This is a genomic window from Streptomyces sp. NPDC005408, assembly GCF_040606445.1.
Taxonomy (GTDB): Bacteria; Actinomycetota; Actinomycetes; order Streptomycetales; family Streptomycetaceae; genus Streptomyces.
In genome coordinates this window covers 1-54,442 of the sequence record NZ_JBEXEX010000051.1, presented here as the reverse complement: position 1 = coordinate 54,442, position 54,442 = coordinate 1, and the positions used below count along the sequence as shown (strand labels likewise).

Genomic DNA, 54,442 nt, shown 5'->3' with positions numbered 1-54,442 from the left:
GAAGGAGCCGACGCGGAGCGTCGGCGACTGACGACAACGCAGCGAGGTGCCGTGCCAGGGCACGCGAGCCCGGCAAGATCGGCCGGACAGGGCCTAGGGGGCAAGATCCGAAGGACACCCCCTGGATCAGCAGGCCTGCCTCGAGACTTGGGCTCTAACACTCGAGCGAGGTGGCAGATGCGCGTACTGACGTGGAACGTGTGGTGGCGGTTCGGGCCCTGGGAGCAGCGGCAGAAGGCGATCCTCAGTGTGCTGCGCGATCTGCAACCCGATGTGATCGGTCTGCAGGAGGTGTGGGCCGCCGGCGGGGAGAACCTGGCGCAGTGGCTCGCGCACGAACTCGGCATGCAGTGGACCTGGGCACCCTCCCAGGCGCCCGAGCGGTGGCGGCAGCGACTCGGGGACCCGGCCGTCGACATCGGCAACGCCGTACTGAGCCGCTGGCCGATTCTGGACCGGGCGGTGCTGCGGCTGCCCGCCCCCGAACGTAATGACGACGGCCGGCTGGCACTGTACGCACGGCTGGACGCGCCCACCCACCCCGTACCGTTCTTCACCGCGCATTTGGCCTCCGCGACTGACGCCTCGGCCGTGCGCTGCCAACAGGTCACGGCGCTCGTCGAATTCATCGCGGCGCACCGCGGCGGCACCCTCTTTCCACCAGTGGTCACCGGGGATTTCAACGCGTGGCCGGACTCCGACGAGATCCGCTTGCTCGGCGGCTACAAGACGGCCCCTGCCGTCCCCGGCCACGTCCTCTTCGATGCCTGGGAGTACGCCGCCCCGGCGACGCCGTCGGCCACGTGGGATGCGGAAAACCCCTTCGTCGCGGCGACGTTCAGCCCGAGCGTCCGGATCGACTACATCCACATCGGGCCGCCCGGGCCCGGTGGCATCGGCGGCGTCCGCTCGATTCGCCGAGCGGGTGACGGCCCGGTCGACGGCGTCTGGCCGTCCGATCACGCCGCGGTCGTCGCCGACCTGGCAGTCGCCCGGCCCAGCAAGGCGAGTTGAGGCAAGGCCAGCACCCCATCCGGTCCGGCGAACTCCGTGCTGATCGAGTCGTAGTGACGCTTGATCTCCGCGACGACCTCGGCGGGCTGACTCACCACCACCTGCCCGACCGTCGCCACCCCTGTCGCCGGACCGCTCCACCACTCCTCGGCGGTTGCGAGGTGGTCCCAGGCGAGCGTCCGGCAGGAAGGGTCCGCGAACCCCGCTTCACCGAGCAGGCCGGTCAGCCCCTGGACTGTCCGTGCGAAGTCGTCCTCGGGGGCCAGAACGGGCAGATGAGCGGGCCGTGAGACTCCCGCCGCCTGAAGGGCACGCCCGAACAGGGCCTGCCCGGCGGCGGTGGGAGCTGTCCAGATCGTCAGCGCGATCCGCCCTCCCGGACGCGTCACCCTGAGCAGCTCGGCCAGCGCCACGCGTGGCTGTCCCACATGGTTGAGCACGAAGTTGCCCACCACGGCGTCGAACTCCGCGTCGGCGAAGGGGAGGTCAGGCAGCGCTGCCACGCGTACATCCGCGCCCGGAGCGGCCTGCGCGGCCAGAGCGACCATGCCCGGCTCGGCGTCCACGGCCGTCACCTTCGCACCGCGTTCACAGGCAGCTTCGGCGACGGCGCCGGTGCCCGTCCCGACATCGAGCAGACGGGTCCCCGGCCGCACGTCCGCGGCATCGAGCACCATCGGCACCGGGTAGGCGCAGAGCTTGGCGAAACTGGCCTCGTACGCCTCGGCCCGTCCCGCCCAGGTCCGGCGCTCCGAATCATCGAACACGGTCATGGCCTTGATCCTATGGTGAGCGCCATGAGTGAGATCATCTTGATGTCGGACCCGAAGATCGAGGCTCTGTCTGTCGAGGAGTGCGGCGAGCGCCTGGTGGACGTCCGCAGCGATGGTTCCCTGCTGGTCGATGCACGCAAAGAGGATCCGGCGGGCGCCTTCGCCCAACTGCGGGAGGGTGTCTTCGATCGCCTCCTCAAGGCGCAGACACTGCTTCCGCCGGGACTGCGGCTGCTGTTCGTCGAGGGCTACCGGCCGCTGTCGCTGCAGCGCCGGTACTTCGAGGAGTACGCCGACGAGTTGCGAGCCGACCATCCCGACTGGCCCGAGGAGCAGGTCCGTTCGGCGGCGAGCCGCTATGTGTCGCCGCCCGAGATCGCCCCGCACAGCGCCGGAGCGGCCGTCGACCTGACGCTTGCGCAGGCCGACGGCCGTGAACTGGATCTCGGCACCAGGATGAACGCGAGCCCGGAAGAGAGCGACGGCGCCTGTTACACCGGTGCCGCCCATATCAGTGACGACGCGCGTGCCAACCGGGTCATCCTCGGTGCCGCACTGACGGCCGCGGGCCTGGTCAACTACCCCACGGAGTGGTGGCACTGGTCGTTCGGCGACCGTTACTGGGCCCTGGCCACCGGGGCCGCTGCCGCCCACTACGGGCCACGCGACCTGGACTGAGGCCCGGGCGCTGCGCGCCTCAGCGCGAGACGCGGGCCAGTAGTCCCGAGAGCAGTACTTCGAGCACCTCACGGAGCGTTGAGGTGAAGTCGAGCCGCATGGACGCCAGCGAGGGGTCCGCCTCGTAGGCGGCCAGCATCGCGGCCGACGGCTGCGCGTGCGTCCAGATGGCGCCGGTCACCATGACGGCGGCGCCGGCGAACCGCATCGCGTCGTGCTCGCCGAGTTCGGGCATCTGGGTGCCCACCAGCCGGGCCAGCTCGCCGACGTTCGTGATGGCGGCGCGCTTGTACTCCGCGGCAACCTGCGGGGAGACGTTGCGTTCGAGCACTGCGGCCTGGGCGCTGATCAGGTCGCACAGCACCGGGCGGGCCGCCAGCGAGGTCGCGAGCGTGGCGGCCACCTGGTCGCCCCGTTCCGACGGTGCCGCTCCGGTGTCGACCGCGGCGGCGAGTTCCCGCTCCAGGTCCTCCAGCCACTCCCGCAGCGCGGTGTCGAGCAGTTCGAGCAGCACGGCCTCGCGGGACTCGAAATAGCGCAGGACGTTCGACTTCGCCAGGCCGACCCGGCGGCTCAGTTCGTTGAGGCTCACCTGTGCCACGGGCATCTCGGCCAGCATCGCGGCCGCGGTGCCCAGGATCGCTTGTCGGCGCACGGCGCGCTGTTCCTCGCTGCGGGCGCGCTGGAAGGGCGTAGTCATGCCCCAAGACTACAGACCCCCGGTCTATTGTTATCGGACCACCGGTCTGCTAACGTTTTTCACAACAGACCGCTGGTCTACTACTAAGGAGCAATCATGTACGCCGTCCCCGACCAGACCGGGAAGTTCGCCGTCGTCACCGGCGCCAACAGCGGCACCGGCAAGGAAACCGTCCGTCGCCTCGCCGCCGCCGGCGCCCGCGTCGTGATGGCCGTACGTACGGTTGCCAAGGGCGAACAGGCCCGCGCCGAGATCCTGGCCCAGCACCCGTACGCACAGCTCGAGGTGCGCCGGATCGACCTGGCGGACCTTGCCTCGGTGAAGGAGTTCGCCGACGGGATCATCGCCGCCGGCACACCCCTCGACCTGCTGGTCAACAACGCCGGGGTGATGGCACCGCCGACCCGCATGACCACGTCCGACGGCTTCGAGCTGCAGATGGGCAGCAACTTCCTCGGCCCCTTCGCCCTCACCGTCCAGATCCTGCCCGCGCTCCTCGCCGCCCCGGCACCGCGCGTGGCCACCATGAGCAGCGGCACGGCCAACTACGGCCGGATCAACTTCCAGGACCTCCAGTGGGAGCGCCGCCGCTACAGCCCCAATCTCTCCTACGCCCAGTCCAAGCTCGCCGACCTCATGCTGACCCGGCACCTGGCGGCGGTCGCCGCCGAGCGCGGCTGGCAGCTGATGAGCACCGGCGCCCACCCCGGCTACACCCGCACGAACCTCCAGACGGCAGGGGCGAGCCTCGGACGCGACAAGCCGAAGCGCTCACTGCTCAACGGGCTCGACTTCCTGCCCTCCCAGGGTGTCGAGCAGGGCGCCGAACCGCTCCTGTACGCCGCGACCAGCCCCGACGCCGTCGCCGGCGGCTACTACGGCCCGGGCGGACGATTCGGCCTGGTCGGCCCCACCGCCACCGCACGTGTGACCCGGCGGGCCCTCGACACCACCATCAATGCGCGCCTGTGGGCCGAGGCCGAGGGACTGACCGGCGTCGCCCTGCCCACGTCCGTCGCCTGACCGGGACGCACGAGGCGCCCCACCGCGGGCACTGTACGGACCATCATTCCTCCGAGGGGAACGCCTGTTCCGTCCAGATGGTCTTCCCGGACTGCGTGTAGCGCGTACCCCATCGGTGCACCAGTTGCGCGACGATGAACAGACCACGCCCGCCCTCGTCGTCCTCCTCGCTGTGCCGCAGATGCGGTGAGGTGTGGCCGGCGTCCGCGACCTCGCACAGGAGCGTGCGGTCACGGATGAGGCGCAGGTGCAACGGCCCCTCGGCGTGCCGGATCGCGTTGGTGACCAGCTCGCTCACGACGAGCTCGGTCGAGAACGACAGCTCCTCCAGGCCCCATTCGTGAAGCTGTCCGGTGGCAAGTTCCCGGGCATGGCTCACCGCGACGGGCTCGGCGGGCAGTTCCCAGTCGACGACCTGTCCGGCGCCGAGTTCCCGGGTGCGTACGAGCAGCAGTGCCGTGTCGTCGGCCGTCGTGCCGCCCGGCAGGAGCTCCGACAGAGCGCGGTCGCACAGCTCTTCCAGGGACCCGCCTCCGCCGGTGAGCACCCGCCCCAGGATGTCGAGACCCTGATCGACGTCACGGTCACGGGCTTCGACCAGGCCGTCGGTGAACAGCGCCATCAGGCTTCCCACCGGCAGCTCGATCTCCATGGACTCGAACGGCAGGCCGCCGAGACCCAGCGGCGGCCCGGCCGGGAGGTCGGGGAAGGACAACCGTCCCTCGGGGTCCACGATCGCCGGTGGCAGGTGCCCCGCCCGGGCCATGGTGCAGCGACGCGAGACCGGATCGTAGACGGCGTAGAGACAGGTCGCCCCGATGGCGTCGTCCTCGTGGGGCTCGGTGGGCGGTCCCACCGCCTGCGCCTGTTCCTCGGCCGACTGGCCCACCAGATCGTCGAGTCGTTTCAGCAACTCGTCCGGGGACAGGTCCAGTTGGGCGAGCGCGCGTACGGTCGTGCGCAACCGGCCCATGGTGGCCGCCGCCTGAAGGCCGTGGCCGACCACATCTCCCACGACGAGCCCGACCCGGGTTCCGGACAGCGGGATGACGTCGAACCAGTCGCCGCCCACCCCCGTCACATCGTCCGTGGGCAGATAGCGGTAGGCCATGTCGACCGCAGTCTGCTCCGGCAGGTTGCGCGGCAGCAGTTGGCGCTGAAGGGCGAGTGAGGCCGAACGTTCGCGGGCGAAGCGTCGCGCGTTGTCGATGGACACTGCCGTACGGGCCGCCAGCTCGTCGGCGAGTGCTATCTCGCCCTTGTCGAAGGTGGCCGACGGTGCGCGCCGGAAAGTGACCAGTCCCAGCGTGCTGCCCCCGGCCCGCAGGGGCACGACCAAGGTGTCGTCCGCGAGCACGAGTCCGCCCGAGGAGAGACTGCGGAGCTGGGGCGATCCCGGCGGATAGTCGACGGGAAAAGGCTCATTCGGCTTCCCCTGCTCGCCCGCCTCCCACCACCCGTTCGTCTGGGCCGATCGCGAAGCGACCCGCACGAGAGCACCCGCTGCCGGGCGGCCGGCGCCCAGCGACTCGCCCTCCAGCACACCCTCGGCGAGGTCGACCGTCACGGCGTCGGCGAATTCCGGGACCGCGACCTCGGTGACCTCCTCCGCGGTGACGATCACGTCCAGGACCGTGCCGATTCCACGCCCGGCCTCGACGAGGAGTGCCAGCCGCCTCTGCGCCTCGTAGCGATCGGTGATGTCGAACGCGTCCTCGCACACCCCGAAGACATGCCCGTCCGCGTCCTGCAGCCGGTAGTAGGAGCACGACCAGAGGTGGTCGATTCCCGGATCGCTGGGCGGCCGGCCGCGGAAGTGCAGGTCGAGGATCGGTTCTCCGGTATCGAGTACGTAGTTCATGACCGCGTCGAGAGTGTGGGGGTAACCCTCGGTCACAAAGCGGCCCTCAGAGTACAGCTCATCGGCCCGCAGACCGCGGAACTCGGCGAACGGCAGCCCGATCTCCTGTTCGTACGCGGCGTTGCACCACGTCAGACGCAGTTCGGTGTCATAGATGGCCAGGCCGACGGGCGACTGGGTGGCCAGCCCCTGCAGCAGGGCAAGCCGGGACTCCCACAGCCGCAGACGCTCCAGCTCCGTCGCGACGAGGACACGGGCCGCCGTGCCAGTGCCGGGCAGCGAGCTCACCGCGGTCGCGACGAGCAGCGAGCGGCCGTCCCGGTGCCGGGCGACCCGGATCTCGCTTCCGCTCAACGGCGTACCCAGGACCGTGGACTCCTGGGCCCGGGCGAGACCGGAGGACTGCCGGGGCGCCAGGAACGTGTCCAGGGGCTTCCCGATCATCTCGTCCTGCGGATAGCCGAAGAGTTCCTCGGCTGTGCGGCTCCACCCGATGACCGTGTCCTGGGCATCAAGAACCGCCGTGGCCGCCCTGGTGACGTCGAGCGGACCACGGAAGTCGGCACCATTCGCCGCGCCCCATGCGCTCACGGCGCACCACCAGCCCGGTTCATTGCCTCCAGAATCTGCCCGTCCCGGGACCGGCACAAGCGCAATGGGCTCTGTCGCACCCATGAGATGCGGGCGGTCACGGCGCGTCCGCGGCTCGCAGTGGCTCGCCGGGGGCGACCACCGACTGGGTCAGCGGGATCCGCGAGAGCGCGAAAACACCTGTGGCGATCATGGCCACGCCGATCATTTGCGGCAGCAGCCACCAGCCGGATCGCACGTGTTCCTCGTAGACGATGATGCCCAGGGCCAGACTCACCGTCGCGTCGCCGAGGGTGAGCGCGGGCTGGGAGGCGACGAGCGGGCCCGCCTGCATCGCGTTCTCCAGCAGGAAGAGCGCTCCAGCGCCGACCGCCGCGAAGGTGTACGTCTGCCAGGCGGTGAAGAACGCCACGACCCCGTCGTCGTCCAGGATGTGCACCGCCGCCTTCATCAGCGCCGCGGTCACCGCGTAGCTGATCGCGGTCGCCGCGCCGAAACAGGCGGCGCGGGCCCGGCCCTCGGGCCGCCGGATCGCCACCAGCACGAGCACGACGACCGCTCCCGCGCACGCCGCGAGCGCGGGAATCCAGCGGTCCAGCGGTACGTGTGTGAGGTTGCCCGTGGGGGACGCGGCGGCGAGGGCGACGCCCAGACCCGCCACCACACCGGCCACGGCCACCCAGCCGGCGCGCGGGAGATGCCGGTGCATCACGAGTGAGGCGACGATCAGGGTGAGCGGCAGTTCGAGGACGAACAGCGGCTGAACGATCGTCAGCGGCCCGGTCGCCAGGGCCACCGCCTGGCAGACGGCGGCAGCGACGACGGCGAGGATTCCGGCGAGCCAGACGGGGCGCTTCAGCAGATCGAGCATCAGCCCCGCACGCAGGCCCTCGGAGCGGGGCACGCTGAGGACCGCCTTGCGCTGGAGCACGGTGGCGACCGCGTTGCTGAGTGCCGCGCAGATGGCGAAGAGGACCGGCAGCAGGGTGTGCACTGTAGTCGGCCTCCCGCTCTCAGGGGTCGTCGAGGTTCAGACCGGCGGACGGCTGCGAGAACAGCCGCCGGGCGTTCTCGTCGAGGGCGGCGAAGCCTTCGACGAGTTGCGACGCGACGCGCCAGCCGCTGTCCGATACACCGTCCGACGGCTCGTCACCCGGTGGGTCGACGAGCGTGCGCGAGGGGGCGAACTCCCAGACGTGGAAGGCCTTTCCGGTGAAAGTGTCGCTCACGGGCGATCCTTCGAGCCGCAGCCTGAGGAAGAACTCCAGCCGGGTGTGGGCGCGCCAGTTTCCGCTGGGCAGCCGCTCGGGCCGGGACAACTGCTCCACGACATGGGATTCGTCGAAGAACTCGGCGCGGGCTTCGAGAAAGTCCCGCAGTCCCTGCTCGCCCTCCCACATCAGCCCGTTGACGAGGCCCGTACGGAAGTCGTCGGTGAGGATTTCCTCCCGCATCCGCTCCGCCGGGACATGGGCCTGGAGCAGAGCGAAGTACCGCTCGATCGTGTCCCAGATCAGCGGGGCAGCGCGCTCGGAAGACATGCGACCTCCCACGTTCCGCAGGGGTGCGGCGTCCGCTGACGCGGCTGGCCGGGTTCGTGCACTCCCTGCCATGGTGGCCCCGGCCCGGTCTCCCCCGCGATCCGGCCCGTCCTCCGCCGCGTACGGAACGGCGGCCCGGGTATGGACCGGTGCAGGGGCAGGGGACGGGCGGCCGGGCTGCGGACCTGCGGCCGCGAGCCGACAATGGCACGAGGGACAAGGGCGACGCCCGACCCCACTCGCGACGTTGCGACAGCGTCGCCCGAGAGGAACGTGCCCATGCGCGCAGAGTCGTCATCGGCCGCGCGGACGGGGGCCTTCATCGCCGTCGCGGTCGCACTGTTCTGCATTCAGGTCGACTTCTTCGCCCTCAACCTGGCCATCCCGGGAATCGCGGAAGAGCTCGATGTCACGGCCTCGGCCGCCCAGTGGACCCTCTCCACGTACATGCTCGCCGTCGGCTGCTTCTTCATCGTGGGCGGAAGGCTGGGAGACGTCTTCGGCCGCCGGGGCACCCTGCTCGTCGGTCTCGCGCTGTTCGCGGCCGGTTCTGTGGGGTGTGCGCTCGCGCCGGGACTGTGGCAGCTGGTGGGCGCCCGGATCGTTCAGGGCGTCGGCGCGGGCTTCGTCTTCCCGGTGTCGGTCGCCGTGATCAGCAATGCCTTCCCGGACGAGACCCGGGCCCGCGCGCTGGGCGCGGCGTTCGGAGTCGCCAACATCGGAACCGCGCTGGGCCCGTTCGTGGGCGGCGGCTTCACCGAAGGGCCCGGCTGGCGCTGGATCTTCTGGCTGCTCGCCCCGCTCAGCACGCTGGCCCTGCTCGTCGCGATCGCGTACGTCCCCGACTCACGCGACACCTCCGCGCCCCGCCAGCTCGATCTGACCGCCTGCTTCACCCTCGTGTGCTCGCTGGCCGCCCTCACACTGGCCGTGGAACGCGGCAGCGCCTGGGGCTGGGACCACGCCCGCGCGCTCACGCTCTTCGGCGTTGCGGTGCTGATGGGCTGGCTGTTCCTGGTGCGGGAGCGGCTGGCCAGTCATCCGCTGGTCGATCTGCGCCCGTTCCGCAACGTCCCGTACGTCCTGGTGACCGACATGGGCTCCGTCGCCAACATGGGCTACGGCGTGACCGTCTTCGTGGCGACGCTCTATCTCCAGGGCGTACGCGGTCTGTCCCCGCTGATGGCGGGCATCGTGTTCCTGGCTCCCGCCCTGCTCGTGGCCCTGTCCGGGCCGCTGGGGGCGCGGCTGGCAACGCGGATGCGGCCCACCGCGGTGATGGCCCTCGCAGGAGGGATCGCCGGTACGGGAATGATCGCGCTCAGCCATGTCACGGCCTGGTGGCTCTACGTGCCGGTCTTCGCCTGGTGCGGGCTCGGCCTCGGTCTCGGCTGGACCTTCTCCAGCGTCGCCACCCAGCAGGTCGTGCCGCCCGCGAGGGCGGGTGAGGCGTCCGGCGTCCTGCTGACCTTCCTGGTCACCCTTGGCGCCATCGCCCTCGCCGGTGCGGCGGCCACGATCACCGCGATGACCCCGCAGCGGCCGGCCGAGGACGCCTACGACGCGATCCTGCGCTTCGGCGGGGCCGTGATCCTGCTCGCGTCGGTCGTCGTCATGGCCGTACGCCACCGGCTCGTCGTCCACGGCAAGGCACCACCGCTGTCCATGTACGCGCCCTGGCCGCCCGCGGACGTGGGCGGCGGCAACCGTGAGACCCGGCCGTGAGCCGGGCACGCCCCGCCGAAGAGCGCCCGCGGCGCCATCGCGCCCGCGCGCGGCGGCCGGACCGTACCGCGATCGTGCACCGGGCTGTCCGGGTGACCACGGCCGCCTGCGCCGGGTTCTATCCGTTCGTCTACGCGGCGGATCAGCCGGAGACGGCCCTGTACGCCCTGTTCGGTCCTGTGGCGCTCGGGATGCTGTCATCGATCCCCGGCTCCGGGCGGCAGCGGGCCGCCGTGATGCTGCGCGCGCTGCCGGTGGGCCTGGTGCTCGTCGCTCTGGGAACGGTGCTGGCCGTCCACACGTGGACGGCGGTTCTCGGGATGCTGGTCGTCGGATTCGCCCTCGCCTTCGCGGCGGTCGCGGGGCCCCGTCCGGCCAGTGCGGCGCCCGGGCTTCAGCTCTTCTACATCCTGGCCTGCTTTCCGCCCTACGCGCCGGAGGCCCTGGGGGCACGGCTGGCCGGGCTCACTCTGGGGGTGCTGCTGCTCGCCGCGTGCGAGGTCTTCCTGCTGCCCGCGCCGCCGGCCACCACGTACCGGGAGAGCCTGGCGGAGGCCGTCACGATCGCGGGTCGTGCGGCCGAGGCGGCGGCCGCCGGGGCCGAAGGAGTCGAAGGGGCCGAAGGATCCGCCGACTCGGCAGAACGGCTGCGGGCGGCCGGTGCGCAGCTGCGGCTCTCCCGCCTTCCGCCCGCCGAACGGCCCGCCGGGGCCGGTCGCTCGGACCGGGCCCTGGCCCAGGCAGGTGCCGCGGCCCGCAGACTGCTGGACCAACTGGCGCAGCTGGGTGACACGCCGCGGACCGGCCGGAACGAGGAGGCGGAGGCGGACGCAGACCGGCACGCGGCCGCAGGCCCGGACCGGGACGCCGGCGCGGAGGCGCAAGCGGACGCCGCGTCGGCCGGTCTCCTCGGCCGTATCGCGGAGCACTGCGCCACCACCGCACACGCCCTGCGCACCGGGCACCCTCCCCCGCGGTCGGGGCCTCCCGCCCTGGAAATGGCGATACGAAACTTCCAGGCCCTGCGTATCGCGCAGTCGACGGGACCACTCGAAGCCGCCCCGCCCGTCGCGGCGTTGCGCCGCCAGGCCGCGGTTCTGGCCATGGCCGAGTCGACCCGGAGCCTTCAGACCTCCGTACGCGTCGGCCTGCACGGGAGGCGCACACGGCCGATCCAGCCGCAGGCACTCTTCTGGTACGCCGACGCTCGCACCCCGCGCCTGTGGTGGCGTCGGCTCGTCGGCCATACGACGCTGCGTTCGGTCCAGTTCCAGAACGCCACCCGGACCGCACTCGGGCTCGGCGCCGCCCGTCTCGTCGCCGGATCGCTGGACCTGTCCCACGGATTCTGGGTGCTGCTCGCCGTGCTGACACTCGGCCGCACCACCGCGGGGGCAACCTGGACGGCGGTGCGTTCGGCACTGGCCGGCACGCTCGCCGGCGCCATCGCCGCGGGCACACTGCTGGTCGTCGTCGGGCAGCACCCCGATGCGTACGCGGGGGTGCTGGCGCCCGCCATGTTGGCCGCCTTCGCCCTCGGCCCGCTGCTCGGCATCGCCTGGGCGCAGGCCCTGTTCACGCTCGTGGTGTCGGACGCGTTCGCCCAGATCGCCCCCGCCTCCTGGCAGTTGGCCGAGGCCAGGATCGTGGACGTGGTCACGGGCAGCGCGATCGGTCTGCTGTGCGGTCTGCTCGCCTGGCCTGCCGGGGCGCGGCGCGAGGTCCAAAGGAACATGTCCGACCTGCTGCGCTCGTGCGGCCCGCTGATCACCGGAACCGTCAGGGTGCTCCTCACCACCCCACCTGGTTCAGCGCCCCTGCCGGCCACGCCCCCCGTCGTCCACCGCCTCCGCCTCGCCGAGGCCGCGTACCTCCAGCACCGATCCGAACCGGGCGAGCCGTCGGCCGAGTTCATGGACTGGCATGCCGTGCTGATCACGGCCAACCACGTGCTGCTCGGCGCCCATTGGCTGCCCCGCTTCGACCTGCCCGGGACCGCTGTCCCCCCGGACGCCGCCGCATGGGCCCGCACGACAGCCGACCGACTGGCCCTGGCCACGGACGGGGTCGCCGCGCTCTGCTCCGAGGAGAGCGCACCCCTGCGACCGCCGGCCCTCCCGGGGCACGACGCGCCTCCTGAGCTGCGGGGCTCTGCTTCCCTGCCCACGCTGATCGACCTTGAGCAATGGCTCAACAGCCTCGCGGCACAACTCGCGCGTATTGAGGGCTCGGTGCCGGCCGGCAGGTGATCGACTCGCACCGCACAGTGGCTCCGACCGTTAAGCACCCGGTCGCTGAGCACCCGGTTCCCGGTCGACCGGGCGCAGGATTCCCAGCAGCAACTGCACCAGCTCGTCCACGACCTGATCGAGCGTCGCGTCCACCCAGCCCGCCTTCCAGTCGTGCAGGAGGCCGTTCACGCTTCCGATGAAGGCCGCCGCCGCGATGCGGTAGTCCCGCGGCGCCGCCTCGCCGCGTTCGACCGCCGCTGCCGCCTCGGCGCAGATCAGGTCCACCCAGCGCGAGCGCCGGGCCAGACGCTGTTCCTCCAGCCGGGGGCTGACGCCGATGATTTCGACGAACGTGATGCGTATACGACGCGGGTCACCGGTCACGTTGGCTGCGTACGCGCGGAAGGTGGCCGCGGCGCGACGTGCGATCGGGAGGCCGTCGGCATCCGCGAGGGCGGCCAGCGCTGCTCCCTCCGCCCAGTCGTTGACCTGGAGATGCAGCGCGGCGAGTACGTCTTCGAGGGTGCGGAACTCCTCGTAGAACTGACGGGTGGACAGTCCCGCCGCCTCGCTCAGTGCCGCGACGGTCGTGGCCCGGTAGCCGGGACTGTCGCCGAAGAGCTGGAGTGCGGCGTCGAGGAACCGCCCACGCCGCTCGGCCTGCCGTTCCTCGGCGGACCTGCCCGCGTAGCGGCCAGTCGGTTGTCTGAGCCTGCCGGCCACTCGCCCCTCCTTCGTCGGTCCGGACCATTTTCTCGTGTCGCGAGTCTTGTGGAGCGCGCCGCCTGTCGTTACTTTCCAGTAGCCCAATCTGAACCGGCCCGTATTCAGATTGGCCCTGCCGCAGCTCCTGGCACTAGCCCGTCCGGTCGCGCCCCCACGGAAGGAACGACGACGATGTCTCTGCCCGCAAGCCGGCGTCCACGGCGGATCACCCGGCGTGCGTTCGGCGCACTCGCCGCAGCCGTCGCCCTGGCCGTCACCGGTTCCACGACGACCGCCCTCGCCTCATCCACCGCACCCGCCGAACCCACCTCAACGCTTGGCGCCGCCGCCGGTCTCAAGGAGGTGATGTTCGTGGGCAACAACTGGGACGGCACGGCCGACGTCATCAACTCCCGCGGCGACTTCGCCAGGATCGGCCGCATCAACGTCATACCGGACAAGGACCAGCGGCTCACCGAGATCTACCTCAACCCCGTCAAGCTCGTCTACTTCCTCGGCATCCGCAACGGCCCCGGCGAAGGACACGACCAGTTCGTCGACGACATGTACTCCACGCCCGACGGCACGGCCATGGTCGTCTCACGCCCGAGCTTCGCCGACGTCGTGTCGATCGACCTCGCCACCGGCCGGATCAACTGGCGTTTCCCTGTGTCCGGTTACCGCTCCGACCACATGACCGTCTCTCCCGACGGCAGCCGTGTCGCGGTGTCGGCCTCGACGTCCAACACCGTGCATGTACTGGACATCCGGACCGGCAAGCAGCTCGGGTCGTTCAAGACCGGCGACAAGCCCCACGAGAATGTCTTCACCGGCGGCGGCAAGTATCTGTGGAACATGTCGATCGGCGAGGTCAACACCGCCCTCGACGATCCTTCGATGGACTGGACGAAGGGCGACCGGCGCATCACCGTCGTCGACGCCGGCACCTTCAAAGAGGTCAGGGTCATCGACATGCGCCAGCGGCTCGACGCCTTCGGCCGCCAGGACCTGTCGGACGCCGTACGGCCCGTCGCCTTCACCCCCGACGAGTCGAAGCTCTACTTCCAGGTCTCCTTCTTCAACGGCTTCCTGGAGTACGACGTCGCCTCCGACAAGATCACCCGGGCGAAGACGCTGCCGAAGAATCCCGCGACCAGCGAGGACCGCACCACCTGGGTCAACGACTCGCGCCACCACGGAATGTCGATGAACGCAGCGGGCGACAAGCTGTGCATCGCCGGGACCATGGACGACTACGCGACGATCGTCGACAGGGCATCGCTCCAGGAGGGGCCGCTGGTGGCGGCCTCCAAGCCGTACTGGGCGACCGTGAGCGGCGACGGCGAATCCTGCGTCATCTCCGAGAGCGGTGCCGATCGCGTCACCGCGATCGACTTCGCCACCGGCAGGAAGGTCGCGTCCGTGGCAGTCGGCGACCACCCGCAGCGTGTACGCATCGCCCATGTGGCAGCCGACTGGACGGGGCCCGCCGCGCGCTGAGGGTTGAAACCCGAACAGCCGGACAGGAACCCCGACCCGATGGCCAGCCACGGCGACCGCCGTGCCTGGCCACGCAGCTACCGGACCCGCCGGTAGCTGCTGCCGTCCTTCGTCCGGTCCAGCAGGCTCGCCACGACCAGATAGCGGCGCAGCGCCGAATAGTCTTCATGCACCGTGAGCAGTGCGTCGTTGACCTCGCGCTCGCTGTAGGCGCGGTCGTGCTCGAAGAGCGTCTCCGTGAGGTGTACGAGCAACTGCTCGCGGCGGGCCGGCTTGCGTGGGATCGCCGTCAGCCGCCCGTGCGAGAAGAGGGCGCCTACACCGTGCGAACTGCTGGTTCTGTTCTCGGACATGGCCGGAAGCCTCTCAGTGGGCAGGCCACCCGGCAACGCATTTTCACCGCTCGGGACCGCTGCCCGGAACGTGAGAAAGACGGGCAGGAAGGCGAGGGCCAGACAGCAGCCGCCCACCCACAGCGCGGTGCGCACTCCGGCGAACTCGCCGATCAGTCCTGCCGTCGCGGAGCCGATGGCGACCGCACCGGTGAGCATGAAGCGGAACGTGGCGTTCATGCGGCCGAGGAGCGGGTCGGGAGTCAGATGCTGGCGCAGGCTGACGCCGAGTACGTTCTTGAGGCCCATCTGGAACGTGACCAGCAGCCATCCGGACCCGGCCAGCCAGATCCAGGGGCCTCGGTCGATGAGCGGGATGACCAGCCCGGTCGGCGCCGCGCAGAGTCCGCCGAGGGCGAGGGTGCGGCCGTAACCCAGGCGCCGGGCCAGGGGGCGCGCGCAGCGCGCACCGAGGAAGATGCCGATGCCGCCCACCGCCCAGTACAGGCCCAGCACGCCTGCGGACAGCCCGAGTTCGCGTGCGAACAGCACCGGCAGCAGGGTGTTGATGATCTGCGCGCCGAGATTGCTGAGGGACGCAGTGAACGCGAGGGCCCGCAGTTGCCTGTTGCCGAGTACATGGCGCAGCCCCTCGGCTATCTGTGCGGTGAGGCGGGTCGCCGGCTGCCGCCCGGGATCGGCTGACGGGGTCGGCGTCGGCCGGATCTTCATCAGACGGAGCACCGATGCGAGATACAGCACTGCCGTGCCCACCACCGCCATCGGCGCCGTCAGCAGCATCACGAGCCCGCCTCCGGCGCCCCTGCCCGCGACATTGCCTGCGGCCTGGAGGCTCACGACCGCCGCATTCGCCTGCACCAGACCTTCGCGGCCGACCAGTTGCGGCAGATAACTCTGCGAGCCCACGTCGAAGAAGACGGTGGCGCAGCCGTTCAGCAGGACGACCGCACAGAGCTGCCCGAGTGTGAGGGCGTCCAGCGACCAGGCCAGCGGCACCGAGGCGAACAGGGCGGCCCGTGCCAGATCCGCGCCGATCAGGACCCTGCGATGGCGCATCCGGTCCACCCATGCCCCAGCGGGCAGGCCGATGAGGAGAAAGGCGGCGGTACTCAGGGTGGCGAGGAGGCCGACCTGGCCGGGGCTCGCGTCGAGTGCCGTGACCGCGATGAGCGGGACGGCGACATAGCCGATGTTGGTGCCCAGTTGGCTGAGCGCGGAGGCCGTGAAGAGCGTGCGGAAGTCGGGTATCCGCCAGGGGGTCTGGGTGGGCATGATCGGTACGGTGCCGGGGGCCCCGCTCCCGTACCAATGATTTAGCCTCAGCAGAATGGTGCATCAGCTGCAGGCCCGGGGCGGATTGCTGGAGGTCGAGTTCTCGGCCGAGGACGTGGCCCGTACGCGCTTCGCCGTCTCTCCGCTGTGGGAGGTGGTGGCCAGTGTGCGGGTGCTCAAGGGCGCCGACGAGCAGGGCATGCACCGGTGGTGGGCAGAGAGGGTGCGCGTACAGCTCGCGGCCGCGAAACTGGGCCTCGCGCCGCTGTCCTCCTTGATCACCGTGCCCACCGTCGGCATCCCCGGCTTCCTGGTGCCACCGCCCACCACCCCACAGCCCTCGCTCGACGTGGAGCTGGCGGCGCTGCGGTCCACGGCGTTCGCATTGCTGCGTACGACATCGCCGGGAGCACAGGCGGGTGTGGCCGCCCTCCGCGAGGACCCGGAGCGCGGCCTTTCCCGGCTGGCGGACGTGATCGCCGCTTACTGGGAAGTGGCGCTCGCGCCGTACTGGCCGCGGATCCTCACCCTGCTCGAGGGCGACATCATGTACCGGGCCAAGCGCTTCGCCGAGGGCGGCACCCGGCGGCTCTTCGACGATCTCGACCCCCAGCTCACCTGGGAGTCGGGCACTTTGCAGATGGAGCACCGCTGCACCCGCGGGGTGCGGCAGCTGGACGGCCGGGGGCTGCTGCTCGTCCCCTCGGCGTTCACCTGGCCGCGGATCTTCTCCACGCTCGGCAGCGAGGACTGGCAGCCGACACTGCGCTATCCGCCACGGGGCATCGGCACTCTGTGGGAGCAGCGCCCCCAGCCCTGCTCGAACGCCCTGGCCGGCGTTCTCGGCCGCACCCGCGCCCTGCTCCTGGCCGAACTGGCCGCACCAGCCTCCACCACGGATCTGGCCCGCCGCATCGCCATTTCGGCGGGCGGCGTCTCGCAGCATCTGACGGCGCTGCGCGAGGCGGGTCTGGTGAGCGCGCACCGTACGGGGCGGGTGGTGCTCTATGCGCGGACGAGCGTGGGCGAGGCGCTGATGGGCGCCGCGCGCTCTACCTAGCATGCATACATTCCCTTCAACGCCCAAAATGGTGCATTGTCGTCCGCATGGAACAGGCTGAACAGCCATGCGTGTTGGAGCTGAGGGTCCACGGCGTTTCCGGTACGCCACCGGACAAGACCCTGAATGTGCCCCTCGTCGAGCCCGTGGCCGGAGACAAACAGGCGGGCTTCTACCGTGAGTACCACCGCCTGCGGCCACCCGGTTCACCTCGCCAGGTCCAACTGGAGGCCTACTCCTGGGGCAACCTCACATCCGGTGGCGCCACACGGGCCTTATGGCTGCTGCTGCTGCCCTTCATGCTGGTGAACATCGCCATCTGGGCGCGTCCTCGCCGCGCCGGTTCCGAGGCGGGCGGGCCCGGATGGGGTGAACGCGCCTACGGCAAGGCGGTCCGGCTGCTCGCCATGGGGCTGACGATCACCCTGGCGCTCTCCGCGGTCGGGGCAAGCATGGACCTCATCGGCTGGCAGTGCACCGGCGACGGCAACAGATGCGGCAAGGACCGCAGTTGGCTCAGCTTCCTGACCGTCCCCGACGGATCCTGGTGGGAGCAGCCCGGTCGGCGGCTCGTCGTGACCTCACTGGTGCCGATCGCCGTCATCGCCCTGATCTGGTTCCTGTCACGTCAGACATGGCGGAACTACGAGTCGTACGCCCCGGAGGTGGCGAGGCTGCACCCCGACCACCCCATGGCCGGGCAGGAGTTCTGGGACGGCAGGGAACGGGTGGGCAGGCTGCGCTCCCTCCATGTCGCCGTCGCCCTGTCGTCGGTGACCGCCTCTCTCGTCGCCCCGGCGCTTCAGGCCGATCAGGGGCGGGACTCGTTCCTTCCCTACGCGGGCTGGGTTCTGCTCTCCCTGGCGGGTCTTGTCGTCGTGGCGGCGCTGCTTCTGCTGTTGTGCGAGGAGAAGCCGGGTGCCGGGCAGTGGTGGCACGTCCTGCCTTCGTGGGTCAGATATACGGCCCTTGCGACGCTCGGGCTCGCCCTGGTCTATACGCCCTGGTCCCGTCAGGGGTGGGATGCCGAGGGCGGGCTGCCGTACTTCGCCGCGACCGTGAACGGCGTGTTCCTCGCCCAGCTCGGGGTCTGGACGGTTCTTGCCGTCATCGCCACGGTTCTCCGGCTCAGGAACGGTGACGGTGGCCGGCGTGCCGGGTTCAGCGCGGGAGGGCCGCTCCTGGCACTGTTCGGACTTCTGCTGGGCAGCGCGTTCGCCGCCGGTGTCGCCTTCCGGGTCGCGGACTGGCTCGACTGCAAGGGCACACCGGTGGAGGAGTCGGCGCAGGCATGCACCAAGCTCACTCCCCCGCCGACCTATGCGTGGGCTGCCGTCGGCTTCGGGGTCGAGTCCGCCTTCATGGTGCTCGCCCTGATCGCGCTCTGGTGCGTGTACATCGCACGCAGGCGGAAGCAACGCCCGCGCGTGGAGGCGTACTACCGCCTGCTCCCGAAGGACCGGAACTCCGGCCGGACACAGCAGATCGCGGGTGCGCGTGCGTCCGCGTCGCTCACCGATCTGGCTCCGTATGTTCTCGTGGGGCTCACGATTCCGGCTCTGCTGCTCATCGTCGCCTTCGGATGTGTCGCGGCGGGAGAGGGTGAATTCATCACTCCCGCGCAAGCGGCAGACGAACTCGGCATGGGGAAGTCCGCAGTGAACTTCCTTTTGATGTACGGGAGTTGGTGTGTCGTCGGCTTCCTCGTGGCCATCGTGGCTCTCGGCAGAGCGGCGTACGCCAACCAGCAGATCCGCCGAGTCGTGGGAATCCTCTGGGACGTCGGGACCTTCTGGCCCCGCGCCGCGCACCCGCTGGGACCGCCGTGTTACGCCGAGCGCGCCGTACCTGAGCTCGTACTGCGGATCAGATACTGGTGCGGCCTGAGCGAGAATCACCGAGTGATCCTCTCCGCTCATTCGCAGGGATCGATCCTTGCCGCTGCAGCGATCTGGCAGTTGCCGGGCCATTTCCGCGAACGGGTCTGTCTGATCAGCTACGGATCTCCTCTGTCACGGCTGTACGCACGCTACTTCCCGGCCTGGTTCAACGCGAAGTCCCTCACGGGACTTGCGAGTCGGGTCAAGGAATGGCGCAACCTGTGGCACGAGACCGATCCCGTCGGAGCGGCCGTTCGGGTCGACCGGCCCGACGGGCGGCCCGGAGACACCGAGATTCCGGCGACTCCCCGGACCAATCCCCTGCCTGATCCCATCGAGTACAGCCGGCAGCCGGGCAATACGGTCGAGCCGCCCGTGACCGGCCACGGTCAGACCGGCTATACCGGCGACGCCGCCTACGCGGAGATCCTGGCCGCGGCGGTGACATCACTGACCACGGCCGAATAGCCCGTGGCGTCAGCGGCGCCGCAGGGACGAGTCGGAGAGCGCGGGCGGCGTGTAGTAGAAATCGTCCCTGTTCAGATCCGTGCCCGGAGGGACGATGTCGTCGATCCGGTCCAGGATGTCCGCGCTCAGCTCGACATCCACGCCATCCAGTAGGTCCTCCAGATGCTCACTCGTCCGCGGGCCGATGATCACCGAGGTGACGGCCGGGTGGGCGCGTACGAATGCGATCGCCATGTGCGGGAGGTTCAGGCCCGCCTCGTCGGCCAGCTTCGTCAGTTCGGCGACGGCCTCCAGCTTGCGGGCGTTGCCCGGCACCGACGGGTCGAACTTGTGCCGCTCAAGGGCCGCCCGGCCGCTCCCCGCCTCGAGGTTGATGTCAGTCGGCCTCGCGTACTTGCCGGAGAGCCAGCCCGCGCTGAGCGGGCCCCAGGTCAGTACACCCATGCCATAACGCTGGGCCGTCGGCAGTACCGCCGCCTCGACACCCCGGGCCAGGATCGAGTACGGCGGCTGCTCGGTACGGAACCGGATGTGGCCGCGCCGCTCGGCCGTCCACTGGGCCTCGACGATCTGTTCCGCCGGGAAGGTGGAGTGGCCGATCGCGCGCACCTTGCCCGCGCGTACGAGATCGGACAGGACGGACAGGGTCTCGTCGATATCGGTGTCCGCGTCGGGGCGGTGGACCTGGTAGAGGTCGATATGGTCGGTGCCCAGGCGGCGAAGGCTGTTCTCCACGGCGCGAGTGAGCCAACGCCGGGAGTTTCCTCTGTTGTTGGGATCGTCACCCATCGAGCTGCTGCCTTTGGTGGCGAGCACGACCTCGTCCCGGCGGCCCTTCAGCGCCTTGCCGACGATCTCCTCCGACTCGCCCAGGCTGTAGACATCGGCCGTGTCCACCACGTTGATCCCCGCGTCCAGCGCCTGGTGGATCATACGGACCGACTCGTGCTGATCGGCGTTGCCCCAGGCGCCGAACATCATCGTGCCCAGTGCGTATTCACTGACCGAGATGCCCGTGCCACCGAGAATCCTGCGCTTCATGAGAGCCATCCCTTTCGTCGGTCGCCGGTACGCCGTCCGTCAGGCGACGGTGATGACGACCTTGCCGCGGATGTGCTTCCCGGCGAAGTCGGCGACCGCCTGTGCGGCGTCCTCCAACGGGTAGCGCGCGCCGAGCTCCACCCGCAGCCTCCCGTCCGCCGCCCGGGCCGCCAGGTCGTCGAGATCGCCCGGCAGGGCCTGGAAACGGCCGATGTAGACCGGTGAGACGTCGCGCTCCAGCTCGGCGGGCCCGAAGAGCGGTGACACAAGGCGGCCGCCCGGGCGGGCCGCACGCGCGGTGTCCGTGACCCGTTCGCCCGCGTTGACCAGATCGACGACGGCATCGACGCCGCCGGGGACCAGGCGCAAGGTCTGCTCGACCACATCGGCCTTCTTGTAGTCGACGGTATCTGCGGCGCCGAGACCTCGCAGATACTCCTCGTCCGCCTCGGTCGCCGTGGCGATCACCCGGGCACCGAGCGCGTCGGCCAGCTGTACCGCGTACAGCCCGATGCCGCCGGTGGCCCCGACCACCAGCACGCTCTCGCCCGCCGCGAGCGCGACCGCGCGCAGCAGGCAGACCGCGGTGAGCCCCGATTCGGGGATGGCAGCCGCGTGCAGGCTGTCCAGGCCGGTGGGCCGCCGGGCCAGCAGGGGCCCGGGCGACGCCACCGTGTACTCGGCCACGGCGCCTGCCTGTCCGGTGAAGGCGACCACTGGATCGCCGGGCGCGTATCCGGAAACGCCCTCCCCCACCTCGGCCACGGTGCCGGCCGCGTCCATGCCGACCACCAGAGGGTGCTGGGCCGGATAGAGCTCCTTGGCCGCGCCGGTGATCAGCATCAGGTCGAGCGGATTGAGCGCCGCGGCCTCGACCTTGATCAGCACCTGCCCCGGTCCGGGGGCGGGAGTGGGGTGATCGGTGACGGCGATCCGGTCCAGCGGCATGTAGTCGGAGGCGACGAGGGCTTTCACGGGCGGCTCCCTGAGTGGTATGCGTCCCTACCTTCTACGGGGTGGGACCCGCCCGTGCGAGGAGCCGGACCGTGCGAGCCGCCGAACGAGGTGCGATGCCCCCGGCTTCAGCTGATCTCGATGAGCAGGTCGCCCGCCTCGACCTGCTGGATCTTGCCGATCGCGAGCCGGCCGACGGTACCGCCGCGCTGCGCCGTAATGGACGCCTCCATCTTCATCGCCTCGATGGTGGCCACCGTCTGGCCCGCGGACACCGAATCGCCCTCCTCCACCTGAAGCGTGACCACTCCGGCGAACGGTGCGGCGACATGGCGTTCATTGCCGCGCTCGGCCTTCTCCGCGGCCTTGACCTCCGTGGCGATGGACTTGTCCCGCACGGACACCGGTCGCAGCTGCCCGTTCAGCGTGGCCATCACCGTGCGGAAACCCCGCTCGTCGGCCTCGGAGATGGCCTCCAGCTCGATGAGCAGCGTGACGCCCGGCTCAAGGGTGACCATGTGCTCGGTGTCCGGTTCCAGGCCGTAGAAGAAGGACTGTGTGGGCAGTACGGAGGTGTCTCCGTAGGCTTCCCGGTGGGCTTCGAACTCCTTGGTCGGGCCCGGGAACAACAGCCGGTTCAGCGTCGCCCGGCGCGTCTCGCGCAGACCTCGCAGGTCCTCGTCCGACAGCGTGGGCGCCTCGGTCTTCTGGGGACGGCCCTGAAGGGCCCGGGTGCGGAACGGCTCGGGCCAGCCACCGGGCGGGTCGCCCAACTCGCCGCGCAGGAACCCGATCACCGAGTCCGGCACGTCGAACTTGGCCGGGTCGGACTCGAAGTCCGCGGCCTCCACCCCGGCGCCGACCAGATGCAGCGCGAGGTCGCCCACCACCTTCGACGACGGAGTCACCTTCACCAGGCGGCCCAGCATCCGGTCCGCCGCCGCGTAGCAGTCCTCGATCAGCTCGAAGCGGTCGCCGAGGCCGAGCGCGATGGCCTGCTGGCGCAGGTTCGACAGCTGACCGCCGGGGATCTCGTGGTGGTAGACCCGCCCGGTGGGCGAGGCAAGACCGGACTCGAACGGCGCGTAGACCTTCCGCATGGCCTCCCAGTACGGCTCCAGATCGCCGACGGCCTGCAGCGAGAGCCCGGTCGCCCGCTCCGTGTGGTCGGTGGCCGCGACCAGCGCCGACAGCGACGGCTGGCTGGTGGTTCCCGCCATCGAAGCGACCGCGGCGTCAACGGCGTCGACCCCCGCGTCGATCGCGGCGATCAGCGTCGCCAGCTGTCCGCCCGCCGTGTCGTGGGTGTGCAGATGCACCGGAAGGTCGAACCGCTCGCGCAGCGCTGTCACCAAGGTCCGGGCGGCGGGCGGGCGCAGCAGCCCGGCCATGTCCTTGATGGCGAGCACATGGGCGCCCGCCTCGACGATCTGCTCGGCCAGCCGCAGGTAGTAGTCGAGCGTGTAGAGCTTCTCGCCGGGGTCGGACAGGTCCGCGGTATAGCAGAGCGCGACCTCGGCCAGTGCCGTGCCCGTGGAGCGCACCGCATCGATCGCCGGGCGCATCTGGGAGACGTCGTTGAGCGCGTCGAAGATCCGGAAGATGTCCATGCCCGTGGCCGCTGCCTCGGCGACGAACGCTTCCGTCACCTCGGTCGGATAGGGCGTGTATCCAACGGTGTTGCGCCCGCGCAGCAGCATCTGCGTACAGACGTTGGGCACCGCCTCGCGCAGCGCCGCGAGCCGCTCCCAGGGGTCTTCGGCAAGGAAGCGCAGGGCCACGTCGTAGGTCGCGCCGCCCCAGCACTCCAGGCTCAGCAGCTCGGGCGCCGTACGCGCGACGTGCGGGGCCACGGCCAGCAGATCGCGGGTCCGCACACGGGTGGCGAGCAGCGACTGGTGGGCATCACGGAACGTGGTGTCCGTGACGGCGACGGCCGACTGACGGCGCAGCTGCGCCGCGAAGGCCTCCGGCCCCAGGGCGGCGAGGCGCTGCCGCGAGCCGTCGGCCGGCGGCTCACCGAGCGAGGTGGCGGGCAGTTTGTCGATGGGGTCGATGACGCTCGGACGCGGACCGTGCGGCCGGTTGACGGTCGTCTCGGCAAGGTAGCTGAGCATGCGGCTGCCGCGGTCGGCCGACGGGCGAGCTCTTATCAACTCCGGGTGCTCGTCGATGAAGCTGGTCGTGATCCGGCCCGCCCGGAACTCGGGGTGGTCGAGTACCGCACCGAGGAAGGGCAGGTTGGTGGCCACTCCGCGGATACGGAACTCGGCAATCGCCCGGCGCGCGCGACGGGAGGCGTTGGCGAAGTCGTGCCCGTGGCAGGTGAGCTTGACCAGCATCGAGTCGAAATGCGCCGACACCTCGGCGCCGGTGTGGACCGTGCCGCCGTCGAGCCGGACGCCGGGTCCGCCCGGAGAGCGGTAGGCGGAGATGGTGCCCACGTCGGGCCGGAAGCCGTTGGCGGGGTCCTCGGTGGTGATACGGCACTGCAGGGCGGCGCCGTTCAGGACGATGTCGTCCTGCGTCAGGCGCAGTTCGGGCAGGGACCTGCCGGCGGCGATGCGCAGCTGCCCGATCACCAGGTCCCGGCCGGTGACCTGCTCGGTGACCGTGTGCTCGACCTGGATACGCGGGTTCATCTCGATGAAGACGTGGTTGCCGCGCTCGTCGACGAGGAACTCGACGGTGCCCGCGTTCACGTATCCGATGTGGCGGGCGAACGCGACGGCGTCGGCGCAGATCCGCTCGCGCAGCGCCGGGTCCAGGTTCGGGGCGGGCGCGATCTCGACGACCTTCTGGTGGCGCCGCTGCACCGAACAGTCCCGCTCGTAGAGGTGCACGACATTGCCGTGCGCGTCGGCGAGGATCTGCACTTCGATGTGGCGGGGGTTGATGACCGCCTGCTCCAGGAAGACCGTCGCGTCGCCGAACGCGGACTGCGCCTCGCGCATCGCCGCGTCGATCGACTCGCGCAGCTCGCCGGGTTCGGCCACCCGGCGCATGCCCCGGCCGCCGCCACCGGCCACGGCCTTGACGAACACCGGGAAACCGATGTCGTCGGCGGCCGCGAGCAGCGCATCGACGTCCGTGGACGGCTGCGACGACTTGAGTACCGGTACTCCGGCCTCCCGTGCCGCGGCGACCGCGCGGGACTTGTTCCCCGTCAGATGCAGTACGGACGAGGGCGGTCCGACGAAGGTGATCCCCGCCTCCGCACAGGCCGCGGCAAGGTCCGGGTTCTCCGACAGGAAGCCGTAGCCGGGGTAGATCGCGTCGGCCCCGGCCTTGCGCGCGGCCTTGATCACCTCGTCGACGGACAGATACGCCCGTACGGGATGGCCGGGTTCACCGATCTGGTACGCCTCGTCCGCTTTGGCGCGGTGCAATGAGTTGCGGTCCTCGTAAGGGAACACCGCCACCGTGGAGATGCCGAGTTCGAACGCTGCGCGGAATGCGCGGATCGCGATCTCACCACGGTTGGCGACCAATACCTTGCGGAACATCAAACTCCCCTGTCGTGTCGCGGGGCGGACGGCCTCAGGTCTTCGATGAGTGTGCAGGTCAGTGCGGAGCGTTGGTCACCGTACCGGAGGACTTCGGGCAGATCGCGAGCGAAGACGATGAGTTATGTCACGCCCGGCGGCCGGATCGTCAAACGGCGTAACGGCAGTTCACAAGCGCAACGCTCAGAGCGTTTCGGCCAGCGAATCCGCCAGTCGGCGGCGGGCCGTCCGGGCCGCCGGTACCGCCGCCGCCGCGACAGCGCCGAGCACGGCGCCGACGACGACCGAAGCCAGCAACAGCGCGGGCGGGACATGGGCGATGCCGGCGCCCATTCCACTCGAGCGGCCCTGGGTGTCCACCAGCCAGCTGCCGGACAGCACCCCGAGCCCCGTGCCGAGCACAGCGGCCACCAGTGCCGTGAAGCCCGCGGCCGCGACGATCGCCGAACTGATCTGGCGAGGTGTCAGGCCGATCGCCTTGAGCGCGAGCAGATCGCGGCCGCGGTCGCGGACGCCGGTGCCGATCAGCGTCAGCAGTTCGGTGAGCCCGATGAGGGCCAACACCCCGATCAGGGCGGCGATCACGCCGCGCGCCGGTTCCAGCCGGTCCCCGGGGTTGGCTGTCTCACGGATCTCCAGGGCCCCTCCGGCCGCTGCCGCGAGATCGCTGCTCACCGCCCGGGGATCCGCGCCCGGCCGCAGCACGAGATGGTAGAAGTCCGGCCGCAGAGCGGGGTCGCGTTCTTCGAGTGTGTCGACCGTTGTCGAGATCACCCGGCCGCCGGCTTCGGGTTCGATGCTGCGGCCGACGATGTGCAGGATCTGCGGCCGTCCTTCCACCGTCATCCGCACCCAGTCGCCGACCCGTACGTCCAGCAGATCGAGCAGCCCCTGGCCTGCGACCGCCTCGTCGGGGCCGTCGGCGGGACGCCCCTCTACCACGGTGAAGGGATAGGGAGCGCCTGCGGTGCCCAGCCCGCGCAGCGTGATGGTGCCGGTCTGCCCGGGCACCAGTGCCGCGACCTCCACGCCCGGATGGACGGCAGCGACGTCCCGGGGCGCGGTCAGCGCGCGCTGAAGCTCCTGGCCGCTGAGGCTCCCGGGCTGTTCGGCCCGTACGGTCAGTGCCGCGGGCACTCCCATCTCGGCGGGGCGGCTGCGGAACATGTCCAGCGTCGACCAGGCGACGAGCGCAACCGTGATCATGAGGAGCGGCAGCGCGAGCCGGGCCACCGTGATCAGGGTGCGCGGACGCCGGGGGAACGCCGCCCGCCAGCCGAGGACCAGCGCGGGCGGTACCCGCATACCGAGCGCCCGGCGCCCCAGACCTGTCATCGGGGCGGCCGAGGGAAGTGCCGCCCGGGCGACGGGCACGGGCGGGACACGGCCGGCCCGCCAGGCGGCGAGTCCGGTGGCGGAAGCGATCAGCAGCACGGCCCCGCTCGGGACACCGATCATCAGGGCCGTGTTCCCGGGCAGGTCCTGCCACACCCCGGCAGCCTCCCCGATCCGGCCGGGTATCCGGGCGCCGAGGAGCGCGATCGCGGCCGTGCCCAGGGTGACCCCGAGCAGCGCGAAGGCGAGGTGCTGGGCGAGGAAGCCGCGTACCACCTGGCCCGGCGTGAACCCGATCGCCTTGAGGATGGAGATGTCCCTCAGCTGTCCGCGGATCCGGGCGCTGATCGCTCCGGAAGCGGCCAGCGCGGCGGCCAGCAGGGCACCAAGACCGAAGACGGCGAAGAGCTGCCCGAGCAGCCGGTCGTCGCTGCCCGCCTCGGCACGCGCCTGCTGCCATTTGGTCACCTGGGCGACCCGGTCGGCGCCGAGCAGGGTGACGGCCTGCTGGACGGTGAAGTCGAGATCGGCCGGATCCTTGAGACGCAGCCCCACGCTCCGTCCGGTGCTGCCCGGTGCGACCCGGTCGAGCGTGCTGGGCAGCACCCAGCCGATGCCGGGCTCGCCGCCCGGCCGGTAGCGGGGTTCGGCGGCTTCCGCGACACCGGACACGCGCAGGGTGCGCGCGGTGCCGTCCGCTGCCACCACGGTCAGGGTGTCGCCGGGCTCCGCCCAGAGCACGCGCGCGAGGGAGCTCTCCAGTACGACTCCCCCGGCCTGCCTGTCGAGCCAGTGGCCGGCGGTGACCAGCGGACGGGCGATCTCCGGCGGCTCGGTGCCCGCCGCGCGCAGGGACACGCCCGCCCTCGCCCCGCGGGACTCCAGGGTGACCTGACCGGTGCGGTACGGCCCCGAGACTCCGGCGATGCCGTCAAGACCGGACAGCGCGCCCGTCTCCGCGGGGACACGTGTGTGGAGCCAGACATGGGCACCCTGGGACTGGGTGAAGATCCGCTGCCAGGGGTTGGCGGCGTAGCTGAACAGGGCCACGGCCAGCAGCAGGGAGGCGATGATGCCGGCGCTGGCCAGGACGACGAAGACCGACTGTCCGCGGTGTGCCCGAAGGTCGGCGTGCGCCCAGCGCAGAGTGGCCCGCACGCTCACTCCTTCAGTTCGAGTACGCCGGAGACTCCGCGGCCGGTGCTGCGGTGACCCGCGTCGAGTGCCGCGTCGTCGGCTATGCGCCCGTCGAAGAAGCTGATGACCCGGTCCGCCGCGCTGGCCATCCGTGCGTCATGGGTGACCAGCAGGATCGTCTGGCCGCGCTGGTGGAAACGGGAGAGCAGCCGGAGCACTTCCCGGGTGCCCTTGCTGTCGAGGCTTCCCGCAGGCTCGTCCGCGAGGAGCAGCGCGGGGTGGTTCACCAGGGCCCTGGCCAGGGCGACCCGCTGCTGTTCACCGCCGGAGAGTTCGCCGGGCATGGAGCGTTCCCTGCCTTCGAGGCCGAGTTCGGCGAGCAGTTCGGCCCGACTGTCGCGGGCCGCCTTGGGCGACGCGCCCGCGAGCAGCGCGGGCAGTTCGACGTTGTCGGCGACGGTGAGGTCGGAGACGAGGTTGAAGAACTGGAAGACGATGCCGATGCTCTTGCGGCGCAGCACCGCCCAGCGGGCCTCGCGATATGCGTCCACCCGGCGGCCGTCCAGCCACAGTGAGCCGCTGTCCGGCCGCTGGAGCCCGCCGATGAGATGGAGCAGCGTGGATTTTCCGGCGCCGGAGGGCCCGGTGACGGCGACGAATTCCCCGGGCTGAACGGTGAGATCCACTCCGCGTACGGCAGGAACCGGTGCGCCTTCGCCGTGATGGGTCTTGGTCAGTCCCTCGGCGCGCACGATCGGCACGGTGCCCTTCGCATCGGGGGTGCCCAGCGCGACGGGAGCGGTGTCGTCGCTCATTCCAGCTCCTCCTGACAGCGTTCCAGCCAGTCGAGGTCGGCCTGCAGATGCAGCATCGCGCCCTCGATCAGCAGCTGGGAGACCCTGTTGTCCCGGTCCTCGGCCGCGGCCAGCTTCGACAGATCACGCATGGTGTTCAGATACTGCCGCCGCTGCTTGTTGATCAGCTGGATCGGGTCGGCAAGACCGGACTCGGGTGCGAGGGCGATCTTCATGAAGAACTCGTCCCGGACCCGTGGTTCGTCCGTGGTCTCGTCGAACCAGGCGAGTACGGCCTCGTGCCCGGCGTCGGTGAGCCGGTACGTACGCTTATTGGGTCTGCCGGACTGCTCGACATCCTCACCGGCGATCAGACCGGCCTTTTCCAGCCGCCCAAGAGTGACGTAGATTTGGCCGACATTCGGCTCAGGGTACGCGGCGCCCAGGAGCTTCTCAAGGTCCTGCTTGAGCTCGTAACCGTGCGCCGGGCCACGGGTGAGGAGTGCCAGGAGCGGCAGCCGCACGCGCTCCCCTCCCTCCCGCTCCGTACCTACCTGTTCGCTCGGATACGGGCTGTGGTTCTCGCCACCCGCCTTCTCCGCCTGGACGTCTAGTATCGCCCATGCCTAACAGGTATACATAGGCCACATTGGACGGCGACGCTGCCGGATCGGTGCACTGGGAGGAACCTATGCGGTGGATGCATGCCGCGGGTAGGGGGCTCCTCGTTGCTGCCGTACTGCTGGCGGGGTACGCGGGCTTCGGCACGCAGCCGGGAACGGCGGCTCCCAGGGGCCGCGGCCCGATGACCCTCGTGACGGCGGGCGATCTCACCAACTATCTCGGTCCGCTGCTCGACGACTGGAACCGCGGTCACGCGAAGGAAAAGGTGACGCTCGTCGAGCTGCCCGACTCCGCGGACGAGACCCGCGCCCAGATGATCAGCGAACTGCGCTCGGGCAGCGACCGCTTCGACGTACTGAACATCGATGTGGCGTGGACCTCGGAGTTCGCGGCGGCGGGCTGGATCTCACCGCTGCAGCGGGACAGGTTCCCGCTGCACACCTTCCTCGCGCCCGTGGTGGGCACCGCCACGTTCGACGACCGCCTGTACGCGGTCCCGTATGTCACCAACGCGGGGCTGCTGTACTACCGCAAGGACATTCTGGCGCGCGAGGGCGAACGGCCGCCGCGCACCTGGGCCGAGCTGGCCCGGCAGGCGAAGACCCTTGCGCCCAAGTACGGCATGGACGGCTATGCCGGCCAGTTCCTGCCGTACGAGGGGCTGACGGTGAATGCCACCGAGGCGGTGCATTCGGCGGGCGGGTCGATCCTGCGGGACGACGGCGCCCGGGTCACGGTGGACTCGGCCGCGGCCCGCACCGGACTTGAGTTCCTCGCGGGCGGTGTACGGGACGGCTGGATCTCCCCCCGCGCTCGTGACTACAAGGAGGAGGAGTCCCGACAGGCCTTCCAGGACGGCCGGCTGCTCTTCCTGCGGAACTGGCCGTATGTGTACTCGGAGGCGAATGCGCCGGGGTCGAAGGTGGCCGGGAAGTTCGGCGCGGTGCCACTGCCCGGTCCTTCCGGGCCCGGCACGAGTGTGCTCGGCGGTTCCAATCTCGCGGTCAGCAGCCACTCCCGGCATCCGGAGTCGGCGGCGGATCTGATCGCCTATCTCACCAGCGAGCGCGTCCAGCGCAAGGTGCTGACCGAGGGCTCGCTGCCACCGGTACGGGCCGCGCTGTACGAGGATTCCGCGCTGATCCGGGCCTATCCGTATCTGCCCACTCTGCGGCAGAGCCTGCTGAGGGCCGAGCCGCGCCCCAAGAGCCCTCGGTACGACCAGGTGAGCCTCGCCGTGCAGGCCGTCGTCCAGGACGTCATGGCGCTGCGGCAGACGCCGCAGCAGGGCGTCGCCCGGCTGTCCCGCGAGCTGGGATCGATCTCCCGCAAGGACTGAAGTTCGTCCTCCTCTCCTCACGGCTTGCTACTTACATGTTAAGTAGCAAGCCGTTCTGGCATACCCGCAAATATTCGGGCATAACAGGACTGTTTCTCGCAGCATCGTTGACATCCTGCCGTCACCGCTACTTAACATGCATGCATAACAGCGCACCCGCTCTGGGGCGCTCTCGCATCCAGCAGGAACGGGTCAACGCGAGATGCTCACAGCTCTTCCGGCCGCCATCGGCCGCTCTTCCCGCACGGCCACCTCCTGGTGGCGCGACGCGGTGATCTACCAGGTGTATGTGCGCAGCTTCCTCGACAGCACGGGGGACGGCATCGGTGACCTGGCCGGCGTACGGGCCGGACTGCCCTACCTGCGGAAGCTCGGTGTCGACGGCATCTGGCTGAGCCCGTTCTTTCCGTCGCCGCAGCACGACCACGGCTACGACGTCGCCGACTACTGCGACGTCGACCCCGTCTACGGCGACCTGGCCGAGTTCGACCTGCTGATGGCCGACGCCCGCAGGCTCGGGCTCAAGCTCCTGCTCGACATCGTCCCCAACCACTGCTCCAGCGAGCACCCGTGGTTCCGCGAAGCGCTCGCCGCCGAGCCCGGCAGCGCGGCCCGCAGCCGGTTCCACTTCGCCGCCGGCCGCGGCCCGGACGGCGCTGAGCCCCCCAACAACTGGCGGGCGATGTTCGGCGGGCCCGCCTGGAGCCGGGTCACCGAACCCGACGGCACTCCGGGGCAGTGGTACCTGCACCTGTTCACCCCGCAGCAGCCCGACCTGAACTGGCGCAATCCCGAAGTCGGCGACTCCTTCGAACGGGTGCTCCGCTTCTGGCTGGACCGGGGTGTCGACGGCTTCCGCATCGATGTCGCCGCCGGTCTCTTCAAGCACCCGGATCTGCCCGACTCCGGCGACCCCGGCGCCGACGAGCGCGCCCGGGACTCGGTGAACCCGCTGGCCTGGAACCAGCCCGAGGTCCACCAGGTGTGGCGCCGCTGGCGATCGGTGTGCGAGGAGTACGCGGACCGGGACGGCAACGAGCGGCTGCTGGTCGGCGAGGTCTCCGTGCCGACCGCACGCGAACACGCCAAGTACGTACGGCCCGACGAGCTCCACCAGGCCTTCTTCTTCGATCTCCTCAGCGCTCCCTGGGACGCCGACACCTTCCAGGAGACCATCACGGAGGCGATACGCGACATCGCCGGGACCGGCTCCACCGTCACCTGGGTGCTCAACAACCACGACCAGGTGCGCACGGTCACCCGTTACGCGGGCGAGCCCGGCGTGGAGGCCAGCGGTCTCGGTGCGGCACGTGCCCGCGCTGCCGCGCTGCTGATGCTGGCGCTGCCCGGCGCCTCGTACGTCTACCAGGGCGAGGAGCTCGGCCTCCCCGAAGTCCTCGACCTGCCGGACGAGGTGCTCACCGACCCGATCTTCCACCGCACCGGCAGCCGCGCACGCATCCGGGACGGCTGCCGGGTGCCGCTGCCCTGGTCCGGTCACGCATCCCCGTTCGGCTTCAGCCAGGGTGCGGCCGGTGCGCGGCCGTGGCTTCCGCAGCCCGAGTGGTTCGCCGACCACGCCACCGACCGGGCGCTGGCCGACACCCGCTCCTTCTGGCACCTGTACCGCGAAGGACTTCAACTGCGGCGCAGCCTGCCCCAGTTGGGCGAAGGCAGCCTGCGCTGGCTGGAGGCACCCCCGCAGGTCCTGGCCATGGCCCGCGGCGACGGGCTGATCTGTGCCGTCAACTTCGGGACCAAACCCGTCCCCGCCCCGGTCGCGGGCACGCCACTCCTCTCCAGCGGTCCCTGCCCCGACGGTGTCCTCCCCGGAGCGACCGCCGCGTGGTGGACGGGCGACTGCCCCACCCCCTGAAGCACACCCTCTTTCGAAAGGACCCTCACCATGCGACTCACCACCAGCACACGGACAGCAGCGGCAGCAACCACCGTGCTCGCCCTCGCCCTCGGCGCGACGGCATGCGGCGGATCGACAGGCCCCGCGAGCGGCCAGGAACTCAGCGGCCAGACGGTGACCGTGGCCGGAGTGTGGACCGGCAGCGAGCAGAAGAACTTCCGCAAGGTGCTCGACGCCTTCACCGAACAGACCGGCGCCAAGACGGTCTTCGTGCCCACCGGCGACAACGTCTCCACCTTCGTCGGCAGCAAGATCGAGGGCGGCAACGCGCCGGACGTGGCGATGGTGCCCCAGGTCGGCGTGCTTCAGCAGTTCGCCAAGGAGGGCTGGCTCGAACCGCTGTCGCAGAAGGCCGCCACGACTGCCGGCGCCAATCTTGCCGACGTGTGGAAGAACTACGGCACCGTGGACAAGAAGTACTACGGCCTCTACTTCAAGGCGGCCCACAAGTCGACCGTCTGGTACAGCCCGAGCGCGTTCGACCAGGCCGGCGTGGCCGAGCCCAAGAGCTTTGCGGACCTGCTCAAGTCCGGCCGCACGCTGGCCGACTCCGGACTTCCGGCCTTCTCCGTCGCGGGTGAGGACGGCTGGACGCTGACCGACTGGTTCGAGAACATCTACCTCTCCCAGGCCGGACCCGAGAAGTACGACCAGCTGGCCGCCCATACCCTGCCCTGGACCGACGCCAGCGTGGTCAAGGCGCTCACCACCCTGGGCGAGGTCTTCAAGGACAAGCAGCTCGTCGCCGGAGGTTCCAGCGCCGCACTGCGCACCGACTTCCCGGGCTCCATCGAGCAGGTCTTCGGCCCTAAGCCCAAGGCCGGCATGGTCTACGAGGGCGACTTCGTCGGCGGCATGGCCAAGGACGACTTCGGCAAGAAGCTCGGCGAGGACGCCAAGTTCTTCCCCTTCCCCGCCGTCGACAGCGGCAAGGCACCGGTGGTCAGCGGCGGCGACGCGGCCGTGGTCCTCAAGGACGGCAAGAACAAGAAGGGCGCACAGCGGCTGCTGGAGTTCCTGGCCACGCCCGAAGCGGCCGCGGTGTGGGCGGGCGCGGGGGGCTTCATCTCCCCCAACAAGGACGTCGACCTCGCCAAGTACGCCGACGACACCACCCGCGCGACGGCCAAGTCGCTGGTGGACGCCGGTGATTCGGTGCGCTTCGACATGTCCGACCAGGCCCCCGCCGCGTTCGGCGGAACCAAGGGTGCGGGCGAGTGGAAGCTCCTGCAGGACTTCCTGCGCGACCCCTCGGACCCCAAGGCCACCGCGGCCAAGCTCGAAGCCGCGGCCGCCAAGGCGTACAAGAGCTGAGGCCGCGCACCCATGGCTGCACTCACCCAATCCGCCCCCGCTGCGAATCCGCGGCGGCGGGCCCAGCGCAGAAGGCGCAACATCGCCGTGGTGTTCGTCCTGCCCGCCGTGCTGCTGCTCGGCGCCCTGGTCGTCTACCCGGTGCTGTTCTCCGCCGGGCGGAGCCTCTTCGACGCGAGCGGTGACCGCTTCGTCGGCGGCGGGAACTACGCCGAGATATTCAGCGATCCGGCCACGCTCAAGGCGATCCGCAACAGCACCATCTGGGTGGTCGTGGCTCCGGTTCTGCTGACCGGGCTCGGCCTCGTCCTCGCCGTGCTCACCGAGAAGGTGCGCTGGGCGACCGCCTTCAAGCTGGTGCTGTTCCTGCCCATGGCGGTCTCCTTCCTGGCCGCCGGCATCATCTTCCGGCTCGCGTACGAGGAGGATCCCAACCGCGGCGTACTGAACGCCGTCACCGTCGGTATCCATGACGCCTTCGACGACCGTTCCGCCTACCCCACCGCCAGGGCGCGGCAGGGGCAGAATCTGACCGCCGATCCGGGCGGTGCGTACCGGACGGCCGATGCGGTGAGCCCGGGCAGGTCCGTAAGCCTCGGCTTCGTCGGAGTGGCGCCGGACAAGATGCCCTCGGAGGCCCGGACCGCCGAGGCCGCGTCCTCCACCGCGCCGGCCGCCGACGAGGTCAGGGGCGTGGTCTATCTCGACTTCACTCCCGGCGGTGGCGGCAGGCCGGGCAAGGTCGACCCGGCCGAGAAGGGTCTGCCGGGTATGTCGGTCGAGGCGGTACGGGACGGAAAGGTGGCCGCGAAGGCCACCACCGCCGCGGACGGCTCGTTCAACTTCCGTGGCCTGGAAGCGGGTTCGTACACCGTCCGGCTTCCGGCGGAGAACTTCGCCGCTCCCTATCAGGGGATCTCCTGGCTCGGTCCCGCCCTGGTCACCCCGGCGATCATCGGCGCCTATCTGTGGATCTGGACCGGTTTCTCGATGGTGCTGATCGGGGCAGGACTCGCCTCCCTCCCGCGGGATGCTCTGGAGGCGGCCCGGATGGACGGCGCCAATGAATGGCAGATCTTCCGGAAGATCACGGTGCCGCTGCTCGCTCCGGTACTGACGGTGGTCTTCGTGACCCTGGTGATCAATGTGATGAAGGTCTTCGACCTCGTCTACATCATCGCGCCGGGGCCGGTGCAGGAAGACGCCAACGTTCTGGCGACCCGGATGTGGCTGGTGTCCTTCGGCGGCGGCAACAACCAGGGGCTCGGCAGCGCCATCAGCATGCTGCTTCTGCTGCTGGTCGTGCCCGCCATGATCTTCAACGTCCGGCGCTTCCGAAGGAGCGGAGCATGAGCGGCCACAGCACCATCGAGCGCGATCCCACCATGCGGGTCGCCAAAACCGCGGACCGCGCCCCCGTCCTGCGGCCGCGCCCGCGGCCACTGCCCCGGCTGACCCAGTGGCTCGGCAACGGAGTGGTCCAGGCCGTCCTGCTCGTCGTCGCACTCATCTGGATCACCCCGCTGGCCGGGCTGTTCCTCTCCTCGATGCGCTCCGAGCAGGACAACGCAGCCAAGGGCTGGTGGACGGCACTGACCGATCCCGGGCAGTTGTCCCTGGACAACTACACCGCCCTCTTCAAGGACTCCGGCATCACGCAGTCCTTCTGGAACACCGTGCTGATCTCGGTGCCCGCCACCGCGCTGGTCGTCGCCATCGCGGCACTGGCCGGTTACGCCTTCGCCTGGCTGGAGTTCCCCGGCCGCAACGCGATCTTCCTGGTGGTCGTGGGTCTGCTGGTGGTGCCCGTCCAGATCGGGCTGCTGCCGGTGGCCAAACTCTTCGGCGCCATCGGTCTTTTCGGCACGATCCCGGGCGTGATCCTCTTCCATGTCGCCTACGGGTTGCCCTTCGCGATCTTCCTGCTCCGCAACTACTTCGCCGAGATCCCGCGCGAAATGCTGGAGGCGGCGCGGATGGACGGCGGCGGGGAGTGGCGGATCTTCTCCCGCCTCGTCCTCCCCCTGGGGCGGCCGGCCCTGGCCAGCCTGGCCATCTTCCAGTTCCTCTGGGTCTGGAACGACATGCTGGTGGCGCTGCTCTTCGCCGACAGCGAGTCGCAGCCGCTCACGGTCGCCCTCCAGTCCGAGATGCGGCAGTTCGGCAGCAACATCGGAGTACTGGCGCCGGGTGCCTTCCTCTCCCTGGTGGTACCACTGGTGGTCTTCTTCGCCTTCCAGCGGCACTTCGTCCAGGGGGTGATGGCGGGCTCCGTCAAATAGCGGGCGCAAGGGCCCATGCGCGGGCGGTCCACAGCTCCGGTCCGGCAAGGTCACAGCTGTGGGCCGACTCGACGGGCCCCCTACTCCATTTCCGAGCTACGGAATATATTTTCCGCTGCGTCGGCATTTGGGGGAGGAATCACACCATGGGCGTCAAGAAGGCACTACCGCGCCGAGCGGCTGCCGAGCTGGTAGGCACCGCGGCTCTCGTGGCCGTCATCGTCGGTTCCGGTATCCAGGCCACCGGACTCAGCCAGGACACCGGAGTCCGGCTCCTGGCCAACTCACTGGCCTCGGCGATCGCGCTCGGCCTGCTGATCGCCCTGTTCAGCCCCATCTCCGGGGCCCACCTCAACCCGGTGGTCACACTCTTCGCATGGTGGTCCCGGCGGCACGACAAGGAGGGCACCGACGGCCGCGACGCCGCCCTCTACATCACCGCGCAGCTGACCGGGGCGATCGCAGGAGCGATGCTGGCCGAGGCGATGTTCGCGCGGGCCCCCGGGGTCTGGTCCACCCAAGTGCGGTCAGGAGGTCATCTGCTGCTCGGCGAAACGGTCGCCACAGCAGGTCTGGTGCTGCTCATCCACGGTCTCGACCGCATCGGCCGCACACAGCTCACGCCCGTCGCGGTCGCCGCCTACATCGCCGCGGCCATCTGGTTCACCTCGTCTGGCTCCTTCGCGAATCCCGCGGCGACCGTCGGCCGGTCGTTCACCGACTCCTTCACCGGCATCGCCCCCTCGTCCCTGCCCGGCTTCATCGCCGCCCAGCTCCTCGGCGGCCTTCTCGGAGCCGTCCTGGCAGCGATGCTCTACGGACCGCCGTCGACATCGCGCACCCAGCCATGACCTGCCCACGGCGCTCGCGCGGCCGACGCGGGCGTGGCGGCCAGCCAGGTCGCGACCGCCTCCGCGATGGGCTGACCGGTTTCCAGCTCGATGAAGCCGAACTGGCCGCCCTGATTGCACTCCAGAAACCACCAGACGTCCTCGGCGTCCGCGGCGAAGTCGAAGGCGCCGTAGGCGATTCCGGACAGATCCGCGTACTCACGGACGGCCCGCGCCACCCGCTCGGGCACCTCGGTGGGCTCCCAGGCGTGACCGGTAGCGCCGTAGCGCCCGTCCACCTGACCGGACGCGGAATCCTTCCGCGCGGCGAACAGCTTCCCGCCGACGTACGTCAGCCGGATGTCGGCCCGTTTGGGAACGTACTGCTGAAGGAGGGTGGGTCCGGCCGCGACGCCTGAGAAATCGGCGTCCGGCCCGATGCGCGTCGTGGGCAGGGCGACGGGCGGATCCGTGGACGGCGGGCCGGAGGCGGACTTCACGACGATTTCCCTGTACTGCTCTGCGAACTGCCGTGCCACGCGCGGGAATGTGGTGATGAGCGTCGGAGGCACGGCGAACCCGCTGCGGTGGGCGACGCGCAACTGCCATGGCTTGCACCGGGCCTGGGCCGCGACACACGGATGGTTCATCCAGCGTGCCGTGGTGGAGTACAGCATCCCGTACAGCGCCTGACGGGACTCCGCGCTGAGCCAGTCCGACGGCTCCTCGGCGTGCGCGGCGGGCTCCCCCGGCCTGCGCACCCAGATGGAACGCAGCCCGCTCATGCTCAACAGGCGCCCGTCGGACGACAAGTAGCCCTCGAAGTCCCCCCGGACGTACTCGGCGGACATGTCGGCCTCACCGGGGAGATCAGCGGGATCGAAGCGCACCAACGGGACGCCCCGTTCATGCAGCTTGGCCACCACCATGTCCGTCGTCACATCCTCCTGACAGGTCAGGATCAGCACAGTCATCGGTGCGCCGGGCCGGTCAGTCGTCGAAGTGCGTCTGCGAGCCGGCCGTGGACGTCGTCGTACCGGTTGCGAGGATCACCGCCCGGTCGGATATGGCGGGGCGCCCGTCGGGCAGAACGTTCAACTGCAGCGTCGAGTCGTAGGTATAGGGAATAGTGACGGCTGAATTCTCAGCCGGCAGCGCGTAGTTCAGCGCGAACGGTCGCATTGGTCTCCTTTGGTGCCCAAGAGGTGGCTGCGCCACATGTAACAGTACGTGTGGATGATGTAGGGGTCTCACTACGTTCCGTCACATCACCTTCATAACGAGGTGAATGACGTCACATCAGGTCACCCGCTCCCTCCATCCGCAGCCGATGTCGATCCGTATGTTTGACGTGCTTGCGGGCAGGGAGAGTTCCGCCCTCCGGACAAGAAAGAAAGCGCCCACCCCCGAGGGGTGGGCGCTCGTCACGCTGTGGTCAGGCGCTCAGCACATCTTGTAGTCGACCTTGGTCGAGTTGTAGGAACAGGTGTCGATCCTGCTGCCCGTGGACGTCTTCAGCGTCGCTGTGTCCTTGTCGTTGTTCCACACATAGGCCGCGCGCCCCTGGTAACGGTTCGTCGCGGTGTTCGTCCCCTTGCCGGTGCGCACCGTCACCGTCTTGCCCTTGCCCAGCGTGTAGGTGCCGAAGACGTACTTGTGGTTGGACGCGTCGACGAGCGTCCAGCCCTTGAGGCTGACGGCCTTCGCCGTGGTGTTGCGTATCTGCACGAACTCGGCGTTGAGGCTGGCGTTGGTACGCCGGTCCACGCCGGGGCTGTCGTAGTAGATCTTGTACAGGTGGACCGAACCGGTCGCAGCCTGCGCCTGTGACGGCAGCAGGACGAGCCCGGCGACAGACGCCGCGACAGCGGCGGCTGCGATGGAACGGGTGCGGATCATGAGTGTCCCTCGGCTCGGGCCGGGCACCCCCCAATTCGGGCCCGGCGAGACGCCCAGAATAGGGACTAAGCACACAGGCCGGGGCAGGAGTTGAAGAACCCGGTACAAACCGCAAACCACCTCAGACGCGGGCGGACTCGAGAACGTGTCGCTCGAAGGCCGTGAACGCGGCCTCCTGCCGCCATTCCACGGCCGCCTTCGGGCTGGTCGCGAGGAACGCCGCACAGCGGCGCCCCGGTTTGAGCTTCCCCGGGCGCTCGGCGCGGCACTCGCTCACCGGCCGGTAGCGGCCGGGCATCTCCCACAGGCTCCGGCCCGGCAGGAAGGCATGGTCGAGAGAGGCACGGGCCAGGTCCTTCAGGTCCCGGTAGGACAGGTCATACGTCCGGGCCGCACGCTGGTACTCCTCGCTGATGGTGATCCGGGACACCCCCGCGTCGTCGGTGGCGAGCACGACCGGGACTCCGCGCTCCCGGTAGAGGGGGAAGGGGTGTTCGGGGCCCGAGACGCCGAGGATCTGGGCGTTGCTGCTGAGGGGGACCTCGACGGCGACTTGGCGCTAGGCCATGGTCCGCAGCAGTTCGTCCACCCCGTCCTCGTGCCGGACGTCGACGCCATGGCCGATGCGCTCGGCCTGAGCGATGTTCACCGCCTCCTTGATGTGGAAGCGCAGGTCTTCGGGCTTGACCAGGCCGGGGGCCAGTTCGCCCGCGTGCAGGGTGATGTGAGCTTGGGGGTAGGCATCGTGCAGATGGTCCAGCATCCGCATGTGCAGGCTGTAGTCCCGCAGGGATACGGCCCCGTCCTCGGGCTGGACGAGATTCACCGCGGCGAACCGCGGGTCGCGCTGCGCCAGTTCCATGGCCAGCATGATCTGTGTGAAGACCCGCTCGGGCGCCGAGTTCCGCGCCACCTGCCAGATGAACCGGAACGGCACCGCGCAGCCGGGGTCGGGCTGGTCGCTGTCGCAGTGGGCGGTGACCCGGAACTGAGCGAGTGCCCGGTCGGTTTCGGCCCTCGCCTGGTGCACGACCCCGTCCATGGCCCCGTCCGCGAGCAGCCTGTGGTGCATCCGGGCGAGGTCCGCGTCGTAGCCCACCTTGTCGGCGAGCGCGTTGGCTCCCCTGCTGTTCGGGTTGACCATCAGCTCTTGGTAGAACTGGTTCTGCCTGGCGGCCGTGTTCGACACCTCGGCCATCAATTCTCCGGGATGACGATCCGCCGCCTCGATGAACTTGCCGAACGTGGCGAAGAAGTGGTCGTGCCCGGACTCTGCCCCCGGTGTGAAGTCCTGCATCGACCAGGCGCGCAGGACCAGTTGCCGGAAAGCCGCGTCGGTGCTCAGGTCGGCGGCGGGCCGGCTGTCGGCCGGGCACGGCGGTGGCAGGGCCCGCTGCGTGCCGTTCTCGATGCACAGGCCGTCCTCGGCGGCCAGGTCCATCAGCAGTTCGGTCGATGCCGCACCCGCGAGATGGCTGTGCAGGTCACCGCCCTTGGGCAGCCGGCGGAAGAAGCCGGCCAGTTCCTCCGGCCTGTCGTGGAGGCTGTCCAGGTAGGCAGATACGCGGCGCTCGGCGGCCGGTGGCGAGACCTCACCGGCATCGGCTGCCGCCGGCTGCAGGACCAGCAGCGTCAACGGCAGGGCAAGCAACACCGACCGACGGTTCCGCGGGGTACGGCGACTCTTGTTGATCATGCAAGCATGGTGGCCAGGCCCGTGCCGAACCACCTCGGCGACAGGCCGTGCTCACCTGAAATGGCGAGCACGGCCACCGTCCGGGGGCTGCCTCAGCAGCAGCTCCCATCGGCAGGGGGATCAGTGCTGCGGACCGTAGTCATCGTGCGCGAGCCACGGCCATGGACAATCGGAGCACGCACTTGGACCGATGGGAGCTGTGTCCCGCAGGTCAGCTGCCGAGCATCGGGATCAACTGCTCCTCCTCGTAGGCCAGATGGCTTTCCAACGCGTCCGTGAGCCGCTCGACCTCGGAGAGGACCGACCGGGGATCCGCGCCGTCGGCGGCGATGACGTCCTGCAGATCGGCGAGGAGGGCGGCGATCTTCTGATGCTCCGTGCGCAGCCTGTTCAGGGCCGGGGCGAGTTCGGGGTGGCGCTCGGCGAGGGGGAAGATCCCCGCTTCCTCACCGGTGTGGTGGTTGCGCAGCCCCTGGCAGACGGTCAGGCAGTTCATCCGCAGCTGGGTGCCAAGTCCGGGACCCGATTCGGCGATCTCCTTGCGGATCAGGGCGAGTTCGCGCCGGAATCCGTCGTGGATCAGTTTGAGTGCCTCGCCCAAGGAGCTCGCATTGTGATTCGGCGGGCCCGGGAGGGCCTGGAGGGCGACCACCGGGATGACCCGGTCGGTCTTGGCCTGGTACTCGGCCCAGCCGGGGTCGGCTTCTGCCGCGCGGGCGAAGACGCGGTCACGCTCGGCCCCCTCCAGGACGACGGCCTGCGCGTCGTAGGTGAAGACACCGTCCTCGACCGTGACTCGGGGATGGGCGACCAGGTTGTGGAACCAGTCGGGATGGTTCTGTGCGCCTCCGGCCGATGCGATGACCAGGATCCGTTCGCCTCCGTCGGGCAGGTAGCCGACCGGGGTCGTGTGCGGGGCGCCGGACCGCGCTCCCGTAGTGGTCAGCAGGAGCAGCCGGCCTCCCTCGAAGGGGCCGCCGACGCGCCCGCTGTTGGCGCGGAACTCATCGATGACGTGCTGGTTGAAGTCGTTGGGCATTCTCAGTTTTTCTCCAGGGTTGGTGGGGTACTGCCTACTGTTTTCGCGGCATGCCGAAATGACCGCTCGGCAAGAAGTGCGGGAATGCGCGCCGGAGGTTGGTGAGAGGCGCGGAATTGGGCGGGGAACGACACCGCCAAGCATGAAGAGAGGTTGCGCGACCTGCGCGGATACAACAAACGGCGGGCTTCTCGCCCGCCTCGCACTCACGCCGAGGCCGGGCGCCTTACTCGTACGTGGCCCATGGCCGACCCGGCAGTCATGACGGCAACCTTAGTGCTGCGAATACCTCGAGGCAACGCCGTAATTCCGGCCAACACCATTCCGCGCCCCCGAGCGTGACGACGTCATGACCGCTGCGCCAACGCGCTCCCGCCGCAGGCGCGTTGGCCACAGCCTGCCCCAACACCCGGTCAGGAGTGTCCGATTATCGGGATGCACGCCTTGCCTCGTACGCCAAAAGCCATGAACATGACTTGTTATGGCAATCGTTGCACTGGTGGGCACGCTGGACACCAAAGGAACGGAGTACGGCCGGCTGCGAGATCACCTGCACCGGCGCGGCATCGAGACCATCCTCATCGACACCGGCGTCATCGGAGAGCCCCAGGTGCGCCCGGACATCACCCACTCCGAAGTGGCTCGCGCCGCCGGGGACGAGCTGAGTGACCTTCAGGAGCAGGAACGCGGCGCAGCGGTCACGGTCATGGCTCGTGGCGCGACGAACATAGCCCTGGATCTGTATGCCGCCGGCCGCCTGCACGGCGTACTGGCCCTCGGCGGCAGCGGCGGGACCTCGATGGCGACCCAGGTGATGCGCGCCCTGCCGATCGGCGTGCCCAAGCTGATGGTCTCCTCGATGGCCTCGGGCAATGTCGCCCCGTACGTCGGAGCCTCGGACATCACCATGATGTACAGCGTCGTCGACATCGCGGGAATCAACCGGATCTCGGCCCCGCTGCTCGCCAACGCCGCGGACGCCATGGCGGGCATGGCCGAGGGCTTCGCCGGCAGCCCGCGCGCGGTACGGGCGGAGGATCTGCTGGCCGAGGGCAGGCCACTGGTGGCGGCGTCCATGGCAGGCGTGACCACACCCGGCGTCGACGCGGCACGCGAGCGGCTGACTCGACTCGGCTACGAGGTACTGGTGTTCCACGCCAGCGGCTCCGGCGGCCGGTCACTGGAAGCGCTCGCCGGACAGGGCCTGTTCGCCGGGGTACTCGACCTGACGCTGAGCGAACTCGCCGACGACCTGGTCGGGGGAATCCTCACGGCCGGACCGGACCGCCTGGAGGCTGCAGGACGAGCCGGTGTTCCTCAGGTGGTGAGCCTGGGGGCGCTGGACATGGTGAAGTTCGGACCGATCGACACCCTCCCCGGCGAGTTCCGTGACCGGGTCGTCCGCGTCCACAATCCGTCCATCACCGTGGTCCGCACGACAGCGCAGGAGTGCGCCGAACTGGGGCGCCGCATCGCGGCGAAACTGCGGACAGCGATCGGCCCCACCGCCGTCTTCGCTCCTCTGCGCGGCTTGTCGACTCTCGGAGTCTCCAGCGGGCCGTACCACGACCCGCATGCGGACGCTGCGCTCGTCGCCGAACTGAGTGCGGGACTGAGCAACTCCGATGTCGAGTTCCTGACATTCGATACGCACATCAACGACCCGGCCTTCGGGCGAGCGGCCGCCGACCGGCTGCATCGGATGATCAAGGAACAGTCGCAGACGACCGCTGCGACGGCCTGAACCCCGAACAGGCGGTCACAGGAGGGACCGCCTGCCGGCCATGCCGACGGCGGTCCGCCCCGAGCCCGGCCCGGATCACAGGTCACGCGTGCGGCCGGACATACCGGGTTCCGCCTCCTCCCACTCCCGCTCCCACTGCGCGTACCTTCTGCGGTTCATCAGGTGCACGAAGCCCTTCCACGACACATAGAAGATCCCCGTCACCCCGGCACCGGTGACAATCCCCGTGAGCCAGGCGGCGAGAGCGGCTTCCGCTGCCGTCGTCGGCGGCACCGAGGACGCAGTACCGTCGGAGCGCACCCATATCCGGACCGGGAAGTCGGCGGGGGTGCCCGCATCCACCCTCACCTGCGCCGTGCGCACCACTCCGTCGCTCTCCTTCCACTGAACCTGGGCCTTCACGGGATCGTCTCCGCGGGCCGCCGCCTTGCGCGGGCCCGCGTCACCGACCAGGTGTGCCTCGACGATGTGGGAGCCGGCAGCTTCCTGGACCTTGTGCATCTCGGCACTGTGGACAGCGAGACCCACCCCGGTGGCCACCCCCGGCACAGCCGCGAGGGAGAGCACCACAGCGGAAGCGCCGACCCACTGCTGTACACGGTCCGACCTGCGGCGCAGAGGATTTCCGTGCGGTGTCCCCCGCTCCGGCTCCGAATGCGTGCCCCGTCCCCCGCCGGGCAGATCTGCAGTCATGGCCTGACCTCGCTCACTCGAAGGACCGAGCTGACGTCTGGTTGCCGATTTCAACGGTGTCCGACTTTGTCCCAACTCCAGCATGAGCCCAACGGGCCCCACGCGCGGCCGTTCGGCCCCTCCAATCGACTTTCCTGGACATTTCGACGCCGGCACGATGCACGGCCGGTGACGGTTGGGTGGACCCTGGAGTCGGGTGGCGCCTGGAGAGGGGGCCCCCGAAGGAGGTACGCCATGACGACACGCACCCTGGAATGGAAGGTCGGCCTGTACCTGTCCGAGGAGGACGGGACGACGAAGGCGCGGGTGGTGCTGGACACCGGCACGTCGACGCTCACCGGCCACGGGACCGCACGGTGCAACTCAGAGGACCCGGACGTTCCCGAGATCGGTGACGAGCTCGCGGCCGGCCGGGCCTTCAAGGACCTCGCGGCACAGCTGACGCGGATCGCGGACCACGACCTGGAGAGCGTGGGCGCCGGTGCAGGCGAGCGCCTTGCCCCTCCGTACGCCTGGACAACGGCGATGTAGCGCGCCGCGCGGGGCCGCCTCGCCCAGGGCGGGCCCCGGGTCTGCGGGGCCATCGGGCCGTACCACCCCGACATACCTCGGCCCCTCCCGGCCGGGGAGTGTCGGCCCTCTGGCCTTGGAGCCGCCTTGGTGATTCCATGGAATAGCCGGGAAGGACCCAAGGAAGACGCGGAGAAGCGGCCCGCAGCCGCGCACCGCGCAATCAGGATCCGCGAGAAGCGGATGGGGCCCTTCCCGCCCCCATCCCCCCGGCCCGGTCCCCCGCACGCGGAAAGCCCGCCGTGCCGGAGGGTCGACCGCGACCCGCGATCCCGTCACGACGGGCTCAGCCCGTGGGGGGCGCCTGTCAGGCGGTGTGCAGCGTCAGCCCGTACCGGCCGAGGATCTCGTTGATCGGCTGGTACCAGGTCTCGCCTCCGCCGCTGCAGTTGCCCCAGCCACCGGAGGTCACGCCCTGGGCCTGGTCACCGCTGATGAAGGAGCCGCCCGAGTCACCGGGCTCGGCGCAGACGCTGGTCTTCGTCATCTGATGGACCGCGCCCTGGCTGTAGTTGACGGTCTCGTTCTTGGCGAGGACATTGCCGCAGTGCCAGTGCGACGTGGAGCCGGAGCGGCAGATCGAGGCGCCGACGGGGGCCTCTGCGGAGCCGCGGACCAGCTGGTCGGAGACGGTTCCCCAGCCGAGGACCACGGGGACGGTCCACCAGCCGCTGCCGACGTTGACCCAGGCGTAGTCGTTGTCGGGGAAGGACGATCCCTGGAAGGCCCCGATGTACGAGCCGTCCCAGCCGCGGACGCCTGCGCCCGGCTGACCGCAGTGCCCGGCCGTGACGAAGCCGCCGTAGACGGAGAAGCCGATGGAGCAGCGGACGTTGCCGGTGTAGTACGGGTCGCCGCCCACGGTTCCGGCGGCGAACGTCTTCGGGCCCTCGGTCGTCTCCTCGACCTGGACGGGCCCGGTGTGACGGGCTCGCACGAGGAAGGCTTCGACATCGTTGTCATCACGCTGGGAAGCGACGACGTTCACGACAACCCGGTTGGCCTGCGGGTCGACATGCCAGCTGCTGACACCGGCGGGCGCGGCGAGCGCGTCGATCTTGTTCTTGGCCGCGTCGAGCTGCTGCGCACTGTGCGTCACCAGCCGGACCGCGGCGCCTGTCGCGCGTACGGCAGCGGCTTTGTGGTCGTCGGTGACGGCCACGGTCAGCTTTCCGCTGCCCGTGTCGAACCACGATCCGCCGAAGGACGATCCGGCGGCACGCCGCGCATTCCCTTCGACGGCGGTTGCTGCCCTCTCGGCCGCGATTCGCGCCTGAGCCTGGGACTTTGTCAGGCCCAGGTCCTTCTGCATGGCGGCGAGCAGACCGGCGGAGGCCTGGGGCTCGGGAGTGGGGGCGGGGACGGCGGCTGCGGCGGGGGCGATCCCGGCCGTTGCCCAGGCGCCCAGGAGGAGGAGTGCGGACAGTCCGGTGCGTATACCTGTCGTGCGTCTCAAGGCCTTGACCCTTCAGTTGTTCCAGCTTCGTGGGGGATGGAACAGCAAGCACGCGAGAGCGCTCTCAGAGCGCGCCCGGGCGGACAGTAACCGAAGCGCACGACGAGGTCCATACCAACGGGCCGAGACGGCAAGGGTGTTGGCCGATTGGCTTGCAAACACTCAGCCGGGCTCGCTCACAGCGGCTTGCGCAGGACGATGCTCGGGCGATTGAGCTCGCGGTCGTCGGCGCGGCGGAGCTCGCGGTATCCGAGGGAGGTCCAGAAGGAGAGCGCCTTCGGATTGTTCTCCAGGACAGCGAGGCGGGAGCCCGTGCGCCCCGACTGGCGGAAACGGTCTTCGACCAGCGAGGCCAGGCTGCGGCCGAGTCCGGATCGCTGCCGGCGCCGGTCGATCATCAGCAGCCCGATCCACGGATCCTGGTCGTCCAGGTCCGCCGGGTGGCGGTCCAGCGTCACCGCGAGGCCCACGAGTTCGCCGCGCGACCGGGCGAGCAGCACCTGCACGCCCTCGTGCGCGAGCTCGTCGGCGAGCGCCTTTGCGACCTGCTCGATGCGAATGTCCTCGGGGCCGGCGAAGTCGCCGCTCAGTGCGAAGAATTCCTGGTTGGACGCATAGAGTTCCGCGATCTCGGTGAGCAGCTCGCCCGAGATGTCCGGGGCACCGTGCTCGCCCCGACCGACCGCCAGCTGCTCGAGGATCATGCGCCGCACCCTACCGATGCCGCCGGTGGTGCAGCCCTCCAGTGCGGGCCACTCTCAGGAGGGCACCTCGCATGACTGTCTCAGATGGCGGACTCCCCTGTGTCACGATGCGGATCCGAGCGGGTGGGCGCCGCGACGGCCGCCGACAGGGACGGACCGAGGGTTGCCCCGTGCCTGGCCGACGCAGCGTGCCGCCGCCCCGGCACCGCCGCGCGCACCCGTCGCGCAAGTGTCAGACTCGAAGGACGGCGCGCCTCGAAGAGCCACGCTCGGAGGCAGCCGTGGCCTTTTCACTCTCTCCCAACCGTCAGTAAGGCATGTGCCATGACCTGGGCATCATGGACAACCACCGGAATCTACGCAGGAGCCGCAGGCGTCCTCACCGAGGAAGTCGGCGTGATCAAGGGAGACTTGACCGTCCACACCACCTGGGCAGAGGGCCAGGCCGAGATCGCCGTTCAATTCAGCGGCGCCTCGGACTGGTTCACCATGGCCGGAAGCCCTGTGCCGTGCCCGTCCGAAGAGGCCAGCCGCACTCTCCACCAGGCCATAGTCGAAGCCGTACGCGACGGAGACGAAGCTCCTGTCTCCGCCGACCAAGCAGTGCCTCCGCCGCCCTGAACGGCAGACACCTGACTCCCCTGCCGCGGCCCTGTCACGATGGCAGTCCAGGCAGGTCCAGCCGCGCCGTCACCGCGCTCGACCCCGGTCTCCTGGGCGTCCAGGAGGTCTGCGCCCCGGAGTCGTTGGCGGATCTGACCGGCATCGCAGGCCTTCAAGAGCGACGACCACGCCGATCCGACCGCGCGGATGGGCCGCGGCGCGCCGGCCATACGCATCGAGCCACAGCCACCGTCTCCTGGACCGGGTGCAATCAGCCGGTACCGGGCTCACCGGAACCGCCGCCCCTCAGCCGCTGCCCTCCGTCGACGAGTCCCCCACCGAACGACGCGACGCCGCCGGTTCCGACCACGCCCCTGTCTGGATCCAGCTGCGCTCCTGAGCACTCGACTGCGCGTAACTGTGGGTAAGTGATCAGTTTCACTCCGCACGAGCCCCGGCGCGGGGTTGGCGCCCGTTTTTGGCTGCCATGATCCCTACTGATGCGGCGTTCAGTTGGCTCCGCACAGACCGAAGCAGCGGCGAAAACAGGGGTGTTGGCGTGAGATGTGCGTGGAACCGGCGGATTGCGCGAAGGCGGACGGACAGCGCGGCGAGGACACGGCGCTTCGCCGCGGTGGCCGCGGTCACCGTGCTGCTCGGCCAGGCGCTCGGCGGGCTGCCCGCCGCGGCACAGACGGCTGCCTTGCCGGGAGCCGCATACCCTCTCGTACTCGACGTGGATCTGACGCCCAATCCGGTCTGCAGCGGTCCGGTACGGGGCCGCGTGCACGTGTACGACCCGGCGGCGGCGAAGGCGGGAGCCACCGTGGAGTGGCGCCTGCGCGCGGGTGAGGAGCAGCTGGCCGGCGGGCGCGTAGAGCTGCACGCGTCCGTGGGCACGGCGGAGTTCAGCATCCCGTTCGACCACGTGCCGGCCGCCGAGACCGCCCTGCAGTTCGACGCGCGTATCGCCGCATCGTCCGAGGGTGGGGACCCCGGGCACTACGGCAAGGTCTGGCGGGACACCGTCCGCCGGGGCTGCGATCCGGTGCGCGTGGCATCGGTCGGCGACTCGGTCGTCTGGGGACAGGGGCTGGACCATGACCAGAAGTTCCCTTATCTGACGGGCGAGTTGCTGGGCCGGGCCACCGGGCGAGGTCATCAGCACATGGACTACTCGATCTCCGGAGCGGTGCTCGACGCGCCCGGGCTTCCGGCGGGCAACGACGACGCGGCGTGTCTGCAGCAGACGGAGAAGCAGGACCCGGACGGCGACGGGGAGATGGAGTTCGGCGAGGTCACCCAGCAAATGCCGGATGTCTTCTGCCAGTTGGAGCAGGCGGGCGCACAGGCACGGGCGGGCGGCTACGGTCTCGATCTGGTCGTCGTCAACGGCTGCATCAACGACATCGATCCTTTCTTCGGCATCGGCGTGGGCATCACGCCCGGCTCGAAGAATGTTCCCGAGGCCGTGAAGCGCGAGTGCTCGGGCATCGGCGCGGCAGCCGAGAACCCTGCCAAGGACGTGCCGTACTTCAGTGGCGCGAAGGTCGGCTACGGCGGGCGCGGCATGCAGGCGGCGATCGAGAAGGCCCACTCCCTGCCGGGGCGGCCGAAAGTGATCGTGGCCGACTTCTACTACGCGCTCAGCCGCAGCAGCTCTCCGATCCCGGTGAGCCGGTGCTCCACACCGGGCGTCACCGGCGCACGGCTGACCACCTGCAAGGGTGCGCTCGGCCAGGTGGCCAAGCGCTATGAGCAGTACACGCAACTGGCCAACGACGCCTATCGCGAGGCGGCCGCCGCGGCCAACTCGGCCTCGACGGACGGCCCTTACGTGGTGGCGGCGGACGGTCTGTTCACCGTGGACAACGCCGTGCTGGCCCGGGACTCCAAGCTCTGGAACACCCCCGTCACCGACTCGGCGTTCGCGCTGCGCACGCGGGCCTGCCCGGAGCTGAGCGCGACCCCGGCGCAGTGCCTGTCCGCTGCCGTCGCCCACCCGGACATCGACGGCGCCCGTCAGTACGCCGGCTCCTTCCTCCTCAACCCGAGCGTCCGGGCCTGGTTCGGCCTCCCGTCCGGCGGACCCCGAGCGGTGCTGAGCGCCCCGAAGGACGCACCCGTGGGCAGCGAAGTGCACCTGAGCGCGTCGGTGGACGGTGCGCAGTCCGCCGCCGGATACCGCTACCACTGGTACTTCGGCGACGGCACGCAGCAGGAGACGAGCGAGCCGAGTGCCACCCATGTCTACGACGGCGAAGGGCCCTGGCTGCCGCGGCTGGTGCTGACCGCCGAGGACGGCCGGCAGGTACTGACCGAGACCGCGCAGCCGGTCATCGTGAGCTGAACACGACCGTGGGGGCGGCTCGCCGGTCGAGCCGCCTCCACGGAGGGTGCCACGAGCCTCATTTCGTCGTATTGACGATAAGCGTCTGCCTCTATATCGTCGATACGACGAAAAGGGGAGGCTGTCATGGCCGACATCATCAGGCGCTTCGGCTGGCGTCATCTTCGTTCCGCGCCCACCGCCCATGTCCGCCATCACCGGCGGGGCAGACTCGTTCACGACGGGCCCGGCATGAGTTTCTGGTTCCGCGCACTGACGGCCGCGCTGTGCGAAGTGCCCGTCGACGACCGGGAACTGGCCATGGCGTTTCACGCCCGTACGTCCGACTTCCAGGACGTCACAGTGCAGGCGACCGTGACCTACCGGATCGGCGATCCGGCCACCGCGGCCGCGCGTCTGGACTTCTCCATCGACCCGGACACCGGTGTCTGGCGCAGCGCTCCCCTGGAGCAGATCTCCACCCTCCTCACCGAGACCGCCCAGCAGCACGCGCTCGACGTGCTGGCCCGTACCCCTCTGGCGGCGGCGCTGGTCGACGGCGTCGCATCGGTACGAGGTCGGATCGCCGAGGGTCTTGCCGCGGAGCCCCGGCTGGAAGCCACCGGCATCGCCGTGGTCGCCGTACGCGTCGTCGCGCTGCGTCCCGAACCCGAGGTCGAGCGTGCCCTGCGCACCCCGGCGCGGGAGCAGATCCAGCAGGAGGCGGACCGGGCGACGTACGAGCGGCGGGCCGTGGCGGTCGAGCGGGAGCGCGCCATCGCGGAGAACGAACTCGCCAGCAAGATCGAACTCGCCCGCCGCGAGGAGCAGTTGGTCGATCAGCGCGGCACCAATGCGCGCCGCGAGGCCGAGGAGAGCGCGGCTGCCGATGGTGTACGTGCCGAGGCGGAGGCCGCGCGTACGGTACGGCTCGCCAAGGCCGAGGCCGAAGCGGCACGCGAGGTCGGCCAGGCACGGGCCCAGGCCCAGGCCGCCTGGCTGCGGGTGCACGCCGATGTCGACGCCGCCACGCTGCACGCCCTGACCGGCACCCGGCTCGCCGAGAACCTCCCGCGGATCGAAAGCCTCACGGTTTCACCCGACGTACTGACCGGCCTGCTGGCCAGGCTCGGCCGCCCCGACGGGGAGCGGGGATGAGCCTCGCGCCGCGGGCGGTACTCGTCCATCGCACCACCGAGTACGAGGAGTTGCTCGCCCGCCACGGCACGCACGGCCAGGCCGGGTTCTTCCTCTCCACACGCGGCCGTGGCATCGAGGAGGTGGCCGAGCGCCACCACCGTGCGTGGCGCACGCTCGCCCAGGTGGCAGCGGCGGTTCCCCTTCAGTGGCGTCAGGCCAGGGTGGAGCGCACGGACCTCGACCGTTTCCTGTTCGCCCCCGAGGACGTGGTGGTCGTGGTCGGACAGGACGGGCTGGTGGCCAACGCGGCCAAGTATCTGTCCGGACAGCCGGTGATCGGGATCGACGCCGATCCGGGCCGCAACCCGGGCGTGCTGGTCCGCCACCGGGCGGGCGACGCGGCCATGTTGCTGCCCGCGGCCGCTACCCCGAAGTGTGCGACGGACGAGCTCACGATGGTGGAAGCCGTGGCCGACGACACCCAACGCCTGCTGGCCCTCAACGAGATCTATCTCGGCGCACGGGGCCACCAGACGGCCCGCTACCGCATCGGGCACGACGACGAGGCAGCACCCTTGGAGGCGCAGGCCTCCTCGGGTGTCCTGGTCGGCACCGGCACCGGCGCGACCGGGTGGCTGCGCTCGCTGTGGCAGGAGCGTTCCAGCGCCCTGGCCCTGCCCGGCCCCGCCGATCCACGGCTCATCTGGTTCGTACGCGAGGCCTGGCCGTCGCCCACCACCGGCACCTCCGTGGTGGAGGGAACGCTGCAACGCACCGAGCAGCTCAGGCTCGTTGTCGAGTCGGACCGGCTGGTCGCCTTCGGTGACGGCATCGAGAGCGACGCGCTGGAACTCACCTGGGGCCAGACGGTCCGGCTCGGTGTCGCCGACACCACGCTGCGTCTGGTCCTGTGACCGCCAGGCTCCCGCCGACCACGCGGGCGGGGGTCCCGCGGCTCCCGCCGGGAAACAGGAGCCGCGGGACGGCTCAGGCGAGGGACTGCGCCAGCTGCGGGTAGAGCGCGGCAGGTCCGGCGGCGAGCCCGGCCCTGACCTGCTCGCTGAGCTCGTCCGCGAGGACTTCGTACCGGCGCGCCTCGATGCCGTCGAGTGCCGCGTGCGCGACCTTCGCCGGGTCGAGCTTGGGGGTGTCGAGGCTCGCGGTCATGTCGGTGTCCATGTATCCGACGTGCAGGGCGGTGACGAGCGTCCGCTGCTCGGCCAGCTGCACCCGCAGGGAGTTGGTGACGGACCACTCGGCCGCCTTGGCCGCGCAGTAGGCGGCGCCGGCCGGGAGCACGTACCAGGACAGCACCGACAGGACATTGAGGATGGCGCCGCCGCCGTTGCGGGCGAGGGCGGGCGCGAAGGCCCTGCTCACATCGAGCGTGCCGAAAACATGGGTGTCCATCTCCCGCCGGAAGTCGTCCAGCTCGCCGTCCAGCACCCCTGATCCGGTGGAGATGCCCGCGTTGTTGATCAGCAGCGTGACCTCCTGGGCCTGCTCGGCCGCCGCGCGGACCGAGGCGGGGTCCGTGATGTCGAGCGCGAGCGGTGTCGCACCCGGGGTCGTGACCGTGTCCGGGTTGCGCGCCGCCGCGTAGACCTTGGCAGCCCCGCGGTCCAGGAGCGCCCTGACGAGCTGCTCCCCCAGTCCGCGGTTGCCGCCGGTCACCAGAGCCACTGCGCCTTCGATCTGCATGGTCGTCTCTCCCTCACCCCCGCCGCGCGGGGATCTGCACCCGATCGGAAACCGATCGGTTTCCTCAATGGTAAACCGATCGGTTTCCATTGCCAAGCCCCGGCGGTAATCTCGACGTATGACCACGACTGCCACAGCGTCCACACGGGAGCGGCTCCTCGACGCCGCGGCCGAGCTCTTCTACCGCGACGGCGTAGGCATCGGCGTCGAGGCGCTGTGCCGGGCGGCCGGGGTCTCCAAGCGCTCGATGTATCAGCTCTTCGGCAGCAAGGACGAAGTCCTCGCCGCAGCGCTGCAACGGCGCGCCCCCTCGTACGAGACGCTGCTCATCCCGCCGAAGGACGAGCCGGGGCCGCCGCGCGCCCGGATCCTGTACGTCTTCGAACGACTGGAGGCGGCCTCGACCGAACCCGCGTACCGGGGCTGCCCGTTCCTCGCCGTGGAAGTCGAGCTCAAGAACCCCGAGCACCCGGCGAGCCAGGTTGCCCGCAGGGCGAAGCAGGCCCTCACCGACTTCTTCCGCACGGAGGCCGAACGCGGCGGTGCGCACGATCCCGGGCTGCTGGCACGGCAGTTGACCCTGGTCTTCGACGGGGCGAGCGCCCGCGCCGGTGTCGGGTCGGAGACTCTCGACGGGCTCACGCTGACGACTGCCGGCGCCCTGCTCGACGCGGCCGGGGTGCAGGAGTAGTTCCGGCAGAGCGCCATCGAGAACCGGACACCCACGCCCGGCGGCCGAACGGTGGCGATCGGCCCATAACGCCGCACGATGCCGCGGATGCCCATGAGGAGGCGGCCATCGGCATGCCCGTTTCGCCGCCCCGGAGTCACTCGGCGATGGGCAGCGGTGGCCCGATGGGCGCTCCGAGGACGGCCGGACATGTGTGCAGCAGTCACCGTTCCGGATGAATGTGATGCGCGTAGACCACGATGAGATCCGAGGCCACCTCACATTGCGCCGGGTGACCGGCCGTTCGGCCGCGGTCAACCCTGAGCAGCAAAAACGGCGAGAGATATTCCGGTTAATGCTCCGGAGTCACCTCGGGGGCGGCTCCGGCGACTCCCATCACTCCTGACTCGCGAGTCAATTGACGGCGCGTCAGCAAACAATCCTGAGCGTTTGCGCATTCAACCACCGTCCCAGACAGGTCGCCGCAGGACCGCACCCTGCGCCTGACGCGCCGCCGGACACCACCTGGCACTGCCTGACACCGCAACTGGACGCGCGTAGAGCGGCCGAAAGGCGATCTTGTCCCCGAGGCCATCCGGAGCCGAGGATTCCTACCGACCGGTTGTCAGGCTCATGACCTAGATCGACATCATCCGGTCGGTCCTGACATCCGTGCTCGGACGGACCCGCCCACCCAGCGGGTCCCCGGATCCCCCACCGGAGGATGTAGTGAACCTCAAGCGCTTCTCTCCCCTCGGCGGCGTCGCGAGACGTGCCCGGCTGATCGCCGTCGCATCAAGTCTCCTGACCGTCTCCGCGCTTGCCGTCCCGAGCGCCGTCGCCGAATCGGCCGACAGCGCACCGGTCACCACCGCACAGCTCGCCCAGGCGAGCGACGCCGTGCTCGGCGCGGACGTGCCCGGCACCGCCTGGTACACGGACAAGGCAACGGGCAAGGTCGTCGTCACGGCGGACGACAGCGTGTCGCCTGCCGAGATCGCCACGATCAAGAAGGCGGCCGGCGCGCGTGCCGAGGCCCTTCAGATCAAGCGCACGACCGGCACGTTCAACAAGCTCATCGCGGGCGGCCAGGCCATCTACACGGGCGGCGGACGCTGCTCGCTCGGCTTCAACGTCCGTAGCGGAAGCACGTATTACGCCCTCACCGCGGGCCACTGCACCAACATCGGCAGCACCTGGTACACCAACTCCTCGAACACCACGGTGCTCGGCACCACCGCCGGTTCCAGCTTCCCGACCAACGACTACGGCATCATCCGCCACTCCAGCGCGTCGGCCGCAGACGGCAGGGTCTACCTCTACAACGGCACGTACCGGGACATCACCAGCGCCGGCAACGCCACCGTCGGCCAGTCCGTACAGCGCAGCGGCAGCACCACCGGTGTGCACAGCGGCACAGTGACCGGCCTCAACGCCACGGTCAACTACGGCGGCGGGGACATCGTCTACGGGCTGATCCAGACCAACGTCTGCGCGGAGCCCGGCGACAGCGGCGGTTCGCTCTTCTCCGGCAGCACCGCTCTCGGTCTGACCTCGGGCGGCAGCGGTGACTGCACCTCGGGCGGCACCACGTTCTTCCAGCCCGTCACGGAGGCGCTGAGCGCCTACGGCGTGAGCATCTTCTAGGGCACTTCGGGCCCTCGTCTGCCCCGGCGAGCTGACGCTGCACGGCAAGCCCTTCCCCACCGGCCTGCCACTGCGCGTTGTCGATTGCACCGCCGAACGGCT

General features: G+C 69.9%; 44 protein-coding genes and 1 pseudogene. 23 read left to right on the top strand and 22 right to left on the bottom strand.

The features are described 5' to 3' along the window. Positions 1-177: 177 nt before the first annotated feature. Positions 178-1,014, top strand: a complete 837-nt coding sequence (locus tag ABZS64_RS32110; RefSeq protein ID WP_355837320.1) for an endonuclease/exonuclease/phosphatase family protein — start codon at positions 178-180, stop codon at positions 1,012-1,014. Here ABZS64_RS32110 and ABZS64_RS32105 read toward each other — a convergent pair. After that, positions 960-1,787 carry a class I SAM-dependent methyltransferase gene (locus tag ABZS64_RS32105; protein WP_355837318.1) on the bottom strand — a complete coding sequence of 276 codons (828 nt, stop codon included), beginning with the start codon at positions 1,785-1,787 and terminating at the stop codon, positions 960-962. The two genes, ABZS64_RS32110 and ABZS64_RS32105, sit on opposite strands and share 55 nt — an antisense overlap. Positions 1,788-1,811: 24 nt before the next feature. Between ABZS64_RS32105 and ABZS64_RS32100 the strand changes: the two genes are divergently transcribed. Then, positions 1,812-2,465, top strand: coding sequence for a M15 family metallopeptidase (locus ABZS64_RS32100; RefSeq protein WP_355837316.1), 654 nt, complete (start codon positions 1,812-1,814; stop codon positions 2,463-2,465). A gap of 19 nt (positions 2,466-2,484) precedes the next feature. Here ABZS64_RS32100 and ABZS64_RS32095 read toward each other — a convergent pair whose 3' ends face one another. Continuing rightward, complete coding sequence (locus tag ABZS64_RS32095) at positions 2,485-3,165, bottom strand: TetR family transcriptional regulator (RefSeq protein WP_355837314.1); 681 nt, start codon at positions 3,163-3,165, stop codon at positions 2,485-2,487. Positions 3,166-3,261: 96 nt separating this feature from the next. On the opposite strand from ABZS64_RS32095, the gene ABZS64_RS32090 reads away from it, so the two are divergent. Beyond that, on the top strand, positions 3,262-4,188 hold the full coding sequence (locus ABZS64_RS32090; RefSeq protein WP_355837312.1) for an SDR family oxidoreductase: 927 nt from the start codon (positions 3,262-3,264) through the stop codon (positions 4,186-4,188). A 43-nt stretch (positions 4,189-4,231) separates the two neighbouring features. On the opposite strand, the gene ABZS64_RS32085 is transcribed toward ABZS64_RS32090, so the two are convergent. The 3 genes from ABZS64_RS32085 to ABZS64_RS32075 form a co-directional block, all read right to left on the bottom strand. Continuing rightward, the gene (locus ABZS64_RS32085) at positions 4,232-6,640 is read right to left on the bottom strand and encodes a SpoIIE family protein phosphatase (RefSeq protein WP_355837310.1); all 2,409 of its coding nucleotides are present in this window, start codon (positions 6,638-6,640) and stop codon (positions 4,232-4,234) included. Between the two features lie 97 nt (positions 6,641-6,737). Beyond that, the gene (locus tag ABZS64_RS32080) at positions 6,738-7,634 is read right to left on the bottom strand and encodes a DMT family transporter (RefSeq protein ID WP_355837308.1); all 897 of its coding nucleotides are present in this window, start codon (positions 7,632-7,634) and stop codon (positions 6,738-6,740) included. 19 nt (positions 7,635-7,653) lie between these two features. Next, positions 7,654-8,181, bottom strand: a complete 528-nt coding sequence (locus tag ABZS64_RS32075; RefSeq protein WP_355837306.1) for a hypothetical protein — start codon at positions 8,179-8,181, stop codon at positions 7,654-7,656. 279 nt (positions 8,182-8,460) lie between these two features. On the opposite strand from ABZS64_RS32075, the gene ABZS64_RS32070 reads away from it, so the two are divergent. Together ABZS64_RS32070 and ABZS64_RS32065 are read left to right on the top strand one after the other, a co-directional pair. Next, the gene (locus ABZS64_RS32070) at positions 8,461-9,906 is read left to right on the top strand and encodes an MFS transporter (RefSeq protein ID WP_355837304.1); all 1,446 of its coding nucleotides are present in this window, start codon (positions 8,461-8,463) and stop codon (positions 9,904-9,906) included. Between the two features lie 92 nt (positions 9,907-9,998). Further along, entirely contained in the window at positions 9,999-12,155 is a 2,157-nt protein-coding gene (locus ABZS64_RS32065) for an FUSC family protein (protein WP_355837323.1), read from the top strand. Between the two features lie 30 nt (positions 12,156-12,185). Here ABZS64_RS32065 and ABZS64_RS32060 read toward each other — a convergent pair whose 3' ends face one another. Further along, the gene (locus tag ABZS64_RS32060; RefSeq protein ID WP_355837302.1) at positions 12,186-12,860 is read right to left on the bottom strand and encodes a TetR/AcrR family transcriptional regulator; all 675 of its coding nucleotides are present in this window, start codon (positions 12,858-12,860) and stop codon (positions 12,186-12,188) included. A 174-nt stretch (positions 12,861-13,034) separates the two neighbouring features. Here ABZS64_RS32060 and ABZS64_RS32055 point away from each other — a divergent pair, with 174 nt between their 5' ends. Continuing rightward, the gene (locus ABZS64_RS32055) at positions 13,035-14,342 is read left to right on the top strand and encodes a YncE family protein (protein WP_355837301.1); all 1,308 of its coding nucleotides are present in this window, start codon (positions 13,035-13,037) and stop codon (positions 14,340-14,342) included. 77 nt (positions 14,343-14,419) lie between these two features. Here the strand turns inward: ABZS64_RS32055 and ABZS64_RS32050 are convergent, their stop codons facing one another. Further along, a complete protein-coding gene (locus ABZS64_RS32050; RefSeq protein ID WP_355837299.1) occupies positions 14,420-15,967 on the bottom strand; it encodes an MFS transporter in 1,548 nt (515 codons plus the stop codon). Positions 15,968-16,022: 55 nt separating this feature from the next. Here ABZS64_RS32050 and ABZS64_RS32045 point away from each other — a divergent pair, with 55 nt between their 5' ends. Continuing rightward, complete coding sequence (locus tag ABZS64_RS32045; protein WP_355837297.1) at positions 16,023-17,027, top strand: winged helix-turn-helix domain-containing protein; 1,005 nt, start codon at positions 16,023-16,025, stop codon at positions 17,025-17,027. 47 nt (positions 17,028-17,074) lie between these two features. Further along, positions 17,075-19,375, top strand: coding sequence for a hypothetical protein (locus tag ABZS64_RS32040; protein WP_355837295.1), 2,301 nt, complete (start codon positions 17,075-17,077; stop codon positions 19,373-19,375). Between the two features lie 9 nt (positions 19,376-19,384). Here the strand turns inward: ABZS64_RS32040 and ABZS64_RS32035 are convergent, their stop codons facing one another. The 6 genes from ABZS64_RS32035 to ABZS64_RS32010 all read right to left on the bottom strand — a co-directional run bounded on the left by ABZS64_RS32035 (position 19,385) and on the right by ABZS64_RS32010 (position 28,666). Then, complete coding sequence (locus ABZS64_RS32035; protein WP_355837293.1) at positions 19,385-20,416, bottom strand: aldo/keto reductase; 1,032 nt, start codon at positions 20,414-20,416, stop codon at positions 19,385-19,387. A gap of 39 nt (positions 20,417-20,455) precedes the next feature. Continuing rightward, complete coding sequence (locus ABZS64_RS32030; protein WP_355837291.1) at positions 20,456-21,391, bottom strand: NADP-dependent oxidoreductase; 936 nt, start codon at positions 21,389-21,391, stop codon at positions 20,456-20,458. 107 nt (positions 21,392-21,498) lie between these two features. Next, positions 21,499-24,876, bottom strand: a complete 3,378-nt coding sequence (locus ABZS64_RS32025) for a pyruvate carboxylase (RefSeq protein WP_355837289.1) — start codon at positions 24,874-24,876, stop codon at positions 21,499-21,501. Between the two features lie 183 nt (positions 24,877-25,059). Next, complete coding sequence (locus ABZS64_RS32020; protein ID WP_355837287.1) at positions 25,060-27,369, bottom strand: FtsX-like permease family protein; 2,310 nt, start codon at positions 27,367-27,369, stop codon at positions 25,060-25,062. Between the two features lie 2 nt (positions 27,370-27,371). Next, positions 27,372-28,163 (bottom strand): ABC transporter ATP-binding protein, encoded by a 792-nt coding sequence (locus ABZS64_RS32015; protein ID WP_355837285.1) that lies wholly within the window; start codon positions 28,161-28,163, stop codon positions 27,372-27,374. Then, complete coding sequence (locus ABZS64_RS32010; RefSeq protein WP_355837283.1) at positions 28,160-28,666, bottom strand: PadR family transcriptional regulator; 507 nt, start codon at positions 28,664-28,666, stop codon at positions 28,160-28,162. Before ABZS64_RS32010 ends, ABZS64_RS32015 begins: the two co-directional genes overlap by 4 nt. Positions 28,667-28,833: 167 nt before the next feature. On the opposite strand from ABZS64_RS32010, the gene ABZS64_RS32005 reads away from it, so the two are divergent. The 6 genes from ABZS64_RS32005 to ABZS64_RS31980 all read left to right on the top strand — a co-directional run bounded on the left by ABZS64_RS32005 (position 28,834) and on the right by ABZS64_RS31980 (position 36,470). Beyond that, complete coding sequence (locus ABZS64_RS32005) at positions 28,834-30,105, top strand: ABC transporter substrate-binding protein (protein ID WP_355837281.1); 1,272 nt, start codon at positions 28,834-28,836, stop codon at positions 30,103-30,105. Positions 30,106-30,307: 202 nt separating this feature from the next. Further along, positions 30,308-31,981, top strand: coding sequence for a glycoside hydrolase family 13 protein (locus tag ABZS64_RS32000; RefSeq protein ID WP_355837279.1), 1,674 nt, complete (start codon positions 30,308-30,310; stop codon positions 31,979-31,981). Between the two features lie 30 nt (positions 31,982-32,011). Further along, a complete protein-coding gene (locus tag ABZS64_RS31995) occupies positions 32,012-33,337 on the top strand; it encodes an ABC transporter substrate-binding protein (protein WP_355837277.1) in 1,326 nt (441 codons plus the stop codon). Between the two features lie 12 nt (positions 33,338-33,349). Continuing rightward, complete coding sequence (locus tag ABZS64_RS31990) at positions 33,350-34,690, top strand: sugar ABC transporter permease (RefSeq protein WP_355837275.1); 1,341 nt, start codon at positions 33,350-33,352, stop codon at positions 34,688-34,690. A gap of 89 nt (positions 34,691-34,779) precedes the next feature. Then, on the top strand, positions 34,780-35,619 hold the full coding sequence (locus ABZS64_RS31985) for a carbohydrate ABC transporter permease (RefSeq protein WP_355837321.1): 840 nt from the start codon (positions 34,780-34,782) through the stop codon (positions 35,617-35,619). A 146-nt stretch (positions 35,620-35,765) separates the two neighbouring features. Further along, positions 35,766-36,470 carry an aquaporin gene (locus ABZS64_RS31980; RefSeq protein WP_355837273.1) on the top strand — a complete coding sequence of 235 codons (705 nt, stop codon included), beginning with the start codon at positions 35,766-35,768 and terminating at the stop codon, positions 36,468-36,470. Here the strand turns inward: ABZS64_RS31980 and tgmB are convergent. The 5 genes and pseudogenes from tgmB to ABZS64_RS31955 all read right to left on the bottom strand — a co-directional run bounded on the left by tgmB (position 36,434) and on the right by ABZS64_RS31955 (position 41,083). Next, positions 36,434-37,423, bottom strand: coding sequence for an ATP-grasp ribosomal peptide maturase (gene tgmB / locus ABZS64_RS31975; protein ID WP_355837271.1), 990 nt, complete (start codon positions 37,421-37,423; stop codon positions 36,434-36,436). The two genes, ABZS64_RS31980 and tgmB, sit on opposite strands and share 37 nt — an antisense overlap. A gap of 16 nt (positions 37,424-37,439) precedes the next feature. Further along, positions 37,440-37,631 (bottom strand): putative ATP-grasp-modified RiPP, encoded by a 192-nt coding sequence (gene tgmA / locus ABZS64_RS31970; RefSeq protein WP_355837269.1) that lies wholly within the window; start codon positions 37,629-37,631, stop codon positions 37,440-37,442. 261 nt (positions 37,632-37,892) lie between these two features. Continuing rightward, on the bottom strand, positions 37,893-38,348 hold the full coding sequence (locus tag ABZS64_RS31965) for a lamin tail domain-containing protein (protein ID WP_355837267.1): 456 nt from the start codon (positions 38,346-38,348) through the stop codon (positions 37,893-37,895). Between the two features lie 121 nt (positions 38,349-38,469). Beyond that, a pseudogene (locus tag ABZS64_RS31960) lies at positions 38,470-40,044 on the bottom strand (adenosine deaminase). A 211-nt stretch (positions 40,045-40,255) separates the two neighbouring features. Next, positions 40,256-41,083, bottom strand: a complete 828-nt coding sequence (locus ABZS64_RS31955; RefSeq protein ID WP_355837265.1) for a nitroreductase/quinone reductase family protein — start codon at positions 41,081-41,083, stop codon at positions 40,256-40,258. A gap of 481 nt (positions 41,084-41,564) precedes the next feature. Between ABZS64_RS31955 and ABZS64_RS31950 the strand changes: the two genes are divergently transcribed. Continuing rightward, complete coding sequence (locus ABZS64_RS31950; RefSeq protein ID WP_355837263.1) at positions 41,565-42,827, top strand: Tm-1-like ATP-binding domain-containing protein; 1,263 nt, start codon at positions 41,565-41,567, stop codon at positions 42,825-42,827. Between the two features lie 75 nt (positions 42,828-42,902). Here the strand turns inward: ABZS64_RS31950 and ABZS64_RS31945 are convergent, their stop codons facing one another. Beyond that, entirely contained in the window at positions 42,903-43,520 is a 618-nt protein-coding gene (locus ABZS64_RS31945; RefSeq protein WP_355837262.1) for a hypothetical protein, read from the bottom strand. 234 nt (positions 43,521-43,754) lie between these two features. On the opposite strand from ABZS64_RS31945, the gene ABZS64_RS31940 reads away from it, so the two are divergent. Then, positions 43,755-44,051 (top strand): DUF1876 domain-containing protein, encoded by a 297-nt coding sequence (locus ABZS64_RS31940; RefSeq protein WP_355837260.1) that lies wholly within the window; start codon positions 43,755-43,757, stop codon positions 44,049-44,051. Between the two features lie 346 nt (positions 44,052-44,397). On the opposite strand, the gene ABZS64_RS31935 is transcribed toward ABZS64_RS31940, so the two are convergent. Both ABZS64_RS31935 and ABZS64_RS31930 read right to left on the bottom strand, forming a co-directional pair. Continuing rightward, entirely contained in the window at positions 44,398-45,546 is a 1,149-nt protein-coding gene (locus ABZS64_RS31935) for a S1 family peptidase (RefSeq protein ID WP_355837258.1), read from the bottom strand. Between the two features lie 176 nt (positions 45,547-45,722). Next, complete coding sequence (locus ABZS64_RS31930) at positions 45,723-46,250, bottom strand: GNAT family N-acetyltransferase (RefSeq protein ID WP_355837256.1); 528 nt, start codon at positions 46,248-46,250, stop codon at positions 45,723-45,725. A gap of 324 nt (positions 46,251-46,574) precedes the next feature. Between ABZS64_RS31930 and ABZS64_RS31925 the strand changes: the two genes are divergently transcribed. The 5 genes from ABZS64_RS31925 to ABZS64_RS31905 all read left to right on the top strand — a co-directional run bounded on the left by ABZS64_RS31925 (position 46,575) and on the right by ABZS64_RS31905 (position 51,236). Beyond that, positions 46,575-46,871: a hypothetical protein gene (locus ABZS64_RS31925; RefSeq protein WP_355837254.1), complete on the top strand. Its 297-nt coding sequence runs from the start codon at positions 46,575-46,577 to the stop codon at positions 46,869-46,871. 247 nt (positions 46,872-47,118) lie between these two features. After that, a complete protein-coding gene (locus tag ABZS64_RS31920; RefSeq protein ID WP_355837252.1) occupies positions 47,119-47,253 on the top strand; it encodes a hypothetical protein in 135 nt (44 codons plus the stop codon). Between the two features lie 234 nt (positions 47,254-47,487). Continuing rightward, positions 47,488-49,203 carry a PKD domain-containing protein gene (locus ABZS64_RS31915; RefSeq protein ID WP_355837250.1) on the top strand — a complete coding sequence of 572 codons (1,716 nt, stop codon included), beginning with the start codon at positions 47,488-47,490 and terminating at the stop codon, positions 49,201-49,203. 126 nt (positions 49,204-49,329) lie between these two features. Then, a complete protein-coding gene (locus ABZS64_RS31910; RefSeq protein ID WP_355837248.1) occupies positions 49,330-50,340 on the top strand; it encodes an SPFH domain-containing protein in 1,011 nt (336 codons plus the stop codon). Continuing rightward, positions 50,337-51,236, top strand: coding sequence for a hypothetical protein (locus ABZS64_RS31905; RefSeq protein ID WP_355837246.1), 900 nt, complete (start codon positions 50,337-50,339; stop codon positions 51,234-51,236). Before ABZS64_RS31910 ends, ABZS64_RS31905 begins: the two co-directional genes overlap by 4 nt. Positions 51,237-51,309: 73 nt before the next feature. Here ABZS64_RS31905 and ABZS64_RS31900 read toward each other — a convergent pair whose 3' ends face one another. Then, a complete protein-coding gene (locus ABZS64_RS31900; RefSeq protein ID WP_355837244.1) occupies positions 51,310-52,023 on the bottom strand; it encodes an SDR family oxidoreductase in 714 nt (237 codons plus the stop codon). A gap of 118 nt (positions 52,024-52,141) precedes the next feature. Here ABZS64_RS31900 and ABZS64_RS31895 point away from each other — a divergent pair, with 118 nt between their 5' ends. Both ABZS64_RS31895 and ABZS64_RS31890 read left to right on the top strand, forming a co-directional pair. Beyond that, positions 52,142-52,714 carry a TetR/AcrR family transcriptional regulator gene (locus ABZS64_RS31895; RefSeq protein ID WP_355837242.1) on the top strand — a complete coding sequence of 191 codons (573 nt, stop codon included), beginning with the start codon at positions 52,142-52,144 and terminating at the stop codon, positions 52,712-52,714. A gap of 708 nt (positions 52,715-53,422) precedes the next feature. Beyond that, on the top strand, positions 53,423-54,340 hold the full coding sequence (locus tag ABZS64_RS31890) for a S1 family peptidase (RefSeq protein ID WP_355837240.1): 918 nt from the start codon (positions 53,423-53,425) through the stop codon (positions 54,338-54,340). The last annotated feature ends 102 nt before the right edge of the window (positions 54,341-54,442 follow it).

What these genes read in the sequence shown, in the direction of transcription:
- ABZS64_RS32105 (WP_355837318.1), bottom strand. Translation starts at nt 1,787, where the DNA reads ATGACCGTGTTCGATGATTCGGAGCGCCGGACCTGGGCGGGACGGGCC.
- ABZS64_RS31940 (WP_355837260.1), top strand. Translation starts at nt 43,755, where the DNA reads ATGACGACACGCACCCTGGAATGGAAGGTCGGCCTGTACCTGTCCGAG.
- ABZS64_RS32005 (WP_355837281.1), top strand. Translation starts at nt 28,834, where the DNA reads ATGCGGTGGATGCATGCCGCGGGTAGGGGGCTCCTCGTTGCTGCCGTA.
- ABZS64_RS31980 (WP_355837273.1), top strand. Translation starts at nt 35,766, where the DNA reads ATGGGCGTCAAGAAGGCACTACCGCGCCGAGCGGCTGCCGAGCTGGTA.
- ABZS64_RS31895 (WP_355837242.1), top strand. Translation starts at nt 52,142, where the DNA reads ATGACCACGACTGCCACAGCGTCCACACGGGAGCGGCTCCTCGACGCC.
- ABZS64_RS32000 (WP_355837279.1), top strand. Translation starts at nt 30,308, where the DNA reads ATGCTCACAGCTCTTCCGGCCGCCATCGGCCGCTCTTCCCGCACGGCC.
- ABZS64_RS31945 (WP_355837262.1), bottom strand. Translation starts at nt 43,520, where the DNA reads ATGACTGCAGATCTGCCCGGCGGGGGACGGGGCACGCATTCGGAGCCG.
- ABZS64_RS31910 (WP_355837248.1), top strand. Translation starts at nt 49,330, where the DNA reads ATGGCCGACATCATCAGGCGCTTCGGCTGGCGTCATCTTCGTTCCGCG.
- ABZS64_RS31925 (WP_355837254.1), top strand. Translation starts at nt 46,575, where the DNA reads ATGACCTGGGCATCATGGACAACCACCGGAATCTACGCAGGAGCCGCA.
- ABZS64_RS31905 (WP_355837246.1), top strand. Translation starts at nt 50,337, where the DNA reads ATGAGCCTCGCGCCGCGGGCGGTACTCGTCCATCGCACCACCGAGTAC.
- tgmB (WP_355837271.1), bottom strand. Translation starts at nt 37,423, where the DNA reads ATGACTGTGCTGATCCTGACCTGTCAGGAGGATGTGACGACGGACATG.
- ABZS64_RS31965 (WP_355837267.1), bottom strand. Translation starts at nt 38,348, where the DNA reads ATGATCCGCACCCGTTCCATCGCAGCCGCCGCTGTCGCGGCGTCTGTC.
- ABZS64_RS32095 (WP_355837314.1), bottom strand. Translation starts at nt 3,165, where the DNA reads ATGACTACGCCCTTCCAGCGCGCCCGCAGCGAGGAACAGCGCGCCGTG.
- ABZS64_RS32090 (WP_355837312.1), top strand. Translation starts at nt 3,262, where the DNA reads ATGTACGCCGTCCCCGACCAGACCGGGAAGTTCGCCGTCGTCACCGGC.
- ABZS64_RS31930 (WP_355837256.1), bottom strand. Translation starts at nt 46,250, where the DNA reads ATGATCCTCGAGCAGCTGGCGGTCGGTCGGGGCGAGCACGGTGCCCCG.
- ABZS64_RS31990 (WP_355837275.1), top strand. Translation starts at nt 33,350, where the DNA reads ATGGCTGCACTCACCCAATCCGCCCCCGCTGCGAATCCGCGGCGGCGG.
- ABZS64_RS31955 (WP_355837265.1), bottom strand. Translation starts at nt 41,083, where the DNA reads ATGCCCAACGACTTCAACCAGCACGTCATCGATGAGTTCCGCGCCAAC.
- ABZS64_RS31950 (WP_355837263.1), top strand. Translation starts at nt 41,565, where the DNA reads ATGGCAATCGTTGCACTGGTGGGCACGCTGGACACCAAAGGAACGGAG.
- ABZS64_RS32035 (WP_355837293.1), bottom strand. Translation starts at nt 20,416, where the DNA reads ATGAAGCGCAGGATTCTCGGTGGCACGGGCATCTCGGTCAGTGAATAC.
- ABZS64_RS32025 (WP_355837289.1), bottom strand. Translation starts at nt 24,876, where the DNA reads ATGTTCCGCAAGGTATTGGTCGCCAACCGTGGTGAGATCGCGATCCGC.
- ABZS64_RS32050 (WP_355837299.1), bottom strand. Translation starts at nt 15,967, where the DNA reads ATGCCCACCCAGACCCCCTGGCGGATACCCGACTTCCGCACGCTCTTC.
- ABZS64_RS32015 (WP_355837285.1), bottom strand. Translation starts at nt 28,163, where the DNA reads ATGAGCGACGACACCGCTCCCGTCGCGCTGGGCACCCCCGATGCGAAG.
- ABZS64_RS32110 (WP_355837320.1), top strand. Translation starts at nt 178, where the DNA reads ATGCGCGTACTGACGTGGAACGTGTGGTGGCGGTTCGGGCCCTGGGAG.
- ABZS64_RS32100 (WP_355837316.1), top strand. Translation starts at nt 1,812, where the DNA reads ATGAGTGAGATCATCTTGATGTCGGACCCGAAGATCGAGGCTCTGTCT.
- ABZS64_RS31900 (WP_355837244.1), bottom strand. Translation starts at nt 52,023, where the DNA reads ATGCAGATCGAAGGCGCAGTGGCTCTGGTGACCGGCGGCAACCGCGGA.
- ABZS64_RS32055 (WP_355837301.1), top strand. Translation starts at nt 13,035, where the DNA reads ATGTCTCTGCCCGCAAGCCGGCGTCCACGGCGGATCACCCGGCGTGCG.
- ABZS64_RS32070 (WP_355837304.1), top strand. Translation starts at nt 8,461, where the DNA reads ATGCGCGCAGAGTCGTCATCGGCCGCGCGGACGGGGGCCTTCATCGCC.
- ABZS64_RS32045 (WP_355837297.1), top strand. Translation starts at nt 16,023, where the DNA reads ATGGTGCATCAGCTGCAGGCCCGGGGCGGATTGCTGGAGGTCGAGTTC.
- ABZS64_RS32040 (WP_355837295.1), top strand. Translation starts at nt 17,075, where the DNA reads ATGGAACAGGCTGAACAGCCATGCGTGTTGGAGCTGAGGGTCCACGGC.
- ABZS64_RS32075 (WP_355837306.1), bottom strand. Translation starts at nt 8,181, where the DNA reads ATGTCTTCCGAGCGCGCTGCCCCGCTGATCTGGGACACGATCGAGCGG.
- ABZS64_RS31995 (WP_355837277.1), top strand. Translation starts at nt 32,012, where the DNA reads ATGCGACTCACCACCAGCACACGGACAGCAGCGGCAGCAACCACCGTG.
- tgmA (WP_355837269.1), bottom strand. Translation starts at nt 37,631, where the DNA reads ATGCGACCGTTCGCGCTGAACTACGCGCTGCCGGCTGAGAATTCAGCC.